At 44.7% G+C, this 54,187-nt stretch carries 39 protein-coding genes and 1 pseudogene; 26 read left to right on the top strand and 14 right to left on the bottom strand.

Annotated features, from left to right (window positions below):
• Window positions 1-55: 55 nt before the first annotated feature.
• Window positions 56-1,549 (top strand): hypothetical protein, encoded by a 1,494-nt coding sequence (locus tag EO95_RS04435; RefSeq protein ID WP_200894998.1) that lies wholly within the window; start codon window positions 56-58, stop codon window positions 1,547-1,549.
• A 209-nt stretch (window positions 1,550-1,758) separates the two neighbouring features.
• Here the strand turns inward: EO95_RS04435 and EO95_RS04440 are convergent, their stop codons facing one another.
• The 4 genes from EO95_RS04440 to EO95_RS04455 form a co-directional block, all read right to left on the bottom strand.
• Window positions 1,759-2,781 carry a phosphatase PAP2 family protein gene (locus tag EO95_RS04440; protein ID WP_048132555.1) on the bottom strand — a complete coding sequence of 341 codons (1,023 nt, stop codon included), beginning with the start codon at window positions 2,779-2,781 and terminating at the stop codon, window positions 1,759-1,761.
• Between the two features lie 223 nt (window positions 2,782-3,004).
• Window positions 3,005-4,603 carry a methylamine methyltransferase corrinoid protein reductive activase gene (locus EO95_RS04445; RefSeq protein WP_048132556.1) on the bottom strand — a complete coding sequence of 533 codons (1,599 nt, stop codon included), beginning with the start codon at window positions 4,601-4,603 and terminating at the stop codon, window positions 3,005-3,007.
• Between the two features lie 98 nt (window positions 4,604-4,701).
• Window positions 4,702-5,529, bottom strand: a complete 828-nt coding sequence (locus tag EO95_RS04450; protein ID WP_048132558.1) for a methylthiol--CoM methyltransferase — start codon at window positions 5,527-5,529, stop codon at window positions 4,702-4,704.
• On the bottom strand, window positions 5,526-6,629 hold the full coding sequence (locus EO95_RS04455; protein ID WP_048132559.1) for an MtaA/CmuA family methyltransferase: 1,104 nt from the start codon (window positions 6,627-6,629) through the stop codon (window positions 5,526-5,528). The genes EO95_RS04450 and EO95_RS04455 overlap by 4 nt, the downstream gene beginning before the upstream one ends.
• Window positions 6,630-7,233: 604 nt before the next feature.
• On the opposite strand from EO95_RS04455, the gene EO95_RS04460 reads away from it, so the two are divergent.
• From EO95_RS04460 to EO95_RS04470, 3 genes are all read left to right on the top strand, one after another.
• Window positions 7,234-7,686 carry a hypothetical protein gene (locus EO95_RS04460; protein ID WP_048132560.1) on the top strand — a complete coding sequence of 151 codons (453 nt, stop codon included), beginning with the start codon at window positions 7,234-7,236 and terminating at the stop codon, window positions 7,684-7,686.
• A 243-nt stretch (window positions 7,687-7,929) separates the two neighbouring features.
• Window positions 7,930-8,799 carry a dienelactone hydrolase family protein gene (locus EO95_RS04465; protein WP_048132561.1) on the top strand — a complete coding sequence of 290 codons (870 nt, stop codon included), beginning with the start codon at window positions 7,930-7,932 and terminating at the stop codon, window positions 8,797-8,799.
• A gap of 345 nt (window positions 8,800-9,144) precedes the next feature.
• On the top strand, window positions 9,145-10,320 hold the full coding sequence (locus EO95_RS04470; protein WP_048132562.1) for a metal-dependent hydrolase: 1,176 nt from the start codon (window positions 9,145-9,147) through the stop codon (window positions 10,318-10,320).
• Window positions 10,321-10,553: 233 nt separating this feature from the next.
• Here EO95_RS04470 and EO95_RS04475 read toward each other — a convergent pair whose 3' ends face one another.
• A complete protein-coding gene (locus EO95_RS04475; RefSeq protein ID WP_048132563.1) occupies window positions 10,554-11,165 on the bottom strand; it encodes a superoxide dismutase in 612 nt (203 codons plus the stop codon).
• Between the two features lie 397 nt (window positions 11,166-11,562).
• Between EO95_RS04475 and EO95_RS04480 the strand changes: the two genes are divergently transcribed.
• Genes EO95_RS04480 through EO95_RS18720 form a run of 3 tightly spaced genes read left to right on the top strand, consistent with a single transcriptional unit; the run spans window position 11,563 to window position 13,402 of the window.
• Window positions 11,563-12,618, top strand: a complete 1,056-nt coding sequence (locus tag EO95_RS04480) for a metal-dependent hydrolase (RefSeq protein WP_048132564.1) — start codon at window positions 11,563-11,565, stop codon at window positions 12,616-12,618.
• Window positions 12,611-12,868: a hypothetical protein gene (locus tag EO95_RS04485; protein WP_048132565.1), complete on the top strand. Its 258-nt coding sequence runs from the start codon at window positions 12,611-12,613 to the stop codon at window positions 12,866-12,868. Before EO95_RS04480 ends, EO95_RS04485 begins: the two co-directional genes overlap by 8 nt.
• A 15-nt stretch (window positions 12,869-12,883) precedes the next feature.
• Complete coding sequence (locus EO95_RS18720; RefSeq protein ID WP_048132566.1) at window positions 12,884-13,402, top strand: YIP1 family protein; 519 nt, start codon at window positions 12,884-12,886, stop codon at window positions 13,400-13,402.
• Window positions 13,403-14,088: 686 nt separating this feature from the next.
• Here the strand turns inward: EO95_RS18720 and gyrA are convergent.
• The 7 genes from gyrA to EO95_RS04535 all read right to left on the bottom strand — a co-directional run bounded on the left by gyrA (window position 14,089) and on the right by EO95_RS04535 (window position 26,948).
• On the bottom strand, window positions 14,089-16,911 hold the full coding sequence (gene gyrA / locus EO95_RS04495; RefSeq protein ID WP_048132567.1) for a DNA gyrase subunit A: 2,823 nt from the start codon (window positions 16,909-16,911) through the stop codon (window positions 14,089-14,091).
• An 11-nt stretch (window positions 16,912-16,922) separates the two neighbouring features.
• Entirely contained in the window at window positions 16,923-18,827 is a 1,905-nt protein-coding gene (gene gyrB, locus EO95_RS04500) for a DNA topoisomerase (ATP-hydrolyzing) subunit B (RefSeq protein ID WP_048132568.1), read from the bottom strand.
• A 1,025-nt stretch (window positions 18,828-19,852) separates the two neighbouring features.
• Window positions 19,853-20,962: a DNA topoisomerase IV subunit A gene (locus EO95_RS04505; RefSeq protein ID WP_048132569.1), complete on the bottom strand. Its 1,110-nt coding sequence runs from the start codon at window positions 20,960-20,962 to the stop codon at window positions 19,853-19,855.
• A 1-nt stretch (window position 20,963) separates the two neighbouring features.
• Window positions 20,964-22,829, bottom strand: coding sequence for a DNA topoisomerase VI subunit B (locus EO95_RS04510; RefSeq protein WP_048132570.1), 1,866 nt, complete (start codon window positions 22,827-22,829; stop codon window positions 20,964-20,966).
• A 326-nt stretch (window positions 22,830-23,155) separates the two neighbouring features.
• On the bottom strand, window positions 23,156-23,368 hold the full coding sequence (locus EO95_RS04515; RefSeq protein ID WP_082105926.1) for an Lrp/AsnC ligand binding domain-containing protein: 213 nt from the start codon (window positions 23,366-23,368) through the stop codon (window positions 23,156-23,158).
• A gap of 1,320 nt (window positions 23,369-24,688) precedes the next feature.
• Window positions 24,689-25,498 carry a hypothetical protein gene (locus tag EO95_RS04530; protein WP_048132575.1) on the bottom strand — a complete coding sequence of 270 codons (810 nt, stop codon included), beginning with the start codon at window positions 25,496-25,498 and terminating at the stop codon, window positions 24,689-24,691.
• Window positions 25,499-26,360: 862 nt separating this feature from the next.
• On the bottom strand, window positions 26,361-26,948 hold the full coding sequence (locus EO95_RS04535; RefSeq protein WP_235282856.1) for a hypothetical protein: 588 nt from the start codon (window positions 26,946-26,948) through the stop codon (window positions 26,361-26,363).
• Between the two features lie 721 nt (window positions 26,949-27,669).
• Here EO95_RS04535 and EO95_RS04540 point away from each other — a divergent pair.
• From EO95_RS04540 to EO95_RS04585, 10 genes are all read left to right on the top strand, one after another.
• A complete protein-coding gene (locus EO95_RS04540; protein ID WP_048132576.1) occupies window positions 27,670-28,296 on the top strand; it encodes a magnesium transporter in 627 nt (208 codons plus the stop codon).
• A complete protein-coding gene (locus EO95_RS04545; protein ID WP_200894999.1) occupies window positions 28,293-28,871 on the top strand; it encodes a magnesium transporter in 579 nt (192 codons plus the stop codon). The genes EO95_RS04540 and EO95_RS04545 overlap by 4 nt, the downstream gene beginning before the upstream one ends.
• 150 nt (window positions 28,872-29,021) lie before the next feature.
• Window positions 29,022-30,221: a potassium channel family protein gene (locus EO95_RS04550; protein WP_048132577.1), complete on the top strand. Its 1,200-nt coding sequence runs from the start codon at window positions 29,022-29,024 to the stop codon at window positions 30,219-30,221.
• Between the two features lie 407 nt (window positions 30,222-30,628).
• Window positions 30,629-31,507: a DUF362 domain-containing protein gene (locus tag EO95_RS04555; RefSeq protein WP_048132578.1), complete on the top strand. Its 879-nt coding sequence runs from the start codon at window positions 30,629-30,631 to the stop codon at window positions 31,505-31,507.
• Window positions 31,508-31,761: 254 nt separating this feature from the next.
• Window positions 31,762-31,968 (top strand): hypothetical protein, encoded by a 207-nt coding sequence (locus EO95_RS04560; protein ID WP_048132579.1) that lies wholly within the window; start codon window positions 31,762-31,764, stop codon window positions 31,966-31,968.
• A 344-nt stretch (window positions 31,969-32,312) separates the two neighbouring features.
• Entirely contained in the window at window positions 32,313-32,906 is a 594-nt protein-coding gene (locus EO95_RS04565) for a YbhB/YbcL family Raf kinase inhibitor-like protein (RefSeq protein WP_235282857.1), read from the top strand.
• Window positions 32,907-33,026: 120 nt separating this feature from the next.
• Window positions 33,027-33,587 (top strand): peptide-methionine (S)-S-oxide reductase MsrA, encoded by a 561-nt coding sequence (msrA, locus tag EO95_RS04570; RefSeq protein ID WP_200895000.1) that lies wholly within the window; start codon window positions 33,027-33,029, stop codon window positions 33,585-33,587.
• 265 nt (window positions 33,588-33,852) lie between these two features.
• The gene (locus EO95_RS04575; RefSeq protein WP_048132581.1) at window positions 33,853-34,566 is read left to right on the top strand and encodes an ABC transporter ATP-binding protein; all 714 of its coding nucleotides are present in this window, start codon (window positions 33,853-33,855) and stop codon (window positions 34,564-34,566) included.
• A gap of 119 nt (window positions 34,567-34,685) precedes the next feature.
• A complete protein-coding gene (locus EO95_RS04580) occupies window positions 34,686-35,366 on the top strand; it encodes a heme exporter protein CcmB (RefSeq protein ID WP_048132582.1) in 681 nt (226 codons plus the stop codon).
• A 177-nt stretch (window positions 35,367-35,543) separates the two neighbouring features.
• Entirely contained in the window at window positions 35,544-36,287 is a 744-nt protein-coding gene (locus tag EO95_RS04585; protein WP_082105927.1) for a cytochrome c biogenesis protein, read from the top strand.
• A gap of 231 nt (window positions 36,288-36,518) precedes the next feature.
• Here the strand turns inward: EO95_RS04585 and EO95_RS04590 are convergent, their stop codons facing one another.
• Complete coding sequence (locus tag EO95_RS04590) at window positions 36,519-36,776, bottom strand: hypothetical protein (protein ID WP_052733499.1); 258 nt, start codon at window positions 36,774-36,776, stop codon at window positions 36,519-36,521.
• A gap of 62 nt (window positions 36,777-36,838) precedes the next feature.
• Between EO95_RS04590 and EO95_RS04595 the strand changes: the two genes are divergently transcribed.
• From EO95_RS04595 to EO95_RS04625, 7 genes and pseudogenes are all read left to right on the top strand, one after another.
• A complete protein-coding gene (locus tag EO95_RS04595) occupies window positions 36,839-37,936 on the top strand; it encodes an NADH:flavin oxidoreductase (protein ID WP_048132584.1) in 1,098 nt (365 codons plus the stop codon).
• A 269-nt stretch (window positions 37,937-38,205) separates the two neighbouring features.
• Window positions 38,206-38,784 (top strand): helix-turn-helix domain-containing protein, encoded by a 579-nt coding sequence (locus tag EO95_RS04600; RefSeq protein WP_048132585.1) that lies wholly within the window; start codon window positions 38,206-38,208, stop codon window positions 38,782-38,784.
• 107 nt (window positions 38,785-38,891) lie between these two features.
• A complete protein-coding gene (locus EO95_RS04605) occupies window positions 38,892-39,347 on the top strand; it encodes a thioesterase family protein (RefSeq protein WP_048132586.1) in 456 nt (151 codons plus the stop codon).
• Between the two features lie 96 nt (window positions 39,348-39,443).
• A complete protein-coding gene (locus EO95_RS04610) occupies window positions 39,444-41,096 on the top strand; it encodes an AMP-binding protein (protein ID WP_048132588.1) in 1,653 nt (550 codons plus the stop codon).
• Window positions 41,097-41,424: 328 nt separating this feature from the next.
• Window positions 41,425-43,041, top strand: a pseudogene (gene hcp / locus EO95_RS04615) (hydroxylamine reductase); the annotation flags it as partial.
• A gap of 423 nt (window positions 43,042-43,464) precedes the next feature.
• Window positions 43,465-43,707, top strand: a complete 243-nt coding sequence (locus tag EO95_RS04620) for a hypothetical protein (protein ID WP_048132589.1) — start codon at window positions 43,465-43,467, stop codon at window positions 43,705-43,707.
• Between the two features lie 673 nt (window positions 43,708-44,380).
• Complete coding sequence (locus EO95_RS04625; protein ID WP_052733502.1) at window positions 44,381-45,115, top strand: pentapeptide repeat-containing protein; 735 nt, start codon at window positions 44,381-44,383, stop codon at window positions 45,113-45,115.
• A gap of 329 nt (window positions 45,116-45,444) precedes the next feature.
• Here the strand turns inward: EO95_RS04625 and EO95_RS04630 are convergent, their stop codons facing one another.
• On the bottom strand, window positions 45,445-45,867 hold the full coding sequence (locus tag EO95_RS04630; protein ID WP_235282858.1) for a phosphate-starvation-inducible PsiE family protein: 423 nt from the start codon (window positions 45,865-45,867) through the stop codon (window positions 45,445-45,447).
• Window positions 45,868-46,607: 740 nt separating this feature from the next.
• Between EO95_RS04630 and EO95_RS04635 the strand changes: the two genes are divergently transcribed.
• Both EO95_RS04635 and EO95_RS16665 read left to right on the top strand, forming a co-directional pair.
• Window positions 46,608-49,529: a chemotaxis protein CheB gene (locus EO95_RS04635; RefSeq protein ID WP_235282859.1), complete on the top strand. Its 2,922-nt coding sequence runs from the start codon at window positions 46,608-46,610 to the stop codon at window positions 49,527-49,529.
• 976 nt (window positions 49,530-50,505) lie between these two features.
• Entirely contained in the window at window positions 50,506-53,325 is a 2,820-nt protein-coding gene (locus EO95_RS16665) for a PAS domain S-box protein (RefSeq protein ID WP_052733503.1), read from the top strand.
• The last annotated feature ends 862 nt before the right edge of the window (window positions 53,326-54,187 follow it).

Raw genomic sequence — 54,187 nt, forward strand, 5'->3', positions numbered from 1 at the left:
CTACACCTCTCTATTCGTCGGCAGCGTCAGATGTGTATAAGAGACAGGTCCTGGAATGATGCATGGTTACGGTTTTGCGCAGTATGACAGCAGGTTTGATGGTTTTGGGTCAATGACCTTTGAAGAAGTATCAGACACCTTCGGGGTCCAGGTTGAAGATGCGATCTCTGACCTTGAGCTTCCGGAAGATATGGACACGCAGCTTACGGTTCTGGAGATTGAAGAGCGGTACGGGGTCTCAGGGCAGGAAATTGCCAGTTACATGGTAATGAATATGCAGCAGCTGAATACGACTCTTAACCCGAGGGAAAGGCTTTTGATGCGCCAGCAGGCCACTCAGGCAATGCGAGCCGGTAGAGGCAGTGGGATGTATTTCATGCAGCAGGGAAATTGTGCCTGTGGAAACTTTACCACATTCAACTTCAACGAAAGCGGGATAATAGAAAACTTCGCTGTAGGAGGAAACCTTCTCTTTGATTCGGTTGAGATTTCGGATTTTGAGTACCTTGACGAACAGATTACGGAAACAACAGCTTTTTACCAGGGCGTTGACAGCCAGATCCTGATTCAAGATTCTCCCATGGGGATTTTCCAGGTCAGGGCTTTTGCAAATAAAACCGTTACTTACAACCTTGCAGATGGAGTAAAAGCAAGCCTGGAAAAGAATCTCTCCAGCGGGCTTGAGAATGCAGTCCCCATAAAAATTACCGCAAACAATTTCGAGGGATATCTGGTGTTTTTCAGGAATCCCCTTCCCGAAAATCCCGAGGGCCCTATTAACGGGACTGAAGCAGAAATTTCGGGCGATAAAATCACAGTCAATCTTGTAGAATATAGTGTGGTAATGTTCAGGGCAAGTCCGATGCAGCCTTCATTGATGCAAACAGGATACAGGTACGGTGGTAATTATACCTATATGCATCAGGTGTTTAACAGGGAAATAGCAACCGGAAGATTCGGAGCTGAGATAGCTTTCCGTGCAGGTTCGGATAAGGTTTCAGTCACAAATTATGCCCCTGTTAGCCTGAAAGTAAGGGAAATGGATCGAGATCGCATTGTACTTGGCGTTGAATCAGACCTGCCAGATGGAAGAGTCATCAATATAAACGTAGACAATGAGACCATTAACCTCACCAATCCCGATCGTCTGAGAATCAGATATGACGGTGCAATAATTGAAGAAGCTGACAGCATTGACGAACTCTTTGCAGATGGAAACAGACCTCTTTGCTACAGGCTATACGAAAACGGGACAGCTTCAATTGCAGTATATATCCCGCAGTTTTCGGAACATGAGATTATAATAGACCTTGTGCCTGAAGGTGAGGAAGGTGCAGTAAATGTTTCCAAAACTGGAGAAATGGCTTCGGATGAAGCTGAATCAATCGGAGCCGACGAAGGAATAAATAAAAATGAAGAAAAGGTTCCGGAAACTGGAGTGCCTAAAGCTCAGAACGAAAAAGGTGATATAGAATCTTCTCCGGCTTTTGAATTCGGGTTTGCAGTTTCAGGCCTGGCAGCGGCATATGGACTGAGGTACAGGAAATAAACCTCTGCCTCAATGCCTGTATCAGGTGAAATCAGAATTATGAAAGGGCCGGTCAAATCCCGGTCCTTAAAACAGAATTTAAACAAGACTTAAAATCAGGTTCAGCTAACTCAGATTTAGATCTTTTCTATTTCAGCTAACTCATGTTTAGATCTTTTCTATTTCAGCTAACTCAGATTTAGATCTTTTCTATTTCAGAGAACCCATGTTTAGATCTTTTCTATATCTCTTCCGTACAGCCCAAGCTTTGCACAGATATATACGGAAATCCAGATTGTGGATGCAGGAATGAAGGTTTTCAGGAATTCAAGAACCGTGAAACCGAAGTAACCTGCCACCCCGATTACATCAAATCCGACAGCAAGGGCAAGGCTGGATACCCCGAACATTATAAGCGCGATAAATACCCTGGCAGCTCGCTGCCCTGTATCTCCGTCATCTTCCGGGAGCCCTTTTCGTATCACCATGATATATGCCGTATTCGTGCCGAGGAGAAATCCTGCCACATCGGCACTTATCAGGGATGAGGCTGTGAGGAGGAGAGGAACAACAAACATAAAGGAGTAAAATAAGAGATTTTTCTGCCTGAAAACAAGCTCAAAGCTCTCCTTTTTGAAAAGCTCATCTTTCAACGGGCTTTTAAGGAGGCGCGTAAAGACAATCAGGATAATTAAACCCAGGGTCGCTCCTCCCAGTACATCTCCCAAAAAATGCCTTCCCAGGTACATTCTTGAAAAAGCTATCAATAAAATCGCTGCCGGAGCCAGGTTTTTTATTACCCTGGTTTCGAAGACCCGGGCAGTTCCTCCCCATAAAGCAATTGCTGTCGAGACATGCCCTGAAGGAAATCCGAACATGGAATGGGGAATTGTGCCCTGAAATCTGAATGCATCAAGCGCCTCTCTGCCCGGAAGCCCGAAAAACCTGTCCGCCCCCTCCCCGGAAAATGGAGACGTATTCGGAAACCCTTTTTCAAGGTTCAGGACCCTGGAATCCACAAAGTCGGGCCTTGGGAGGACAAAAATTACCTTAAGAACTTCCGTGACTGCACCGGTCCAGAGCAGCAGCTGGAACAGAAGAAAACCTTTCTTGAAATCAACCCCGAAAGTGGTGATGATTATTATGCTGGCAAAAAAGGCGGCAGACCCCATTGAAGTTATCAAAACCATGAGGAAAGTAAACCATTCGGTTCCAAGGGATTGGAGGTAAAGTATAGGTTCTGTCTGGAACAAGGGGAAACTCCTGATTTAATGTTTACCGGAAGACATATATCCAGCCCTATTCAGAAAGCCGGGGAACTGTAAAAAGTTTATGTTGAGTTTGGTAATTGTTGAGTTCGTCAACTATGCTTATTCTGGAGATTTATGTTAAGTTTGGTATTCGGTGAAGTTATATTTCTGAGTTTGTAATTATTTTGAGCTGAAATACCTATCCCGGGTCGGCATCATATTACTATTACGGCTCTGCGGACCCCGGGAGCTCCAGCTTAAAATCATTGATCGAAAAATTCTTTTCAGGGCACCTTTCCTGGCATCTCCTGCAGGCAGTGCCAAGGCATCTCGCAGTATTGATCCTGAAACTTTCGTTTTTCCTTGAGAGGGCTTCTTCCGGGCACCCCTTCACGCAAGTATCACAGCCGCTGCACCGGATCGTGGCAATTAAACCGCATTTTGGCTCCATGATCTCCAGGCTTTTTCCAAGTTCCCGGATATCCCTTTCGTATTTTCTTTCAATAATACATTCCTGCAGTTTTTTCGGGATTGGCCGGATTCCTGACCTTTCAAGGTTTGTGTTGTATTTTTCAAGAGGCATCCCTTCATTCCAGAGGGCTATCTCCTGGATGTAGATGGTTGCAAAGGTCGGGGAGGAGGCAAACATGATGTGGTTTGCGAGGACCGATTTCTTCATTTCATTGAGGCAGGAGAGGTAGTCGGGATCAAGGGCCAGGTCCTTTGCAAGTTCCAGGGAGGTGTTTCCGCACTGGACAATCCGTTTCGGGGTTGCAGGCACAATTCCCGTGACCTGTGCCTTATGAGGGTCAACGTAGGTCCCGCTGGCTCCGCACATGTACATTGTTTCCAGGTCTTCGTATGTTATTCCTGCTTCGTGCATCAGGGTCAGGTGGCCTGCTCTCAGGGCTCCGAAGGCTTTTCCGGCTTCAATCACATCCTCCTCCGTAAACATGATCCCCTTTCCCACCCGGATTCTGCCGCCTTCGATATGAGGAGGCTTTATTATGCCGGTGACAAGGCCTGCGTACATAAGAGCGATCACACCTGTGCCGGTGATCCCCTTTACAGGGTATCCCGAGGTTTTGAAGGTCCCTTCGCGCAGGTTGATTTTAGGTCCTTCCACAAGCCTGAGCTTTTCATCAAGGGCAAGGGTCTGCCAGCCCCCTGCGGAAAGCCGCATATCGGCAATTGCTCCGGGGGTTGCCAGCATACCTTTGCTTATCTGCTGTCCTTCCATGGCCGGGCCCGCAGCCGCCGACCCTGTAAAGATCTTATCGTCCACTTTCAGGGCCATCTCGGCATTGGTCCCGTAATCCGTAACCATGCAGGTTTCGGAGGAATCCAGAAACCCCGTCTTTATCATCATGGCAAGGGCATCGGCTCCGATTTCATGCCTTATCGAAGGCGGGATAATCACATCAACATCTATGGAAAGCCCTATTTCATTTCCTGAAACGATATGTCCGTCCCTTTCCGGAGACTTTACGTGCATTTTTTCAAGGGCGTTTTTTCCCGCAAATGCAAGGTCCCGGATTTCGATTCCTTCTAACAGCGACAGCTGGATCGGATTTCCACAAACGGCTATGCGCTTGAGGTTTCCGGGTTTAAGGCTTTTTATCAGGGAGTTTACGGCTGAAACGAGAATTTCATGGGCTGTGTCCTGCCCGTAACTGATCGCAAAGTCCATATGGTCAACAACATTTGCACCCGGAAGAGGGTTTCTGGATAAAATTGCAGTCCTCAGGACGGAATGGTCCGTAAGGTCCAGGAGCTGCGCTCTGATTCCGCTGGTGCCTATATCGATATTTATAGCCTGATCCATGTTTTATCCCAGGGTTTTGTAAAGGAGGTAAAGATTGGAAAAAAGAATAAAGTAAAAAAGAAAAAAGGAAAAAATAAAACTGGAAAGTTAAAGTAAAATCAGTGAAGGTCCTTGCGGACTTCTTCCCAGCTTTTTCCTGCACAGATCTGTTTTGCGATTTTTACCGCGTCAAGCGGAGTTTTTCCATATACTGAGTTGCCAAAGGTCTCGACGAAGTGACTGTCCACAGCAGCTCCGCCGCAGGCGACAGGGACGCCTTCGGATTCCAGGGCTTCTGCGAGGGCTTTAAGGCCTCCTTTGGTCGTGCTCATGAGGGTTGTTCCGGTAACAAGGTCGGCTTTTTCCGCCTTTACGGCTTCGACGACTGCTTCCACCGTTATGTCTCTTCCGAGGTCGATGACGTCAAACCCGTTCGCCCTCAGAATGGCTGCCACTATATTCTTGCCTATGTCATGCAGGTCTCCCACAATAACAAGGGATACCACCTTCCCCTGGGAGGGGATGTCTCCGATCTTTTCCTGACAGAGTTCCACACCTCCGAGGAGTGCTTCATTTGCCAGCAGGATTTCCGGGACATAGCTTTCTCCTATGTCGTAAAGCTCACACACGGTCTGGATGCCGTGCATAAGGGCATTTAAGACCAGGTCTGTCGGATCTCTTCCTTTTTCAAGGAGGCCAGCTGTGAGTTTTGCAGCTTCTGCCCTGTTTCCTGCGATCACCGCATCTGCCACGGCTGCATATTCGGGGTCCTTTGGCCGGTTCTTTTCCTTTATCTGGTCGGCGGTGGTCACTTCTTTGTTCCCGTCTCCGAGGTCTACCCCGAGGCCGATCATGATCCCTTCATCAATGAGTTTTTTAAACTTCGCAGGCTCTTTTTCTTTAAGCTCGAAGATCTTCTGGACTGCGAGGTCGATATGCCTGATCATTCCTGCACTCCTCCGAGGACGTTTTCTTTCATGTTCCTTCCGATACCGACTCCTATCTGCCTTACGAGGTCTTCCACATCATCGTATTTCGGGATCGGAGTCTCCTTGCAGGCCCTGACATAGGCCCTGAGGTTTTCAAGGGAAGTCCCGAATGAGACGTCACATGCCGTCCCGACAATATCGGTTCCCTGCAGGATACATTCCCTGGTCCTGTTGTAGACCTGTTCCGGGGTGCCGTTTGGCATCAGGTCGATAACGTCCAGGCTTCCGAGGATAGACATCTCGTTGCCCATTACCTGTCGGCAGTACCAGACTGGCACGGCATCAAAGGAGAAGCAGTCGATTCCACTCTGCTTTATGTAAGGCAGGAGTTTGCTGGTATCTCCGCAGATGTGCAGGATCTGGGGGCAGCTGATCTCCCTTGCCATCCTTTTGTGGGCAGGGAGCACGAATTCTTTGTAAGTTTCCCCAGAAATAAGGTCTCCTGAAGCCGATGGGTCGGCAGGGAAAAGGATATGTGCCCCGTAAGCGGTCTGCAGCCTTCCGTAGGCTATTACGAAGTCCGTGGCAGCCTCAATGAAAGCATGGGCTTTTTCCGGATCGGTCTTTGTCCACCTTACCAGGTTTTCAACGCCTGCTATGTGGCCGGCTACCGTAAAGGGGGCTGTAAGTACGGGGATGATAGGGAGCATGCCTTCGTAGCGCTTCCTCAGTTCGTCGATTGCTCCGAGCACGACCGGAATTCTTCCGGTTTCTTCCAGGTTGTCGGGCCAGGTTATGTCGGCAGGGTCCGTATAAGCAGGGCCGGTTACGGGAGGCCTGTCCGGCTTGTCCCAGTCAAGTTTGCATCCAAGAACTTCTGCTTCCAGGGAAATGTCAAATTGAGGGCGTGCAGCCTCAATGCCGCAGACTTCATATGGGGCGGCTGCAAGGTCTGCCATCATTTTACTGTCAAAGTGGGCTTTTGGCCAGGAAGCATTGCAGATCTGCATCAGTTCTGCCGTGGTCTGAGCCAGGGGATTTGCAGGAGGTACGTAGTCAACCCTACCTCCAAGCACTGCTGCCAGAGCTCTTCGGGTTGGAGTCATTTCGCTTACCATGTTCTATGTCTCCTTTTCCATTTTTAAATATAATTTAATCGTTATGTCCCACAACCAGAGTGTCAACTAATGCTTTTTTCTTTTAATGAATGCGTTTTTTTGAATGGCACCCATAAGGTTAAGGAGTAGTGACCTGCTGTCAGGTAGGAGCTTGAAATGTTCCGTTTTTACGATTCCTTTTGCCAGTTCCTTTTCCGTATCCCGGAAAAGCATACAAAAATTCATTCTGGTTTTTGCAAAAGTTCGCAGTTCTTACGTTGACATTCATTAATATGCACATTTGAATACTTAACTGGATACAGTTAGCATAATAAGGAAAAATTTATATACTTCTAAAATTTATGTCGACACTTGGTATTTTTAAATTGTCTATTTATTCATTGGCAGGCTTCAAGTACCCCATTCCAGGTTCATTCTCATTATTCTATATCCACTCTCATTAATCGTCCTTATCCAGTATTACTCGTTTTTTTGTATGTGATATTTATTAAATTATGAAAAAAATATTTATTGTTGTGACAGCAATTATATGATTGTTTATCATTATTGGAATCCGGAATTTCATTGAAGTGCAATTCATTCCACAAGAACCGAGGTCAATTGCTTGAAGCTGAACCAGATAGACGACACCCGAAAGAAAAGAGCAGTCATCATTTTCCTTGCCGCTATTCTTTTCATCTCAATTAAGGGGTTTTTGTCTCCTGTGGTAGGTGTTGGTTTTGTCCTTCAAAAAGAAGTGGTCGGAGTTGAAGGGGAAGAAAGGACTATCATCTTCCAGAGCGGCCCTGAAGGGGTCTCGGTTCAGGATGCAGCCTGCGGACAGCTGCTTTCTGAAGGCTCCGAAAACCTCCAGATCAACGAGTCCGTGGAAGCCGAACTTAAAACCATGTATCCGGAAATCGAGTACATTGTCCGAATGCGGCTCTGTGTTGAAGACGAAGTCCGGGAATACAGAGCAAGCAGGGAGGACTTCAACAGGCTGGATATAGGCAGGGTGGCCAAGTTCAGGGTTTATCGCTCCGAAAGGGACGTTATTGAGAAGATCGTTGAAATGTAAGCTCTGCAGCCGGAGCCTGCTGTCAAAGTATCTTTTAGATTTGTTTCCCTGTACTTTTCTGTTCTTTTCCCGTTTTTTCTTTTCTGATTCTCTTCCGGTTCTTTTTCGTTTTTCTCTTTCACGGAAAATTTTGCTCCTTCTGTTTTATATCCCGTGACATATAATTTTCCTATTCGGTATATCCCGGAAATTCAATATCCCGGCATATGATATTTCCGGTATATGAAATCTTGAGGGGGTTAAATGAATTTCATGAAAACACTATTCTTGTTTTTGCTTGTAGCATGTCTGCTCGGCGTTTCAGGCTGCACGGATTCGGAGGATTCCGGACCTGACGTCCCTGAACCGGATTCTCCTGAACCCGATCCCGATGTCCCAACTGTTCCCAAAGCTTCCGGGAGCGCTTCAACTGACACCCGAAATGAAACCGTTAACATCACAAGTGAGGGGCAGACCTATCCTGCTTATACTGCTGTTCCGGCGGCAGAGGGTAAATACCCGGCTGTGGTGCTGATCCATTCCTTTAATGGCTTTGAGCCCGGATACCAGGAGATTGTGGACAGGATGGCAGCAGACGGGTTTGTAGTGGTCGCTCCGCAGTGGCAGACCTATGCTCGCTCTCCTCCTGATTCAGAGGTTGAAGCCCTTGTCAGAAATAGCGTAAATTACCTTGAGGGCAGGGACGATGTTGATCCGGAAAAACTGGGCCTTACCGGCTTTTGTGCGGGCGGCAGGTATACCATGCTTTTCCTGCCCCGGATCGAAGAGTTCAATTCAGGGGTTGCCTGGTATGGTTTTCCTTACTCCGGCGGGACTGAGACCCGGCCGGAAGCACCTGCAAACCTGACAGCCCAGCTTGAAGCTCCTATCCTTGTCATCCACGGGACTCGCGACCAGGCAAGCAATGTCTCGGATATCTATCGGTACGCCGGAGAGCTGGATGCAGCGGACAAATACTTCGAACTGAAGGTTTACCAGGGTGAACCTCACGGCTTCATGATCGAAGACGGAGAACTTTCTGAAAGCTTCGTTGCACAGGACGCATATGAGGAGATGACAGATTTCTTTAACAGGACGCTGAATTACGGGACAATGGAAAATTCATCTCAGTAACCTGAGAGCAGTAACCTGAGAGGAAATTATCAATCTCATCAACTCATTTTATTTTTATAAAAATACTAATTAATAATTCATTCAATTTTTTTGTATTCCTTAATCATCAGGATAAGCAGCATAAATACGATCTGAATTCTGTTTTGTCTTTTTTTTAGGTGTATATATTAATTATCCATCTATTTATATAATAGAATGAGAATATACGGGGTGAAGGCACCATATCGCTAGAATTTCTCTGGCTGGAGTTCTTTCCGATCATGGTTTCCATAACATCATTCATTAAAAATACACCGTTAATAAACACACTATTAATGGTACAGAATAGAAATTCATGGTAGATTTATGGTAAATACAATTTCTCACATTGGAATCGGTTTGCTTCTTGCCTACGCTCTGGGTTTAAAAGGGAGGAAGAGGCTTGGTCTGGTTCTCCTTTCTATAATCCCTGACCTGGACTACTTCAGCTATTCGCTCTTTACGCTCATCAGCGGAAGCGTAAGTCACGAGGCGCGAAACCAGCTTTTCTATTTGCTGGGACACAGGGAGTTTACGCATTCGGTTTTTTTCGCTTTTATTATCGCACTTCTTATCTGGCTTAAAACTAAAGACAGGGCTTTTACATTTGGAGGGTTTCAGGCGGTTTTCCTGCACATCCTCCTGGATTACACTACGATCGCAAAAATGCGCCCCTTCTATCCGTTCAGCACAAACGAGTCCGCCCTTAGAGCCATTTATCCCTTCGACCCCGTGATAAATATCCTTCCTCTGCTGCCTGTCTTCATCGTAGCTGCGGAATATATGAAAAACAGGGGCAAATGGAGTCTTGAAATCAAAGATAGATGGAAAATCAAAAGCACGGGGAGATGGCCTTTCGAAGGCAAGGACAGCTGGAGCATTAAAAACAGAGACATATTGAATAGAAAATTAAGCGGGCTGAAAAAATTAAATGGGCTAAAAGGGTTCCATGGTTTTGTAAACCGGAATGAAGGCAAATTCTATGCCTCTTTTATTATAATCCTCCTTGTCTGGACCACAGTGTTCCCTGTTGCAAAAGTCTTCCTGACAGACCGCATCTCCAGAGCAGAAGGGACCGAGATCAGTTACAACGACACCTACCCGATATCGATCGGCAAATTCCTGGCAGCATATTCGTATGATGATACCCGGTATAAACTTCTTGAAGTCAGCTACTGGTCAGGAGTTGAAAAAAGCTTTTACGTCGAGAAGGTTAACGTGAAGGGGGATGTCCCGGACGCCTCCGCCTATGCCGAAAGAGCCGGGAAGCTCTACAGTAATTCAGTGCCTCAGGCGATCGACTATCCGGTTTATTCGATTTCCGAAAAAGATGGGGCTGTAACCGTAATTTTGAGCGATGCCAGAAACCCGTATGTTAAAAAATGGCCTTATTTTGATACGGTTTACAGGTTTGTTTTTGACAGGGAAAGCGGAGAATACGAGGTATATGAGAGCCACTACGGGAGAACTGAAAAAAAGCTTGAAAATAACTATTTCGAGTGATTCCAGGGACGAGATTCCTGGGAATTAAATTTCAGGTAAAAAGATTCCAGAAATAAGACCAGGGGAAGCGAAAACCGTTTCAAGAAAAATGGTGTCATTTCCGATTACTTCTCATCCAAAAAAGTGTAATCGGAAAACATAACTATGCTTAAACAACATAATTATACTGAATTATGCTGAATTATGCTGAAAAATAATTTTTCGATTATTATGTCGAAAAATATCTTTCCGATTTATTTCTGAACCTTTTTAAAGTACTTGTCGAGTTCTTCCCAATCGATTATATTCCAGAATCCTTCTATGAATTTGCCCCTATCATTCTTGTAATCAATGTAGTAGGCATGTTCCCAGACATCCAGGTCCATAATGATCGGGAAATCAGGCACAAGATTTACATTATGCTTTTCTATCTGCATGATCCCAAGCCTTTTGGTGTCATTGCAGAAAGTTAAGGCTGCCCAGCCGGAACCTTCGACACTCGATGCGACCTGGGAAAATTCTTTTTTAAACCTTTCAAAATTTCCGAAATCTTCCTTAATCGCATCAGCTAATTCGCCGACAGGCTCTTTGCTTGCGTTGCTTGCAGGAGTCATCTCCCACCAGAAGTAACCGTGAAGGACGTGCCCGCCCAGATTGAAAGACAGGGCTTTTGCAGTAGTCTTATAATCAAAATCCGTGCCTTCCTTCCTGGCTTTGTCCATCATTTCCAGAAGGGCGTTAGTGTTGTTTACATAACCCTGATGGTGTTTGTCGTGGTGTATGCGCAGTTGTTCTTCGGAAATATAAGGTGCCAGGTCTGCATAACCATATTTCAATGGTGGTAATTTGTACAATTCTTTAGCCATATTATTCTACCCTCTTCACAATCAATTGGTTTCGCAAAATTTGTTCCGGAATCTGAATAGAATCTATACTTTCCAGTCAGGGTATTCCATTACAAATCCTGCCTGCTAACCAATTTTCCCCTTAACTATGTTAACAGAAATTTGTTTTTCAAATAAATCCGTCTCAAACTACTCTGTTGTATTATGTCTTCAAATACATATTAAATCGCCATATGGCAATTTAAATGCAGAACCATATGGCAATTTTAAATGCAGAATATAGTTATACATCGCATCTATTATAAAGATAAAAGATGCAAACTATGAGATATTTTTGTAGAAATTTATTCCGGATATTCAACAAGATATTTGTGCTTTATCAAAAGTAAAAACGAAAATCAATTCCGGGACAAAACAAATGGTAAACACAGTCTCTCATCTTGGAATCGGCCTTCTGATCGCTCTGGCTCTCGGCTTCAAAGGAAAAAAGCGAGGCACTCTGGCATTTCTGGCAATCCTGCCGGATCTGGATATCATCCCATACATCCTGTTTGCCCTCGTCAGCGATAGCGTAAGCCATGAGGCTCGAAACCAGCTTTTTTATCTGCTGGGCCACAGGGAGTTCATGCATTCCATCCTTTTCATCCTGATTGTCACGCTTTTTATCTGGCTGAAAACAAAAGACCGCCGGTTTACAGCCGCCGGGTTTGCAGCCATTTTTCTCCACAGCTACCTTGATTATGCCACCAGCTGGAAAATGCGCCCCTTTTACCCTTTCAGCACCGAGACGTCCATCATGGGAGCAGTTTACTTCTTCGACCCCCTGGCAAACCTCCTTCCTCTGCTGCCCCTCTTTGTCTTATTTGTCGGGTATATAAAAAGAAAGGGCAGATGGAACGGAAAGTTCAACAGCTTCTGTACCTTTTTCACCGAAAACCGGAGCAAATTCTATAGAACCCTTCTGGTTGTGCTTCTGGTCTGGCTTACAGTGCTGCCGGTGGCAAAAATATTCCTTGTGAATTATATTTCCGACGCCGAGGGGACAAAAATCAGCTATCAGGAAACTTACCCTTCCTCGCCCGGAAAGTTCCTTACCGCATATTCCTATAACTCCACCCACTACAAGATTATGGAAGTCAGCTACTGGGCAGGAACCGAAAGAGGCGATTATATCGAAAAAATTAACGTGACCGGCGACGTCCCCGACGCCTCCGCCTACGCCGAAAGAGCCGGAAAACTTTACAGCACAGCCGTTCCTCAGGAAATCGATTATCCTGTCTACAGCGTCTCGGAGGAAAACGGCTCGGTAACTGTCATGCTGAGCGATGCGAGAAACCCGTATGTCGAATACTGGGCTTATTTCAAAACAGTTTACAGGTTCGTTTTCGATACGGAGAGCGGGGAGTATGAGGCTTATGCAAGCATGCAGGGGGAAGGGGAGGAAGATAAATTGGGGGATAACTGGTTTGGGTAAGATCACGATATTCGATGTTATTCCAGATCTTGATTTAGTTTTGGAATCTTTTCTTTTTTCTTTTTTCGCACTTCACCGCCTGCTCCGCAGGCGTATGGCTGCCCTGTTTTTAAGAATCATTGAAACTCAAACCGGCCTGAATTACGAAAAATCTGTAACATTCTACCCTCAGGTACCACGTTATAGAAGATATTTCAAAAATAGTTTGTTTTCTGGAAAACTTTATCTAGTGCACCAACATTTAAAATAATGTGGTGGTGTTGTTGTGAATTATTTTACGGTATTTACGGATGTATTGCTGAAACCTTCAGAGTTTTTCAAAAAAATGCCTCGTGAGGATAATTTACTCCATTCTTTGATTTTCAGCGTAATGTTTCTGTTACTTACTGTGTTAACTGGGCATTTTTTTAATAGTATCTATCTAAATAAATATTTTGAAGTTCCCGGCCCTGTCCTTATCACCGAATTTTTGCAAATTTTCTTATTTTATATATTTGTCTCAATAGGATTTATTTTGTCTTTTAAACTTCTGGGAGGCAAAGAAAATTATAGGGATACTTTTAAAATAATTGCTTACTCATACGCTGCATTACCTTTCCAATTTATTCCCTTTTTTCTGATGGGGCCAATAGCCAGTATTTACTGGGTACATATTTGCACTCGAGGCGGCCAGTTTGTTCATAACATAGGCTATTGGAAGTCGTGCCTTATTGTATTGATAGGATCATTCATCCTGCCTCTGCTGCTTCTCTGCATAATAATTTACATTGTATCCGCTCTGTAAAACCGGAAATGTCATGCAATTTGTCACTCCTGCGGAAGCTGTATGATTTTTCTCATAAATTACTGGCCAGAGGGAAATGACCAGAATTCAGATGTCCATTTTTAAACTTTACATTGCTATTTTACATCTATTTATAAACCATTGTAAAATGTCAGCGAAAGCCTATATCTATTCAAAAAAGCGGGTTTAGAGGGTTAGTTACTGAAAATCATAAGCAGAAGAATAGCTTTCAAATACACTCCCCCTTTATATAACCACAGAGTAATCATAAACAATTTCTGCTAAAAAAAGAAATATATTCTATAGTAAAGATAATTGAAAATTGTATCAACGGATTAGTATTAAGAAGAATATATTCTAGGTATCTTATATAATTAGGAGTAATTATATAATTCTAATCATTGACTTTTGAGATCTTGACACCGGGCATCTCAAAATGAAATGAGCAATACTTGAAGAAATACAGGTCGTGGGAGTAGGATTGAAAATCATAGGCAACGGCAGACGTGCCTGTTTTGCAGAATTTGATCAATAACTACCTCATTACCACAAAGAAAGACTCCAAAGATAAACAAGCCTCCCTCCCCTCCTGAACGAAAGTCCGCCGCCGGAAACAAATCCCCAAAAATCTTCATTCCGGCAGCAGTTTGAGTGAAGGATTATTTTCCTTCACCCATATTTCATTTTTAGTTTTCTTCTTTCTCTTCTACCTCGTCTTCTTCAACTTCCTCTTTTTCTTCAACGTCTTCGACGTCTTCAAGTTCTTCAAAGTCTTCGAGTTCTTCGACGTCTTCGCCTTCGTCCTCTGAATCTTCTGCCGGCTCGCCTGCTTGTTCTGCTTTTCTGGCTCTGAGGTTTGTCAGTTTCAGCTGTCTTTCGTCTTCGTCTTCGGCTTTGATCCTGGCCATCCCTACGACTTTGTCCCCTGGCTTTATGTTCATTATTCTTACGCCCTGGGTGTTTCTGCCCTGGACAGAGATGCCTTTTGCCGGGATGCGGATGATGATGCCTTCTGCGCTCGTGAACATCAGTTCATCATCTTCAGCTACGGATTCGACGTTGGAGACCGGGCCGTTCCTGAGGTTTGTGACGATTGTAATCACACCTTTTCCACCGCGGCGGTGCGCGGGGTACTGGGAGTATTCCGTCCTTTTCCCAAAGCCTTTTTCGGTTACTGTCAGGAGGGTTGTGGTCTCGTCAACCAGGTCCATGCTGACTACTTCGTCGTCAGGACCGTCAAGGGTCATGCCGCGGACTCCTCTTGCAGTTCTGCCCATCGGGCGGACGTTTTCCTCGGAGAAGCGGATGGCTTTGCCTTTCTTCGAGACCATCACAATTTCCTGCTTTCCTTCCGTAAGGAGGACTTTCACAAGCTCGTCACCTTCGTCCAGGCTGACTGCGATGATACCGGCTTTCCGGGGGTTCCTGAACTCAGAGAGCGGGGTCTTCTTGATCGTGCCTGCCCTTGTTGCCATAAGGAGGTATCTGTCTTCGGCAAACTCTTTTGCAGGGATCATTGCATTGACCATTTCGCCTTCCTGAAGCTCAAGAAGGTTTACTATGGCTTTGCCTCTCGACTGGCGGGAACCTTCGGGGATCTCGTAGACCTTCTGCCAGTAGAGCCTGCCACGGTTTGTAAAGAAGAGGATATAGTTGTGGGTTGAAGAAATGAAGAGGTTTTCCACAAAGTCTTCTTCCTTCGTTTCCATGCCGATAATCCCCCTGCCTCCACGGCGCTGCATGGTATAGGTGTCAAGAGGAATGCGCTTAATGTAGCCACTGCTTGTGATTGTGACCACAACATCTTCTTCCGGGATCAGGTCTTCATCAGTCACATCTTCTGTGTACTGCACAATCTTTGTCCTGCGGGCGTCCCCGTACTTTCCCCTGATCTCAAGGAGTTCAGTCCTGATAATCTCGTACTTGAGCTCATCGCTTTCCAGGATCTTCCTGAGTTCGGCGATCACTTTTACGAGGCTTTCCAGTTCCTCAAGGATTTTCTGGGTCTCAAGCCCTGTCAGGCGCTGCAGGCGCATATCCAGGATAGCCTTTGCCTGGACCTCATCAAGGGCAAAGTCATTTATTAAGCCCTGCTTCGCTTCATCGCCGTTTGCAGAGCCCTTAATCAGGGCAACCACTTCATCTATGTTGTCAAGGGCAATCCTTAACCCTTCAAGGAGATGGGCTCTTTCCTCGCTCTTCCTGAGGTCGTAAAGCGTCCGCTTCTGGATGATTTCCATCCTGTAGGTCAGGTAGATCTCCAGAAGTTGTTTCAGGTTTAGCTCTTTGGGCTTTCCGTCCACAAGGGCAAGGTTGATTACCCCAAAACTGGTCTCCATCTGGGTGTGCTTGTAGAGCTGGTTTAAGATAACATTGGCATTTGCGCCCCTTGAAAGCTCGACTACAACCCTTATTCCGTCCCTGTCAGACTCATCCCGCAGGTCGGAAATTCCGACAATTACCTTTTCCCTGGCAAGCTGGGCAATGTTTTCAATCAGCCTCGACTTGTTCACCTGGTAAGGGAGTTCGGTTACTATAATCTGCTGCCTGTCTTTTTTAAGCTCCTGAATTTCAGCAACTGCCCTGATCTTTATCGGCCCTCTTCCTGTTGTGAATGCAGACCTTATGCCTGCTGTCCCGAGGATATGCGCACCTGTAGGAAAGTCCGGACCCTTTACCACTGTCATCAGTTCCGAAACTGATGTTTCCGGGTTTTCAATAAGCATCAGGGTCCCGTCAATGACTTCTCTCAAGTTGTGGGGCGCCATGTTCGTTGCCATTCCGACGGCAATTCCGGTTGACCCGTTGATAAGGAGGTTTGGAAGCTTTGCAGGGAGGACTTCCGGCTCTTCCAGGGACCCGTCATAGTTAGGCCTGAAGGGCACTGTCTCTTTATCAATGTCAGCCAGCATCTCCTCTGCAATCCTGTCCATACGGACTTCGGTATATCGCATGGCTGCAGCCGAGTCTCCGTCAATGGATCCGAAGTTTCCCTGCCCGTCAATTAAAGGATAACGGAGTGAGAAAGTTTGCACCATCCGCACGATACTGTCATAAACGGCAGTGTCTCCATGCGGGTGGTACTTACCAAGTACGTCTCCCACAATACGCGCAGACTTTTTGTAAGACTTATCGTGGGTAATCCCTGCCTCTTTCATGGAAAAAAGAATCCTGCGGTGGACAGGCTTTAAGCCGTCACGGGCATCGGGGAGAGCCCTTCCGACGATTACGCTCATGGCATAGTTAATGTAGGAGCGTTTCATCTCGTCTTCGATAAGGATGGATGTGACTCCTGTCCGTTCGGGTTCTTCATCCGGCTCTTCGGGGGCAGGGTCGGCTCCGTTTTCCTGCTCTTCTAATCCGGGTTTTTCATCCGGTTCTCCGGATGTAAGGCTGGATACCTCTTCTTCTACTTCAGGGTCTTCATCCGTTCCTTCCGGAATAAGGCTTGTCTGGTAAGATTTTTTCAATTCTGCTTCTGATTTATTTTCGTCTTCACGTTCTGCCATTTTTCGCCACCTCAGATGTCCAGCTCCACAACTTCTTTTGCGTGCGTTTCGATGAAGTTCCTGCGCGGCTCAACCTCGTCTCCCATAAGGATACGGAAGATATCGTCAGCGCGGATTGCATCTTCCAGAGTGACCTGCAAAAGAGTCCGGCTCTCAGGGTTCATAGTGGTTTCCCAGAGCTGTTCGGGGTTCATTTCTCCAAGACCTTTGTAACGCTGGATGGCGAGTCCTTTTTCCCCGATTTCCTTTACCTTTTCGTCCAGCTCTTTGTCAGAATACACGTAGTAATCCGCCTTTCCTTTCTTTACACGGTAAAGAGGCGGCTGGGCGATGTACACATACCCAGCATCAATCAGGGGCCGCATATAGCGGAATAACATCGTAAGGAGAAGAGTTCTGATATGCGCTCCGTCTACATCGGCATCAGTCATGATAATGACCTTGTGGTAGCGGGCGTTTTCCAGGGAGAAATCCTCGCTGACCCCAGTCCCTATAGCTGTAACCAGAGAAACAATCTCGTTGTTTTTCAGAATCTTTGCAAGCCTTGATTTCTCTACGTTCAGGATCTTGCCCCTGAGAGGTAGAATTGCCTGGAAACCCCGGTCCCTACCCTGTTTAGCCGAACCACCTGCAGATTCCCCTTCCACGATATAAATCTCACAGGCTGCAGGGTTCTTCTCAGAGCAGTCTGCAAGCTTTCCGGGCAGGGTGCTAACCTCGAGTGCGCTCTTTCTGCGGGTGAGTTCCCTTGCTTTTTTTGCAGCTTCCCTGGCTCTCTGGGCAAGGAGGGCTTTTTCAAGGATGATGTTTGCAACCTTAGGGTTTTCCTCAAAATATTCCGCAAGCCCGTCTGTTACAAGGGAGTCAACTATCCCTTTGACGTCACTGTTTCCAAGCCTTGTCTTGGTCTGCCCCTCGAACTGGGGTTCCATAAGCTTGACGCTGATGATTGCGGTCAGTCCTTCCCTTACATCATCGCCTGTGAGCTTTGCGTCTTCTTTGGAGAGCTTGTTGGCTTTTATATAATCGTTTGCTACCCTTGTCAGGGCTGTCTTGAAACCGATTATATGAGTTCCGCCTTCATGGGTGTTGATATTGTTTGCAAAAGAGTACACGTTTTCAGTGTAGCTGTTCGTATATTGCATCGCAATTTCTACGACCATATCATCTCTTTGCCGTTCGAAATAGATCGGCTTTTCGTGGAGGGACTGCTTTTTCTTGTTCAGGTAATTCACGAATTCCACGATTCCCCCTTCATAAGCGAAAGTCTCTGCCTCCCCTTCCGGGCTTCTTAAATCCCTCAAGCTAATTGTTAGACCCCGATTAAGGAAAGCAAGTTCTCTTAACCTGTTTGAGAGAATATCATATTGGAAATCCGTGGTCTCAAAAATTTTTGAGTCTGGCTTAAAAGTGGTTTTTGTCCCCCGAATGTCTGAAGTCCCTATTTCCTGAACATCAGCCTCCGGCTTTCCACGTATATAACGCTGGAAATACTTCTTTCCATCTCTGCTCACTTCTACTTCCAGCAATTCCGAAAGGGCGTTTACAACAGAAACTCCTACTCCATGCAGTCCCCCGGAAACTTTGTAGGTATTCTTATCAAATTTTCCTCCGGCATGCAGAACGGTCATAACGACTTCAAGGGCCGATTTCTTGTGAAATGGATGGGGGTCGATGGGGATACCTCTTCCATTGTCCAGGACCGTCACGCTTCCGTCGGGATTGATCGTGACATCTACCCTGGTACAGAAACCTGCAAGGGCTTCATCAATACTGTTGTCTACAACTTCATAGACTAGGTGGTGGAGCCCACGGCCATCCGTGCTCCCTATGTACATGCTGGGACGTTTTCGGACAGCTTCCAGGCCTTCGAGTACCTGGATGTGCGAAGCGTCATAAACCTGTTTATCACTCATTTTGGTTTATTCTCCATAAAAATCTGGTAAAATTATTTATTTGAAATCTCATGACATGTTATACATTTTTTAAAACTCGCAGGGAAAAATCTGTTCAAAATAGAACCTTAGAAATCATGTCAATTCACTAAGCCTTCGCTTTTTATCGTGATATTTTTATATTTAATTTTTATGTTTCTACCATGAAACAAATTCAATATGCGCTCATACATTTTAAGTCTTTAGATCAGCCGCATATTTCACCTGATTTTTCTTTCCTGATTCCCTCTGAAGAGGGAATTTTTAGCATAATTTTACGTCCAGATATGCCCTTTTCAGACTAATTTTTTAATATGTCTTTGGTTTAAATAAATATTTGCTGTTCCACAGGGAAAAATTTACTTTTTCCGGGTAGTCAGGGCATAACTTGCGGCATTTCAAAAGTCTCGAAAAGTATTTTTGGAACAGAGGTCCGGTTCTTTTTTCCTGAACATATCAGGCACGTAAATGGCCTGTGATCCGGCAGAAACAATCCCTTGAATGCATACATTGGTATATATTAATTATTTTATGATGCAAACCACGGGTCTTCCACCGATAAGCGGTTGATACTTTGATCCTCGATTTTACCGTCGCCGCTCCGATTGTACTTTTATTTCCAGAAACCCACAGGTTCCGGCCAGCGCAAAGTGCGGGACAATGCAAACTGAAAGATGTCATTAAGGTATCCACGTTAATAATATCAACCGATTAACTTCGAACCACCACAATCAGCTACCGCTTTTTGAACAGCCGGCCTGCCGTATTTCTGCTGGAGTGTTTTTCAGGCGTGTTTTTCAGACTTCCGCTTTTATCCCTTGCCAGCAGTCTTTTCAAGATGAAATAAGCAGGATTCCCGTCACTTCAGTGGCGGGTAGTTGATATCATTCACAGTCTTAGCGATGATTCAGTTCTCTGTTATCAATCTCCGGCATCATTCAGTCTCCGGTGTTATTCAATCTCCGGTGTTATTCAGTCCTCTTTACTGCTATTCCACCCGATTTCTCTCAAGCCATGCCCAGTTCTTTCAGCCGGTTAGGAAGGTATACTTCGGTTACGAAATCCAGACCTTTTCCTGCGAAAGCCTGCTGTTCAGCCTTCTTGCCTATATCAAGCTGGAGCTTTATCTGCTCTTTCCAGTAATCAGACTCAAAGCGGGGGTCGGAAAGTTCACTCCGGAGCGCACTTATGTCCTGCTCGGTGAGCTTGTCAGTTGAAAGTTCATATTCCACGATATCCGAAGGCTGGAGCCCCAGGAATTTGGCTGCCGGGGTTGCCATGAATTCCGAAAGGTGAGCGCTTTTTATGGCTCCGTAGGCAACAGATGCGTAGATCCTGTAAGACCAGGGGTCACCGTCAGTAAAAACTGCTACAGGGATCCCCAGTTCCTCGTTCATGCGCTTGATCATCCGGCGGGTTGATCTTGCAGGCTGGCCCTTCAGGTGGACAAGAATTGCATTATAAGCCTCGTCAAACCCGTTTTCCATCAGCCGTGCATACATACCACCGGTCTCTATGGCTATAATCATGCTTGCGTCGTGATTCTTAAACTCGATATTTTCCACATTGAAAGGGATCTGATATCCTCCTTCCCCTACATCCTTCTGGCAGTGGATATTACGCACTCCGCGCTTTGTCTGTTCCGAGATCTCAATCGGCCCGAACATAGTAGCCCCGTCTTCTTCAGGGCGCATGTGGAAATACTCCCTCTGGAGACTGGTCAGGAGTTCCAGGTCTTCGATCAGGCGGTCGCTCTCAGCCTGTTCCTTGAACTTGGCAGCGTCCCAGCCCTCAGATATATAATAAAGTTCTCGAAGTGTTGAGCCGCGGTTCTGGGCAAGGTGCTCGTTTATGAGAAAATCTGTCGCATAAGTAGTTTTCAGGAGCTGGAATGCCCCTTTTACGGTCTTTGCGCTCCTTTCGCTTTCCCTGTCTCCGTAGACCCAGACTTCACTCTCGTCGGAATATTCTATGTTTGCCTTTGTCCGGCTTGGAAGGCTGACGTTTGGGATGACCTCATCTTCAAACTGGTTGTAGATCTTTTCTGCAAGCCCGAGCAGCCTTTCCTTTGCCAGGGCATCTCCCTGTCTTGTTTTGTCATTTGCTTCTCTTGCCATTTCAAACACCCTTAAAGGCTTTTGCCCCGGTTACCAGTTCTTCTTCAATCCCTTCTACAATCAGTTGAGGAAGCTTTCGGAGTTCTTCTTCGGTTGTAGACTCTATCCTGTAGCTGAGTACTTTTGAAGACCCTGCAGCTGCCGTAATCTCCCAGATATAATCGTAATCATTGCCCATGGTCACAACCTTTGGCTCCGGTTTTGCCCCGTTAATTCCGCAGGGAAGCATTTCATGTACCCTGAAAGAATAAGCTGAGGTCCCGAAATTCTTGACCTTTATAGCCACATCTGCAGTCCCGTCTCCGTTGTTTTTAACTTTCCTGTGCACAAGCAGGTTTCCCATGATTTTTGCAACAACGGGATTTATGTCAGGGACGTCCTTTTCCAGGATATTTGCAACTTTTGCTGCCATTTTCGGAAGCACCTTTGTAATGATAATTTCCTTTTCCCTGCGTTTCTTGAGGTTGCTCTGCTTGCTCAGGTAATGCTTGAGTTTTCTCGCAACCTCTTTGATTGCAAGGTCCACCTCTTCTTTGATTATAGGGATGTCTGCAATCGCATCCTTTGATTCGGAGGTAAAGGGCACGTTAATGGAAGCGACATGGATCAGGAGGAGGACCGGCCCGGTGGGAATCCCGCCTCCTGGCTGGTTTAAGCCGTACTGCTTCCACTTGATGTCTTCTACGGCATGTGTTGTCACACAGCCTCCCTGCTGGTAAAGCAGAGGCACACGGTTTGCAAACCGCATGATACTGATCTTATCTTCTTTCGGGAGATTTCCCCCATATGCAAGCCCGACTTCCACGACGAAGGGATTTCCCGAATATACAGCCGGTTTCCGCGTGCTTGTGGCAATGAAGTCAACGTTTGTTTCTTTCTCAAGCCCCCGATAGATCAGCTCTTCCCCTATTGGGGAAAGACAGTCCGTCGGAGGGGCCATGATCTTTACCTTCTCAAAAGCCTCGATTAGTTTTCTTGCTTCATGGCGGCCCAGAGCGTGGGGGTCGATTTCGGGGTCAAGTCCCGAAGCCTTGCAGATTTCCTCGGCAGTGAGCAGCCCGATTTTACAAAAAGAGTAGCGTAGGAAAGGGGCAAGCTTCTGGCGCTCCGTGTAATGAAGCATTTTCATAAGAGTGCCCAGTTCGATACCTTCGGGGTGGGGCAGAATTTCTTCTGCGGGGTCAGGTATTTTATCCGTAGCCCTTTCAAAGACCTCTTCGTTGCCGTCAGGGTCAATAAGAGTTATCCTTGCATGGGGATTTACAATTGCAGTGGCTTTAAGGTATTCATAAATGGACTGCCTTCTCCCTTTTACGTAAGCAGCCTTCATCTCCAGTTCAACCTGGGTCCCATGGGGGCGGAACCAGTCTCTTATCTCATCTATCAGGATATCAGGCTCATTAGTACTGGTATTGATCATGAGCTCGTAATAGTGGGCAGGAGCCGTTGAGCTGGTTTTGGAGAGGATTTTTGTGTGCCTGCCTGCAGTCATCTGGGCATAGAGCACGGCTGCCGAAATTCCTATTCCCTGCTGCCCCCTGCTCTGCTTCAGGGCATGGAACCTTGAACCGTAGAGAAGCTTTGCAAAAACTTTGGGGATCTGTTCTCTTATAATTCCCGGCCCGTTGTCTTCAATGATAACGGTTACATAGTCCTGGCCTGTCCTCTCAACCTGAACAAGGATATCCGGCAGGATACCGGCTTCCTCACAGGCATCAAGGGAGTTATCCACGGCTTCTTTTACGGTTGTAATAAGGCTTCGAGGTGCAGAATCAAAACCCAGAATTTGCCTGTTCTTTTCAAAAAATTCTGCTACACTTATGGATTTTTGTTTTTTGGCGAGTTCTTCTGCAATGGGGGTTTCCATGGACTTTTACCTCAGGCTGAAAAATTGATCTGATGCTTAAAATAAATCTGGTTTTTAAATCAAATCCGGTGTTTAAATCAAATCCGGTGCTAAAAGGATATTATGTTATTTTTATCCGGAGAGGTTTTAATACATTTTTCAAGATGAACTAAGCAGGATTTCCGTCACTTCCGTGACGGGTAGTTGACAGCAAGAGAATCTGTCATAAAGCAGGAGTTCTTACTTAATAAAAGTGCAAGGTAATAAATATTAGCGCCTGCAAAAAAAGATAACGACTCTTCAGGCTCGTTTCTGCCGGAGTCTCATGCTTTCAGGCGCCGGGTTACTCAGAGTTCCGCACCGACAATTGTCTGGGTTGCGGTTACGGTTTCGCTTTCCCTTATTCTGTCTACCACGGTATTGAGGATGCTCAGGTCCTTAACGTCTATAATCACGACAAAGTCGTACTCTCCGAAAACATGGTAGACGTCCTTGATTCCCTCTATGTTCTTTAATTCCCTGTATGCTGCCTTTTCATATCCTGGCAGCACGTTTATCATTGTAACTCCTATAACCAAAGTGTAAAACCCACCTTTTATAGTTTTTATTACAATTATTGCAATTAAATGTTTTGGCATCAAGGTTATTAAATTCGATTAAATGCATTCAAAAGATGTTGTCAAACATCTGATAGTATCTTTTGATTATATTTTGTATCTATCCAGCTACCTATATTTCTGATTTATTTTTCGTATAAACTCAAATTTACTTTTTTCATTATAGTTATTATAAAAATAGCCGGATTTTGGGAAGAGGTTTATGAAGCGTGAAGAGATTCTTACTCTATACCACTCGAACCCTGATTCTATTGCTTCATATATTGAGGATTTAGAACTCCGATATAAATCGTAGTTCTGTTGCAATCGTAGATCCTTTTTGTATATCGGCTGCCACTTGTGGTGGAATGTTGCATCCCAAATTTCATCAAAACCCGCGATAAGCTGTGGGTCGAACGAGTCCATGAGTTTAATACCGCTTAATGTTTCCATCATTTGTTATCGTCCTCACCAAATACACTATCATAGAAGTCAGCCATTGTAATCGGAGGCATGGGTACAGGTGGGCATAATGGCTGTTTACGCGATGGCTTGCGCGACGTTTGAATTTCCCCTCTGGTGAATTTGATTCCATTCGGTTCATCCACTATTATGAACTCGTCTCCCTTGCGCCAGCCTTTACTTCGAATTATCGCTGCCGGAATCACTAACCAGCAGCTTCCGTTTATAAGATTTTGTTGGAGTTTTGCCATATTTGACCCGATGTCCTTTCAACTATAATAGTTGATTGACTAATCAATCATTACCAAGCCAGAGTTTGTAATGGTCATTGGCTACGCCATAGAGCTGCTTCCAAACCCAAGGAAAAGCTATCCTGTACTATGTCAATTAAGTATCCGCTGACCGGATAATGATGTAAGTTACAAAAATACCCTCTCAGTCACGTACAGTTACGAAAAAGCAATTAGATACTTAAATCTACGATTACCCTATACGGGTTATGCAAAAATTGTAACTATATAGTGGATTTTATGAGTTAATTTGAGACTTTCTCTTTTAATTATTGTTTTTCTGAATATTCTTTAACAGCTACTGATAATATTACAAGTATCAACGTAAGATATAATAAATTTGAACTGTAGTTATCTTCAAACCATGAAAGGTACACATTATATAACGATATAAGTACGGCTATTAATGCTAATATACGCCATACCATATTAACTAACTTTCTTTTCATTGTAATCCCTTGAAATTCTTGGTTCTTTTAGTGATCTTTCATCAATCCAAAAAAAATAAAAAGGTAAATTATGTACTAATAATTTACGTATAATAATAGTAGTAATCTACTTCAGCAAAAATTTGCAGAGTAGGGGATGCATAGATATCAAGATATATGTCTTTTGGGTCTATATCCCAATACTCTGGTATTGCGTCTGCAATGGTATAAAGGACGGCAGTCAGAAGTGCAGCCTGTGTTAATCCGAAGTATGCCAATATCGCCGTTAGTGCTGCTGTGGTTACTAAAAGGTCAGCGTATTGAACATCATTAAAAACCAGAACATACCAAGATGGAGCAATTCTTGGTAGATCCACCTTTACCTTTGTTGATTTCGTAGACATTACTGAATCATTAGATTCTATGAAGTTTACTGACTGTGCCTCATAGGCATCGACTTGTTCTTTAGATACTTCGAATGTTTCTGTTTGAGAGCTTGTTTTTCCATTTACTGTCAGCATCTGCTCGGTTTGATATAAATAATTCTCCTCATCTTCACCAATTTTAGAAGTGTCAGTCACAAGTTTAAAATTATCTCCAGTGCACTCTGTGTGAATTGAAGAGTCTGGATAAATAATCCCTGAAACTGTTCCACTGGACTTCAGTTTTTTAATTTGTTTGTCTATCTCTTTTTCAACATCAAATTCGAAAGTACCGCTGAAATGAATTTGGTCTCCTACTTTTTCGTATTCTGTCAACTCTGTATCAAAATCATTAACGGTGATATGGTTTGACTCCAGTAATTGCTTATACCATTTAGTTTCAGCCTGTGCGCTCACAGCCGGTACAAAAGCAAGACTCACAAGAATCATTGCTGCAAATATTGCACCTATCCTAATTTTGGTTTTAGTCATTTGTCTTTCTCCTGTGAATTTTTACCCAGGAGGCAGGATCAGGCAAGCTTAAATACAGACAAAGCTAACATAATCACTGCCTTTTAGGGTGTATTTTATGGAGTTCGTATGAACCTGGAAAGTACTTTTGAACTCCATAAATTCCTCTTATCTAACTCCTTATAAGTTTTCTGACCATACCGTCTAACAGTCTACCTTCCATACTCATTTTGAGTCTGCAATTTTTCCCTGAACATTGATTGTTAAAGACCGTGGTCAGAAACTATATATCTAAGCATTCCTCCATTCGTATTCACACAATTATATAAAAATAAGAATAGCATGAAATGGATTCATTTTAAATTATATTTGTGAAAACCCCACAGACCCGTGGCAAGGAGATCGCACGAAGGCTTGTTGTTCTCTATCTCTGCTTTCCTCTACAAGCCTGTAAATCACTCCACCTTAGACAGTTTGCAGGCTTCGCACAAATTGACAAAAGAACAAGAAAAGTAAAATTTAGCGTTGTTTTTGAATTCAAAACATGGAATACCTGAAAAATAGAGTATATCAATTTCCAAAAAGCTTTATTTTCCAAAAAAGTCTTGTTTTCAGGCTGTCTCAAAACTCAAGCCATTTCTACAATTGGATAATGGACAATGTTTACTTTAAGTTTAAATAAGATTTTTTTCCAAACTTTAGGTATAAATTAACCTTTTAGTCGAATATTCTGCCCCAATTGTAGAATCAAGTTTACTTTTGAGACAGCCTGTTTTGACCTTTTTCTTAGATGTCATATTCTGCAAGTAAAATATTAGGATTAATTAGGGTGTAACAGGTAATGAATCAGGAAGCCGTCTCTGAAAACAGGCGACGTTTCATATTAATAGTACGTCCCTTCTCCTGTAAAAAGTTGACCATTTACTGTTGTCCATCCAGCCTGAGATCCGGACAACTTAATTTCCATGTCTTCCCAATAACTGTTATACAACCATCCTCCGATCCACCATCCATTACTTCCATGCAGGTAAATGGAAATGCTAACGTTTGCATTCGAGGAGGTATCATAGTGGGCATACATATTGCTTTCATAATCAAATATCTCAGATGCCGGTGGATAAGGCCTTCTGGTGACATTCTGCGTGAGATTGTATTTGGGCATAAGAACCATTTCATTGCCCAGCGGGTTCATTGTATCTATGGTCTGGTTAGTGAATAAGGCCATACTAAAAATACTTGGATGCAGAATCTGCTTTGAATCTCTACTTCTGGTAGCGTATTTTGGCTCTATTTTCTCATTATTTATAGAAAGCATTAGTCCGTGCTCCGTATCCACAAGAGCATATTTCCATGAGCGATCATAGTCATTGAAATGATTCTCTACGATATCTGTGCCTACGGATGATGTGTTGTTTATCACCGGGAGCGGAAGGTAAAGAGTAACATTGCTCAGAGTCGAATCCGTAGTCAACTCGATACGGTAATCATAACTACTCATGTGATTCCTTTCATATATCCTCTCCTTCTGCTCTTGCCACCAGATAGACAGAAACACAGCAGAAATGATTATTAGTAGTACAATTATTTTGTAACGAGCCCTCATATTTTGTCACCTGATCCACTCCTGGGAAGGATCTTAATTAAACATAAATTTGACAACTTACTGAACCACGGAAATAAAGAAAGACATACCTTTTCAAAGGCATCTTCATAAATATAAACTCTAATTCAGATTATGTCAATCTTCACATGATATAATCATACAATCCATGGTCATAATTTACTGTTTTTTGGATACGCAGGGGAATATAGAACTGTACAAAGTAAGATGGGCCGAACGTGCTAGGATAATTATTCGCCTCATCCCAAATATATTCATTCTGCTGAGCACTATAATCAGGGTTCTCTTTAACTGCCTGTTCTGGATCAGTCACAGTAATAGATTGAGTATTGCTACTGACTTTTACAAAATGACGGCAAAAACGACAACAACTTCAAAATTTGGTAAAATATAAGGTTGGGACTTATCCGACCTTATTCTTCGTAATGTCGGGTAAATTTCCACCTTCAATAACTAAGGTTGAGTTTTTTTTCTATTATTTTGTACAGACTTGAAATAGAAAAATTTTTCACATACTCACTTTTCGAAAGTTCCCTATTATTTTAATAATATCAGCGTATTATACAACCGCATGCCTCCCGAGTCGCACAGGGATGAGGACATCTTCGAATCCCAGTTTAGAGACAAGTATCTCAGCGAGTACGCGAGTGTCTCTTCAATAGTACGTGAGGCGCTGCCTTTTGAACTTATGGCGACTGTAGGAGGGGTCATTGCAGGGGTCATTTTTTCAGGAATGACCAGCGAACTTGAAATGATTCCCGGATTGATTGTTATTTATCCTGGCGTGCTCGGGCTGCGCGGGAACATTTCCTCAACCCTTGGTTCCAGGTTAGGCAGTGCAATCCATATGGGGCTGATCACTGACATAGACAGGAACAACCCTGAGCTGACAAATAATATTTCAGGTTCTCTTCTTCTTGGTTTTTTTATGGCGATCCTGCTCGGATTTTTAGGGCATTTTGTCACCCTTGCCCTGGGTTTTGAAAGTGCGGGAGCTTTCAAACTTATCCTTATCTGTGTGATTTCTGCCCTTACTTCCGGAGTAATCCTCTCTTTTGTTGCTGTCCTGCTTGCCATAGGTATGTTCAGGTTCGGGTTCGATCCCGATAATGTTGTTACGCCTTCAATTGCAACTATCGGGGATATCGTTTCCATGTTCATGCTTTTTCTCTCGGCAAAACTGGTGGTGATGCTTTGAGAAAAACCGGGAGGCAGACCAGCTATTACACTGTAAGAGGCATTATCCAGCGTGGGCTTCCCGTTCTTTCGGTCACCTGCGTAATAGGAATCATTGTCGGGCAGATACTTAACACAAGAGAAAACAGCCTGCTTTCCATGCCTGCAATCCTGATCCTTATTCCTTCCCTTATCAAGATCGGGGGCGATACGGGCAGTATGCTGGGTGCCAGACTCTCATCGGCTTTCCACATGGGACTTGGGGACCGGATTTACAGGAACCCTGTGGTCCATAACAGCGTTATTGCAGCATCAATTGTGGGCTTTGTTTCTTCGATTTCTGTCAGTGTGCTGGTTTTCTTTGCAAGCAAACTTATGGGGTTTGGGATGCCTTTCATTACCCTGCTGGAAATCAGCCTTATTGCAGTTGTTATAGAACTTACAGTTGTATACTCTGCAACAGTTGTAATCGCCTTTGCTTCTCACCGCTTCGGGATAGATCCTGATGATACTGTTATCCCTTTAATAGCAAGTCTTGGAGACCTCGTAGGGGTTATGGGGATCTTCACAGCCCTGCATTTGCTGGAAATTATATAAATGGGATGCGACTTAATATTATTACTTTTATCCAGAATATTTTTATTTAATTTATTAAGCCTTCCAATTCAGAATAATTCGAAAATCAATAATTACTATGAGGTATATACTCATACACACCAACAATAAGGTAGAGTTGATACATAGACCATGTTCCCTAAAGAATTCAGATACAGTCCAAGGAATCTTATAGACCTTTTGACTGAGATGAAGGATACTTCCGAACTCATGGTAGACCTTGCGTATTCTGCAATGGTCTATGATGATGAGGACATCGCAGAAGAGGTGCTTAACCTTGAAGATAAAATGGATACCCTCGACTATAATATGAAGATGGCTGCAATGTTAAGCACGCGCAGGGTTGATGAAGCTGAAGAACTCCTGGGAGTTCTGAAGGTTGCTGCATCCTCGGAAAATATAGCAAACGCTGCAGGCGACATTGCCAAAATCGTTCTCATGAACATGGGCATTCCTATGGAGCTGAAGGTAGCCCTCAGGGAAGCCGAAGAAACCATTGTCAGGGCAACCGTTGCTGCAGAATCTGTAATGACCGGGCGCACTCTTGGTGACCTCGAGCTTGATATCGAGACCGGGATGTGGGTAATTGCGATCCGCAGAAGCGAGGACTGGATTTACGATCCTGATAAGGAAACCCGACTCCGCCAGGGAGATGTGCTGATCGCCAGGGGGCATGATGAAGGTGTCCCTCTTTTCTTTCAAATGGCGACGACAAGGAAGTTTATTCCGAGAGAAATCGAGCACGATAAGGTCTTAAAGGACCTCGAACATGCCGTGGACATAATCGTGGACATGAAAAACATGTCTGAACTCTCGGTAGGGCTTGCGTATTCTGCTATCCTCTTCGATAACGAAGATATCGCATATGAGGTCAGCGCCCTTGAGTCCGAAATGGATTCCATGAAGTACGAACTTCAGCACTGGGTGCTTGAAACTGCAAAACACGTTGAAGATGTAAACATGCTCAGAGGAATCCTGCACCTTGCCAGCGCTTCGGAAGCAATTTCGGATGCTGCCTACGGGATTGCAGATACGGTTCTCAGGGATATTGAGCTCCACCCGATCATAACCCTTGCAGTCCGGAACTCCGAAGAGGTAATCACACGGCTCCAGGTCGAAAAATGCTCTCCAATAGTTGGCAAGACCTTCTCGGAACTGAGACTCGAAACCGAAACCGGGCTGCATGTAATGGCAATTAAGAGAGCGGAACGCTGGGTCTATGCTCCCAAAGGCAATACTGTTGTTCAGGCAGGAGATACGCTTATTGCCCGCGGTTCAAGAATCGGAGAAGTGGCGCTCATAGAGATGTGCGAGTGCAAGTTACGCCAGTAACACCCGAGTTTCGCCGCCCGAATTGCAATTCGTCCGAGTTGTGATTCGGGATCTCAGGAAATCTGATATTTTCTGGGAGTTGCGATGTAATCGCAACAGCCCACGGTCCTTTTCGCTGCGTTCAAAAGGACTTATTTATGGCTTATAGCAGCAGTGAGCTTCGCTTAAGCGGACTAAATTACAAATATTGGTGGAGCTCGGCTTTCATGCCCAGGGAATGTATTTATCTGGCCGGGAGGCCGGTTACATCCCTGTGCGGCGCGCGGGGGGAGACAGATCTGGCGGGTTTTGGATATCTTGAAAATATCACTGATTAATCAGCGGTTGCTCTTTGCTTAAGCACACAGAAATCAATTATATTTCTGATTTTTATACCTCGGGTTACAATTCCTCTATGGGAGTTTGGTATGGTAATTGTTGGACTTTCAAGAAATCGGGATACTCTGGAGTCCGTGAAGACAGCTGTGGGGCTTGCAGGTGGGCTTGGAATCAAGGAAGGGTCAACTGTCTTGATCCGGCCGAACGCAAATACTGCAGACCCTGCACCGGGTTCGACAAATCCCGAGGTTTTGAGGGGCGCTATCAGGGAAGTAAAAAGATGCAATCCTGGAAAAATAATAGTGGCTGAGAAGTCGATGTCCCCCCTGAATACGGAGGAAGTGCTTAACAGATTGGGGCTCTGGCAGGTTGCGGAGGCTGAGGGAGTTGATGAGATCCTGACATTCGACCACATGATACGCGAACATGTGGAGCCCGGGAAGGCTTACTCCTGGCCATGGGGATTTGATGTGCCTGAGTTTCTGAAGTCAATAGATTACACGATTGCTCTTCCGGTAATAAAGACTCACTGGACTGCAACGTTTACTATGGGCCTTAAGTCCCAGATCAGCATAACTGCAGACCGGGATAGGAGGCAGCTTCCTCACGGGCAGGGGATGGATGTGCTTTTCGGAAACATGATTGCTGAGTCTAACCTCGTTTATAAGCCTGATTTCTATATCTCGGATGCTACAAAGTGCTTTGTAACCGACGGCCCGAATATAGGGACTCTGAGGGAACCGGGAATTATCCTGGCAAGCCCGGATGTGATTGCAAACGACACTACAGGACTTGCCCTTCTTAAAACCCTGGGCACGGTTCCTAAGATCCAGATGAACTCAGTCTGGGCTCAGCCCCAGATCAAAAGGGCTGTGGAGCTGGGACTGGGGGTGCGCAGCAAAGAAGAGGTCACGGTCAAGGGCTCCGGGGTAGAGGAGATAAACGAGATTATTGCCAACCTTGCCTGAACTGTCGTTACCTTATATTATCTGAAAAAGATCTCCGAAGGTATCAGATTCCCGAAAGTGCCATAGTTCCCGGGAGAATAAGAGCTGGCTGAGGGTGAAAACCTGGAAGGCTTTAAAGGATAGACACCTGTACCAAGACACCTGTACCTTCAATAAATTTCAGCTCCTGGTTTTCAATGACTGTGCAATTATGCTCACATATCACCAAAATTTATTTATTTTCGACAGGCACATAGATTATGGGGGTATTTTCTATGAAATGCGAAATTTGTGAAGCAGAGAGCGATGCAAGATACTGCAACGATTGTGGCAAAGTTATGAACGAAGTTATAAGACGCGTAGGTGAAGCTCGCTGGGCAGCAATTGATGACTGCGCATTTATCTATCCGCTTGTACGGCGCGTAGGTAAAGGGGAGCTTACAGTTAATGATATAATTCAGTCTCTTGAAGTTGAAGATTGAGTTATCTACCTTTCAGAGCTTCATCTTATCAAGAGATGGCTTTAAAGATCGTTCCTGGGCTGCAGTTTATTTTTAAACCTGTTTTTCAGGTTACCGGAGGTACCGATACCGATGGGGTAGCCCGGGAATTCCGGGAGACGGACTTAACCGTATGTGAAGTTCAGTTCGGGACATTTAAGTTTTTTTAAGAGGCCCGGGCTTTAAGATCTGATTCTAAATTAGTTTAGACTACGGTCTTTAAGTTCAAGTTTTAAAGTTGGGCTTTGAGATAAAATCCTTAAGGTTATATCTCTTCAGCCTTAACATTATTAGTGTTAAGCAATTTTCTCTGATCGCAGGGACTGGTGCTGTACGTGAACAGAAAAGCCGGAGCAGTTGTTTTAATGTTCCTGTTTGCAGGAGTGCTCCTGATTTCGGGATGTATTGAAAATGAGCAGATTGAAGCACCTGCAGATGAAGAGTCTTCCGATGCCGGGAAAGGGGATGAAAATATGGACCTCCAGATTATAAAGGTTTTTAGTAGCGCGTTTGAATCTAACAGTACTATCCCCCGAAAATATACCTGTAATGGGGAAAACATAAATCCGCCTCTGGAATTTACTAACATTCCCGAGGAGGCCGAAAGTCTGGTATTGATCATGGACGATCCTGATTCTCCCATGAATCCATTTACTCACTGGGTCGTCTGGAATATCGAGCCGGTGGCGAAAATAGAGGAGGATAGTATCCCTGGGATTGAGGGAATTAATAACTTCAGGAAGATCGGCTATGGCGGTCCATGCCCTTCCTCAGGCACGCACAGGTACTTCTTCAGAGTTTATGCATTGGACAGGCAGCTTGAGCTCAAAGCAGGGTCCGGGAGAAACGAGCTTGAAAGCGAAATGATAGGGCATATTATTGCTGAAGGGGAACTGATGGGGAAATACGGTAAAACCTGATCCGAGAAAAAGGATCTTATCCTGAGTAAGCTATACCTTTATTATGCGGCATGCTTCGATTATGAAATATGCCCTGATCATAAGGCAGACCTGATTTTCTTTAAGACGGGGGGGAAGATAGTGGAAGAAAATAAAAAGGCTGAACAGAGAAACGCAACACCTGAAGAGAGTACGGACATATTTGAAAACCCTGAAGAGGGCCTGGAAAAGGCAACCTTTGCTGCAGGCTGTTTCTGGGGAATTGAAGAGGCTTTTCGGCAGGTAAAAGGTGTGGTTGCAACTGCGGTTGGCTACAGCGGAGGGCATTTTGAAAAGCCTACTTACGAGCAGGTCTGCACCCTTAATACCGGGCATGCAGAGGCCATAAGGGTCATTTTCGATCCCAAAGTTGTTTCGTATCAGTCCTTGCTGGATGTTTTCTGGAAGGTCCATGACCCTACAACAAAGGACAGGCAGGGACCAGATGTCGGAAAACAGTACCGCTCCGTGATTTTTTACCACAACGAGGAGCAAAAAGCTGCTGCTCTAGTCTCAAAGGAAGGACTCGAGAAGTCAGGAGCTTTCAAAAATCCTATCGTAACCGAAATAGTACCGGTTTCTGATTTCTATATGGCAGAAGATTACCACCAGCAGTACTTCGAAAAGAAGGGGTTTTTGAAGAATATACTCAGGAAGTTTTAAGAAATAACTGCTGGAGACAAGTTCTGCAGGCAGAATCAGTATAGATCCGGAAATGTGCGAAAAAGTCATGTACAATCGGGTCATGCACAGACTATAACTTTCATGCCTCAGACTATAACTTTCATGCTCGGACAGCCAGACTATACAGGCATTAGACTATACAGCATTAGACTATACCGAGCCATAATCCAGTGCAAAGTTACGGGCCGATAAATCACAGACCATATAAAAAGATTAATTTAGAGGGATTCTCAAAGTAGGTCCGATGGAAAACGCGGTCTCTATAAGGGAACTATCAAAAGTTTTCGGGAAAACTCCTGTCCTGAAAGCCCTTGACCTTGACCTCAAAAAAGGCGAATTTGCAGTTGTTTTTGGCCCTAACGGGGCTGGAAAGACCACTCTTTTGAAGTTGATCTCAACCCTGATCGAACCTACCGGAGGCTCTGTTTTCGTGTCCGGGTTTAATATAACTGAAGAGCCGGAAAAGGTCCGCAACGAAATAGGGATGCTTTCCCACGATTCCTACCTCTACGGAGATCTTACTGCAAAAGAAAACCTGCATTTTTTCGGGAAGATGTATGGAATAAACGGTCAGGAACTCGAAAAGAGAATTTTACAGCTTTTAAATGAAGTTGGGCTTGCAACAAAAGCAGATGAAAGGGTCAGCACTTTTTCAAGAGGCATGAAACAGAGGCTTTCCATTGCAAGGGCTCTGCTTCACAGACCTTCCCTCCTCCTCCTGGACGAACCCTATACAGGGCTTGACCCCGGAGCCTCCCTGGTTTTCGAAAATCTCCTCAAAAGCCCTGAATTCCAGGGGAGCACAAAATTAATGGTTTCCCACGACCTTGAAAGGGGCTTTGCCCTCTGCGACAGGGTTCTTATCCTGAATAAAGGAAAGTTTGTATATGATGGATTTAAGGTAAATTTCTCAGGTTTTCAGGAATTCAGGGAAAAATGCAACTCTATGCTCGCATGAGCCCAAAAGTTAAGAACGAAAACACGATTAAAATGCAAATATTAAAAATGCAAATATAAAAAGATAAATATTGAAATCGGGATAAAGTAATAGATAACGTGAAAACAGGAGTTTAAAAAATGATCCGGAGCTTTTATATCGCTGCAAAAGACCTTAAAGCCGAGTTCCGGACAAAACAGATGCTCAACTCAATGTTCATTTTCTCGCTTCTCGTGCTTGTGGTCTTCAGCATTTCTTTCGGGGATTTTCTAGGGGATACTGAGAAAGTTGAAAAACTTGCTCCCGGCGTGCTCTGGATTGCTTTCACCTTTGCCGGAATGCTCGGGCTTTCCAGGACCTTCGTAATGGAAACTGAAAACGGCTGTCTTGAAGCCCTTATGCTCTGTCCTGTGGACAGAGGGGCGATTTATACCGGAAAAATCCTCTCCAACCTGGCGATCGTATTTCTTATGGAAGCTGTGACCCTGCCTTTCTTTATCATACTTTTCAATTATAGCCTGGGAATCGGAACCCTGCTCCTGCTCCTGCTCATCCTCTTCCTCGGGACTTTCGGGTTTATTGCTGTCGGGACCCTGCTTTCTGCCCTTACCCTTGGTACCCGTACCAGAGAACTTCTCCTGCCTGTACTTCTCCTGCCTTTACTCCTGCCTGTCCTGATTCCTGCAGTGGAAGCAACTGCCGGAATTCTTGCCGGAAACAGCATCGGGAATTTGATTCCTGAAATAAGGCTGCTTGCAGTTTACGACCTTGTGTTCTTTGTAATCTCGCATCTGGTCTTTGAATATGTTGTTTCTGATTGAGGTCTGACTGAGGTCTTCCTGGCAGGAAAAAAAGGAAAAGGAAAAAAGAAAAGAAAGAGAGGAAAAGAAAGAAAGGAAAAGGAAAATAGTAAACAGAAGGTCATTCGAGACAGCGATCAAAATCGAATCAATAATAAACGAAGTAAATCGAATTAATAACAAGTATCAGTATTGAACTTGTGCTTTATCTTTAATCTCTCAAGACACGTGAACAAAATGGCATCAAATTCCAGAAAAACCGGAGTACTGGCAGTTGCAACTGCCAGTGTAATGTTTCTTGCGATATATATGCTCTTTTTCTACCTGCCTCCGATAAAGGACGAAGCAGGCGAGGTTCTGAGCGGAAGCTTCAGGATCTTTTTCTTCCATATGCCAATAGCAATTATATCCTATCTGGCGTTTGGAGTTGTATTTGCTGCAAGTATCCTCTACCTCCGGGATAAATCTCTCAAATGGGACATCTACGCCCGCTCGGCTGCAGAAGTGGGAACCCTTTTTGCGTTCCTGGTGCTTGTCACGGGTTCGATCTGGGCAAAGGATGCCTGGGGCTGGTACTGGATCTGGGATCTCAGGCTGACAACCTCCCTGGTTCTCTTCCTTGTTTACCTTGCTTACACGATGCTCAGAAAAGCCCTCGAAGAGCCTGAAAAAAGAGCCAGACTCTCGGCAGTCTTCGGAATTTTAGGTTTCATTTCCGTACCCCTGAGTTTCTTTTCAATCCGGCTCTGGCGCTCGGCTCATCCCCTTATGTTCGGAGGAAACACAGGCGGAAGTGGAGGAGGACTTGAAGGGACAGCGCTTCAACTGACTCTCTTTGTCAATTTCATAGCTTATTTCCTGCTCTTCCTCACCCTCTTTTCCGTGAAAGTGCAGAATGAGCGGATGGAAGAGGAACTTGACTCACGCAGATATGCGGAATAAAAGACCTGATCTGCCCAAGTTACTTTATTCATCATTTTCTTTTTTTAGCCCAGCTTACATAATATCTATAGACCACACCAGATATAGATAAGACGAGATAGCCTCGCCGAAAATAGCTGCCGAATTGGGGCAATACAAGTATGAAATTATTCTGGACAATGAATTTACTTATGAAGAGAAAGTGCAGGCGGATTACGCTGCGAATCTGAGTTTTTCAGAAAAACTATACATTTACATTCCCGATGTTCCGGATAACCCTCTCACGTTTGGAATTGAAGTTTCCTGAGTAAATTTCCCTTCCTTTCCCTTCCCTTCCCTCCTCTCCCTTCCTTCCCTTCCCTTCCCCTCTTCTCCCTTCCCCTCTTCTCCCTTCCCCTCTTCTCCCTTCCCCTCTTCTCCCTTCCCCTTCTCTCCCTTCCCCTTCTCTCCCTTTCCCTCCTCTCCCTTCCTTTTCCTGTAACAGCTAAGAGAAACTTTGTGCCTGAACACGAAGTTTTCTTTTTCCCGGAACCCAGGATAATTATTTACCTTTCCTTCTCCTATTTTTTCCCATGATTTTTGACCCTGTCACATTCTGTAACATGGAACTCCAGAACCGATTTGTAAGGTCAGCAACACATGAATTCATGGCTGAAGAAGACGGAACGCCCACTTCCCGGCTCGGTGACCTCTATGAAGAGCTTGCAAAAAGTGAAGTCGGATTAATAATAACTGGCTATTCTTGTGTCCTCCCCGGCGGGCAGAGCGATAATTTGCAGCAGGGCATCTACGATGACCGCTTCATCGAGCCATACCGGAAGATAACCGAGAGGGTACACAGGTACAGAAGCAAAATCGTGCTCCAGATAGTACATGGGGGGCGGCAGGCAGACATTTCGGACGAATACCCGGTTCCGATTGCTCCGTCAGTGGTCAAAAACGGGCATTCGTCAGTAGTCCCCAGGGAGATGACTGACAAGGAAATCCTTGAAATGATTGAGGCTTTTACCATGGGAGCTGTGAGGGCAAAGGCGGCAGGGTTTGATGGAGTCCAGCTTCACTGTGCCCATGGTTTCCTTTTAAGCAATTTCATCTCTCCCTACACAAACAGGCGGAATGACAGGTGGGGGGGCTCCGTCGAAAACCGGGCAAGGATAGTTACGGAGATAGTAAAGCGCATAAAAGAGGAAGCTGGGGACGATTTTCCTGTTCTTGTGAAAATGAATGCAACGGATGGTTTTTTGCCAGGTTCCTCAAAGGCAGGGCTGGGACTCGATGCTCCTGAATGCGTGGAAATTGCAAAGCTTCTGGAAAAGGCAGGTATATGTGCAATAGAGGTCAGCGGAGGGATAGGTGAAGCAGGCGGGGTAACCATAAAAACTGCAATAAACTCTCCTGCAAAAGAGGCATATTTCAAGAACTACTCAAAAATGATCAAAAGTGCAGTGAACATCCCCGTAATCCTTGTAGGTGGTATCAGGTCTCTTTCTGTTATGGAGGATCTTCTTGCAGACGGGTTTGCAGACCTTATATCAATGAGCAGGACGTTCATCAGCGAACCTGACCTTGTTTTAAAGCTTAAATCAGGGGATGCTAAAAAGGCAAGGTGTGTATCCTGCAACCTCTGTTTCGATCCCGAGGGGATCAGGTGCAATTTCGAGTTTCAGTGAGTTCAGGAAAAATGTAGTTTTTTCCTTTTTCCTTTTTCCCGTTTTCCTTTTTCCTTTTTTTCTAATTTTTCCTTTTTTCTTCTAGCTGGTTTTTGGTTTTTGTTAACAATTGTTTTTTAATTATTACTTCGAAAAGCGGGTCCGAACGTATATTTTTTATAATAGAGAGATACAAAAGAGATAAGCTTTACAGGCTGTTTATAGGGATTCTGGTTTACATTTTTTTGCCAGATCCGCTACCTAAAAAATGTGTTTGAGGAAACAGAATTATGTCAGAAGAGAACCGTGTCGGCGGTAAGATACGTCATCTTAGAGAAGCCCAGGATATGACTGTTGAAGAACTGGCCGAAGCCAGTCAGAGCAGCGTGGAGTTAATCCAGCAATTAGAAAACGGAGCCCTAGTTCCGTCCTTAACCCCTCTTTTAAAGATTGCTCGGGCTTTAGGCGTCCGTCTCGGGACTTTTCTAGACGATATGCCCCAGAGCGGGCCTGTAGTGGTAAGAGCAGGGCTATCCGAAAATGTGGTCCGTTTTTCCGGAAAGACCGAGAGACCAAAGAAGAGTGCTCTTGAGTTTTACGCTCTTGCCTCGGATAAAGCAGACCGCCATATGGAGCCTTTCATCATTGACATCCATCCCTCTCCTGAGGAAAGCCACAAACTCTCTTCTCATGAAGGGGAGGAGTTCATCTACGTCCTTTCCGGAGAAATTGAAATCTTCTACGGCAAGGATGTTCACAGGCTGAGTGTCGGAGACAGCATCTATTACGATTCCATTGTCCCTCATGACCTCCATGCAGCGGGAACAGAGGATGCCCGAATAATGGCTGTAGTCTATGCTCCTCTCTGAGAGCCTCAGTTGAGTAGGTAAGAGAGTAAGACTGTGACTTCAATGGCAGAAGTTTTGATTAAAAAATTGGTAATTGAGTACAGATATTAAAAGCTAGGGAATCCAGAATGTTCAGTATAAATGTTAGTCCGCGCTTTGGAGATATTGATGGTCTGGGGCATGTAAACAATACAGTCCTTCCAGTCTGGTTCGAAACGGGAAGAAACTCCATTTTCAGGCTTTTCTCACCGGACCTTAACCTTAGTCCTGATGTGTGGCACCTGATTCTTGTAAGAACTGAGTTTGATTTTGTGAACCAGATGTATTTCAGGTCCGATGTGGAGATCAGGACCTTTGTTGCAAAGATCGGTAATAGTTCCTTTACTGTCGGGCATGAAGCCTGGCAGGAAGGGGAACTCAAGGTCAAAGGCCAGGCAGTACTGGTCTATTATGACTTCAAACTCCAGAAAGCGTTTCCCCTTCCGGAATCTATCCGCGAGGTCCTTAAAAGGCATATGTTCCCTTCAATGGACGCCTCCCCGGTGGACGCAGAAACGGATACGGATTCTCCCTGCTCGATTTAAATATACTTCAGGAACGCCCTTGACTGGCCTGGATATAAAACCCCCATTCATAAGCTTGAAGTTTCTGAAAGTAGTCCAGAAAAAGAGGCTGAAACCATGCATCTTATAGAAGATTCTCTAGGAGAATACTTTGAAAAACAGGTAGCTATAGACCCTGACCACGAGTTTATCATTTATCCGGACCGTAACCTGCGTTTTACTTACGGTCAATTCAATGAAAGGGTAAACAACCTTGCAAAAGGGCTGCTTGCAATCGGGATAAAAAAGGGAGATCATGTAGGGATCTGGGCAAAGAACGTCCCTGATTGGCTTACCTTCATGTTTGCCACCTCAAAGATCGGGGCAGTGCTCGTTACGGTAAATACCGCCTACAAGAGCCATGAAGTTGAGTATGTGCTCAAACAGTCAGATATGAAGGCACTTGCTCTTATCGATAGTTTCAGGGACGTTGATTACCTGAATATTATCAATGAACTGGTTCCTGAGCTAAAAAGTTCCGAAAGAGGGCGCCTGAAAAGTAAAAATTTCCCATGCCTGAAGAGCGTAATTTATGTTGGGCAGGAAAAGCACAGGGGAATGTACAACACCAGCGAGCTAATGCTCCTTGGCAGCCATTATCCGGACGACGAGCTTAAAGAGATTATGGCAAATGTTCGCGGGGATGATGTGGTCAACATGCAGTACACCTCAGGAACTACCGGTTTTCCGAAAGGCGTTATGCTGACCAGCAAAAATATCCTGAATAACGGGCTCTCCATTGGCGACCGCCAGAAATTCACCCATGAAGACCGGCTCTGCCTGCCCGTACCTCTTTTCCACTGCTTTGGAATCGTGCTCGGGGTTATGGCTGTCCTGACCCACAGGGCAACGCTTGTTATGCTTGAGGTTTTCGACCCCCTGCTTGTGCTTGCTGCAATCCAGAAAGAGAAGTGTACCGCACTTTACGGCGTACCTACGATGTTCATCGCCGAGTACACCCATCCCATGTTTGATATGTTCGACCTCTCTTCCCTGAGGACCGGGATCATGGCTGGTTCTACCTGCCCCGTGGAAGCCATGAAAAAGGTCGTAAAAGATATGCACTGCCATCAGATCACGAGTGTCTACGGGCTTACGGAAGCATCTCCGGGAATGACCCAGACAACTATCGACGATCCTGTAGAACTCAGAGTTGAGACCGTGGGAAAGTCCTTCCCTGGCGTTGAAGTCAGAGTGGTTGACCCATCCACAAATGAGCCAGTGCCTCCTAACACAGTAGGAGAGCTCTGCTGCCGTGGATATAATATCATGAAGGGTTACTACAAGATGCCGGAAGAAACTAAAAAAGTGATTGATGAAGAGGGCTGGCTGCACAGCGGAGACCTTGGGACCTGTGACGAAAAAGGTTATTACAGGATCACCGGACGCATAAAGGACATGATCATCCGGGGCGGGGAAAACATCTATCCCCGGGAAATTGAAGAGTTCCTGCACGCTATGCCCGGAGTCAAAGATGCCCAGGTTGTTGGTATACCCGATAAGAAATACGGAGAACTCGTAGGAGCCTTTGTTATTCCCGAAAAAGGTGCAGACCTTACGGAAGCCGATGTCAGGGACTATGCTATAAGCAAGATCGCACGCTATAAGGTTCCGAAGCATGTCTTCATAGTAAATGAGTACCCTCTGACCGCAAGCGGTAAAATCCAGAAATACAAGCTCAAGGAACTGGCTTTGGAGCTTCTGAAAAATAGAAAGACAAACGGCAACTAATTCAGTACTATCGACCTTCGGGTCGATTTCTTTTTTATTCGAATTAAAACTCAAAAAGCAGTTTTCAGGTTTTTTCCTTTTTCATTAGTGCTTTTCCGCTTCCCAATCTTGATAAGCTTTTTCTTTGGTATCAGCTTCGATACTGATACCCACTTCGAAACTGTCTGCTATATATGATTTGGTATCACATAGAAACTAGTATCATAATGATAGCAGTATCAAAAAGATATTGCATTTGAGACCTTGAAAACAAAGGGAAAATTGGAAATCAACTGTGCAAATCAACTGTGCAGATTAACTGTGTAAACAGATTTGAGGTGGATAAAATATGTTCTGTAATCAATGTGAGGAAGCACTTAACGGAAAAGGCTGTACGAAAAACGGAGTATGCGGAAAGAAGGGAGAAGTTGCGGATCTTCAGGACAGATTACTCTATGTCCTTAAAAGTATCGCATATTATAACCAAAAAGCAAGGGCTGAAGGCCTTAATGAAGAAACCACCGACAGGTTCGTGCTTGACAGCTTCTTTTCCACCCTTACAAATACCAATTTTGACGGGAAACAGATCGAATCCCTTATTCAGAAAGGGTTTGAACTGCGCGACGGTATTAAGGCAAAACTGCCCGCTGAGCAGGCATCCTCAGAAAAAGCCCTGCCTGCCTTGGCTGCAGTAACTCCTGAAAACATAGAAAGTCCGGATGTTGCTGTCCACTCAACTGCGGATGAAGATGTCAGGTCTCTTCGCGAACTTCTGACCTACGGAATGAAGGGGCTGGCGGCTTATGCTCATCATGCCTATATCCTCGGGTATAAAGACGAATCAATTTTCGAGTTCATAGAAAAAGGGCTGGTTTCTACCACAGATGACAGCGTGGGAGTAGAAGCTCTAATCGGCCTGGTTCTGGAATGCGGGCAGAAAGGCGTCTCTACCCTTGCCCTGCTCGACAAAGCAAACACCGAAACTTACGGAAACCCTGAGCCGACGGCAATCAACATCGGTGTGAGAAACAGGCCCGGAATCCTCATAAGTGGACACGACCTGTGGGACCTTGAACAGCTCCTTGAGCAGACGAAGGGCAGCGGAATCGATGTCTACACCCATGGGGAGATGCTTCCTGCAAACGCATACCCGGCTTTCAAGAAGTACGACAACTTCGCAGGCAACTACGGGAACGCCTGGTGGAAACAGAACGAAGAGTTCGAAAAGTTCAACGGCCCGATCCTGATGACTACCAACTGTATAATCCCGCCAAAGGACTCCTACATTGGCAGGATCTACACCACAGGGGTCGTGGGCTTTGAAGGGGTAACCCACATCTACGAAAAAGAAGACGGTACAAAGGACTTCTCCGCCTTCATCGAACAGGCAAAGACCTGCAAACCCCCCGAGCAGCTGGAAAGCGGGACAATCATCGGAGGCTTTGCGCATGTGGCAGCCCTCTCGGTTGCGGACAAAATCATAGACGCCGTAAAAACCGGAAAGATCAGCAGGTTCATGGTCATGGCAGGCTGTGATGGCAGGCACAAGGAAAGGGTCTACTATACTGAGTTTGCAAAAGCCCTCCCCAAAGATACCGTGATCCTGACCGCGGGCTGTGCCAAATACCGGTACAACAAACTTAACCTTGGGGACATAGGAGGTATCCCGAGAGTGATCGATGCCGGGCAGTGTAATGACTCTTACTCGCTTGTGGTAATAGCCCAGAAGCTTGCAGAAGCTTTTGGCCTGAAGGACATAAACGACCTGCCGATTTCCTACAACATCGGCTGGTACGAGCAAAAAGCTGTGCTCGTGCTGCTCGCCCTCCTGAGCCTCGGCGTAAAAGATATCACTCTCGGCCCTACGCTTCCGGCCTTTGTCTCTCCGAACGTCCTTAAAGTGCTGGTCGAAAACTTCAATATCAGGCCGAACGCAACCGTTGAAGAAGACCTGAAGGTTCTGCTGAAACTCCCGGAGCCCGCGGAAAAACCAGAAACTCCGAAAAAACCTGAGGAAAAACCAAAAAACCCGCAGAATTCCCCGAAAAAGGCACAGGATAACCAGAAGCAACAGGATAACCAGAAGCAACAGGATAACCAGAAGCCACAGAACAACCAGAAGAGCTCGCAGAATTCCGAAAAGAAGCTGGAAAAACCTGTAGAAAAGCCGGAAACAAAAGCAAGAAAATCCTGGCTCAGCAGCATACCGTTTATTCGTAAATTTTTAAGGTAAGAGGGGAATTAAAAACCTCTTACTCAGCTATTTTTCTTTAAGTTGAATACCCCATTGCTTGCAGCGGGGTGTGCCAACGCAAATTTTATACCCTGAAAAGTGAATGAAATAAGTTAAAATGGAAAATATTTGAAAATACATAGAGAGGTGAACTAAATGAATAGATTTGAGTATTGTTATTTAACGACTGGTAGGTCATATGAAGACGTATACACTCTCAAATTCTCTAATAGTCAACCAATCTCTCTAAGCGGAAAACTACTTCCCGATGTTTTGGATCAATTAGGAAAAGATGGCTGGGAAATGGTTGGATTTGACTCTCTAGAAGGTGGTCATTTTATTTTTTTCAAGAGAGAACTAAGAGATACTGATGAGGGATACATTGGAGCTAAGGGATAATTACTATTCGGTTTGAATTTTGTAGCAAAACCAACCGGTGATATTACCTGGTAGAGATGCAAACACCTTATTCTGCACACCTCTGAGAGCGTGTCTTAAAATTAAATTTGATTCTACAATTGGGACCGGACTTACGCATTTGAACTGAAAAACGGTAGAATTTAACTGTTAAATGTCTAAAGTGTAAGTTTTAACTATGATGTCTTATGCGTTTGATATTATATATCGAGCGAGTAAGTAAGATGTAATAAATTTACGATCTGAATTTAAAATCAACAATGCCCACTATCCAAATGTAGAACTGGTTTGAATTTTAAGACAGCCTCTTAAAAGATTGTTGTCATTTTCCGTAGGATCAGGACCAGAACAATAATTGATAATGATAACGTTTTTTATACAGGCCTTCCATGTTCTTAAGGATGGGGATATCCTTGATAGATCAGAGAGCTGCAGATCCTTAACAGGGCACCAAAGGCTTTTCGGATTAGATGCCAGACCTTAAAGGCCTTTCCTGACCATGACAGGCCTGATAGACCGAGACTGTGAATCGATACAATTTTAAAAGCTAAATCCTGAAGAGCAGAAGATATCTTCCTAACATGGTAATGTTTATTTTAGTTCACAATTGAGAAAGGGCAAACAAAAATCGTGGTGAAGGAAAAGAGGTTGAGGCATGTCTGACCTTAAAAAAGCTAACTTTAAAGCGGGTAACTTTGAAAAGGCTAACCTTAAAGGAGCTAACCTTAGAGGGGCTGATCTTCTAGAGGCTAACCTTGAAGGGGCTGACCTTGAAGAAGCTAATCTTGAGGGGGCTAACCTTAAAGGAGCTAAACTTGAGTGGGCTAAGCTTGAAAAGGCTAACCTTGAAAGGGCTAACCTTGAGGGGGCTAACCTTAAAGGAGCTAAACTTGAGTGGGCTAAGCTTGAGGGAGCTAACCTTAGAGGAGCTAACCTTAAAGAAGCTAACCTTGAGTGGGCTAAGATTGAAAAATCTAACCTTGAAAGGGCTAATCTTGAAAGAGCTAACCTTGAAAAGGCTCATCTTGAGTGGGCTAAGCTTGAGGGAGCTAACCTTGAGTGGGCTAAGCTTGAGGGAGCTAACCTTGAGGGGGCTAAGCTTGAAAAGGCTAAGCTTGAAAAGGCTAAGCTTGAAGGGGCTGATCTTAAAGGAGCTAACCTTAAAGGGGCTAACCTTGAGGGGGCTAACCTTGAGGGGGCTAATCTTGAGGGGGCTAATCTTGAGGGAGCTAACCTTGAGGGAGCTAACCTTAAAAGGGCTTACCATTTATCACTTGACCAGCTTTCTAAAGTGAAAACACTTTATGATACAAAATTAGACGAAGAACTCTTCATACCACTAAAAGAGAAATACCCTGCCCTTTTTGAAGTACCTGATTACGATGAATGACCGGATATTTCCAAAACTTCCAAATGGTATAGATATCAACCGTTTTAAGACGCGTTTAAAATATCTCTAATGTTGATAGCCATATTTTAAACGTTCAACAGAGAGGCCGAGAATTAACCTTTACTTTTTTATGAGGGCTTAATTATTATGGTTCTTCGCTGTTTTTTATGGGTTGAAAATAATTCCTTAGTTATAATGTAGCCCGGTCAAAAAGAGAAACATCAAGCTTGAATGTGATTTTCAACAACAAATGTTTTTAAATTTTAGATCTACTACTTCAACATTTAGGGGATGAATGTAAATTACCCACTCGAAACAGCGAAGAGCCATTATGGTGGATATTTGACAGCTAGAGCTCTTATTATACCTAATGTCAACAGCAATATCGATAGGCCTAAAATAAATTGATAATCAAATCTTTGGGCATATACCCCTGCCGCGATTTCACGCATGACTATTAAAATCGTAGCGTCGGTTACATATGTAATTCTGATTTCTTCATGTTCACGAAAATCAACAAAAGTCTTGAAAAGGTCAATAAGAACAAAAATTGTGAGGACACTGGAGACTATCTGACCAAAACCACCTCCAAGAGTCCCGAATAAAATTGATTTGATGTCCAGGAGGATATTTATCACCCCCGCAAGTAGCGCCAGTAGCAGTATATAAAGGATGATAATAGTGATCAAATCAATTATCTTTTTAAATATTTTATTCTGATCTATCATGAATATTTTATAATGAGCTCTCATTTAACTCCCCCTCAATAAAAAATATTATGATTTCTTAAATTCCAGTTTGATATATTGGTGCTCCTATAATATTGAGTTAATATTATAGGAGCCTTCCCAAAACCAATTTGATTTTCAAGTCAAACAGGCCTATGAAGAGCTTATTTGATATTTCCGAAAAACGCAAGAGAATATTATCTATTAGAACAAGAGAATACTATCTGTTAAATTATCTGTTAGAGATATTATCTATTTAGTCCTTTTTGAAGAATTTAAAGATTTAAGACATTATTGGAAAAACGGCAACGAATGTACCTGACGTGAGAAGGGAATCTAATTGAGTTACTTTTTAGGGAGAGATTGCATTAGAGGTGAGTAAAAATAATTTGGGAAATTCTCCAACCCCTTGGCCAATGGTAAGAGGGCATGGGTATTCGCCTGGAAGTATTTTTTTACTAAGGTTAAGGCTTAAAAAATACATCCGTCTAGTGGAAAACTCCCTGGATTTCATCTATCTTTATGAGTTCAAACCTGTCCAAGATTATGTGCGTAAACCTGGCAGCTACTTCCATCATCTAGTACACACATGAAGGGCATTACAACGATTCAGTTTCAGGCATGAAAGGATGCGATAATATGATCAAAAAAAAGGAAGCCACAGGCAAAGAGGAAAAGCTGCATACTGCACAAGAAACTTCCATAGTAAACTCCCTGTCCCGGATGCAGACTCGAATAAATCCCCAAAAGAGGACTTTCCCATCGTGGGCATAGGCGCATCGGCTGGTGGGTTGGCTGCGTTCGGGAATTTCTTTTCAGCTATTCCCGACGACACCAATCCCGGCATGGCGTTTATCCTGGTGCAGCACCTGGACCCTAACCACAAGAGCATCCTCACCGACCTGATCGGGCGTTATACACGGATGCCGATTTACGAGGTCAAGGACGGGATGGTTGTCCATCCTGACTGCGTCTACGTCATTCCGCCTAACCACGACATGATTTTTCAGGATGGTGCACTGCAGTTGCTGGAACCGGTCGAGCCGCGCGGCCATCGTCTTCCGATTGATTTATTCTTCAGATCCCTGGCTCAGGGCAAGCAAGAGCTGGCCATTGGCATCGTACTCTCGGGTACCGGCAGCGACGGCACACTGGGAATGCGTGCGATCAAGGCCGAGGGCGGCATGTTGATGGCGCAGACCCCCAAATCCAGCGAGTACGACGGCATGCCGCGCAGCGCCATTGCCACAGGCCTGGTAGACTACATCCTGGAGCCTGCCGAGATGCCGGCCCAGCTCATTACCTATGTCACCCAGGCCTTTGGAAAAAGACCCCATGCGGTCCTCAAGGCCGAAGACGCGATGAAAAAGATATTCAACCTGCTGCGCGCCCAGAACGGCCACGATTTTTCCCATTACAAGCAGAACACCATCAGCCGCCGCATCGATCGGCGTATGGCCATCCAGAATATCAAGAGTGTAGATGAGTATGTGCGTTATTTAGAGCAAAAACCTGCCGAAGTGAAGGCACTCTTTCACGACCTTTTAATCGGCGTCACCAGTTTCTTCCGCAATCCAACGGCGTTCGAGGCACTCCTGGAGAAAGTCATCCCGCATCTCTTTACCGACAAGCACCCGGATTCAACGATACGGATCTGGGTGCCCGGCTGCTCCACAGGTGAGGAGGCCTATTCTATCGGCATCCTGCTCCAGGAGCAGATGGAAATGTTGAAGCAAATATTCAAGGTACAAATCTTTGCAACCGATATTGACAGCCGGGCCATCGGAGAAGCCCGCAGCGGCGTCTATCCCGCCAGCATCTCCATCGATATCTCACCGGAAAGGCTGGAGCGCTTCTTTACCCAGGATTCAAGCGGCAGCTACTGCATTCGGAAAAGTATCCGTGACATGATTGTTTTTTCTGAGCAGGACATTATCAAAGACCCACCGTTCTCCAAACTTGACCTGCTCAGTTGTCGCAACTTGCTGATATATATGGACAGGGAACTGCAGAAGAAGCTCATCCCCCTCTTCCACTACGCATTGAACCCGGGCGGATTTCTCTTCCTTGGTCCCTCCGAGACCGTGGGTGAGTTCGATAACTTTTTTGACACGCTGGACCGCAAGTCGAAGCTGTATCGCAAAAAGGATGTTAGCAGTGGACGCCCTCCCATAGGGACATTTATGCCATCAAGACCGGAAAGCAGGGAGATCCAAAGACCATCCGGCAAGGCTCCTAGCGAAAGCAAACCTCAGCTGCGCGAGCTGACCGAACAGACGATGCTGCAACATTACGCTCCGGTCGGTGTGCTCGTCAACCAGCGAGGCGACATCCTCTATCTTCATGGCCGTACCGGCATGTACCTGGAACCGGCTCCTGGTGAGGCTGGCCTGAATATCCTGAAGATGGCTCGCGAGGGATTGCGGCAGGAGTTGGCCACGGACCTGTACAAAGCCGCGGTCAATAAAGAGCCGGTATTCCACCCCGGGCTGCGGGTCAAAACCAATGGTGACTTCACTACAGTCAATCTGGCACTACGACCTGTGGCGTCAGACCCTGCCGCCGCCACCGGGCCAAACCTGTTCCTAGTCACTTTTGAGGAACCGAAGACGTCGGAGCAGAGTCAAACCGGGAAAGCCACCGCCATAGGTGCCGGTGAAGGCACCTTTGAGAGCTCAATGGAAGGTGACGCGCGCATCTTAGAGCTGAAGCGGGAACTACAGATTAAGGAAGAACATCTCAAAGCTTCCAATGAGGAACTGGAGACCTCTAATGAAGAACTCAAATCCTCCAACGAAGAGATGCAGTCAATCAACGAGGAACTGCAATCCACCAACGAAGAGTTGGAGACTTCCAAGGAGGAACTGCAGTCAGTTAACGAGGAATTGGCTACGGTCAATACCGAACTGGAGAAAAAGGTGGAAGATCTGTCGCAGGCCATTAACGATATGAACAACCTGATGGCCGGCACGGGTATAGGCACCATCTTTGTGGACCATCAACTGCGCATCCTGCGCTTCACTCCTGCCGTTACACAGGTAATCAATCTGATCCCAACCGATGTGGGACGGCCGGTTGGGCACATCGTCTCAAACCTATTGGGTTATGCCCGTTTGGTAGAAGATGTAAAGGAGGTGCTGGACAGTCTGGTACCCAAAGATATTGAAGTCCAGGCCCGGGAGGGCTCGTGGTACCTGCTGCGTATCCGGCCCTATCGCACCCTTGAAAACGTAATCAAGGGAGCGGTGATTACCTTTACTGATATTACCGAGATGAAGCGGGCAAGGGAGATTCTGAAGGAATCCGAGACCATACGCCGCCTGGCCGTGGTAGTGCACGACGCGAGCGATGCTATAACGTTGCAGGATATGGAGGGTCACATCCTGGCCTGGAATCCGAGGGCTGAGAAGATTTACGGCTGGAGAGAAGCCGAGGCACTGACGATGAATATTAGCAGCCTGATTCCGGCGAACCGGAAAGAAGAAGAGTTGGGCACACTGAAGAAGCTTATCCACACTGAAGTTCTGGAACCTTACCGCACACAGCGGCTCACCAAAGACGGCCGGATAATGGATGTGTGGCTGACCGCCACCTCATTGGTGAATGAAGCCGGGGAGGTATATGCCATTGCAACTACGGAGAGGGAAATCAAACCAGAAAATACGAAGAAGGAAGACCACGACTAAAAAAGGGACCTGTTCGGGCCGGTGGCTGACCTTCACAAGAGAGTGGAGGAGATAGCCCTAATAAAAACAACTCAGGTGCCGGAAAATCTGGATTCGCTGTCTTTGAAGATGGCGAAACAGGTACCCCACGAGCTGCGGGTGCATTAGATCAAGTTAAGATTTAATGGGCAAATTTTTGGGAGCCCATTCTCTTTACTTGTTGTCTATTTATTATGTTTTTCAGTTTTGCAGGAGTTGGCAATTACATGTTTTTGAAAACTCCAAATCAACATCAATAGACTGTTTTTTGGTGCGTTGGGTAGTTGCCATATACCAGGTATAAGAATGTTGCGTTATATGCAGAGGTGACTATAAGTGATTGAGCTGATCCAAAAATCCATTTTTATTCTTATCATCATAATTATTCAGGATTGTTTTCATGATCGTAAGCTCGATTGGTCACTTAAAATACTAGATCCAAAGAAGCAAATTTTTAATTTTGGGATCGGCTCATTAAAATCTTTAGGACTTACGCAGTTGAACCAAAAACCAGTTGCATGAGACACCAAAGAGTCTAACTAATAATGTTCTTGTTAAGGTTTCACGTGCTTGTTTTTTCATCACAAGTGCGTAACTTCTAATCTTATGAATGAACTATTATATGTTAAAAGAGTAAACTTACGAAATACACTTTAAACATAAACTGAATGCACTTTGTTCAGTTTATGAAGTGTTGTTTTTTATTGCGAGAACTATAATATACAAAATAGGATCGGGAGGGTGAGTCGTTGATCAAATCTGAAAAAACAAGCACACTCCACCCGTGTTTGGAAAAAAGTAGAGAGATTCTTATGCTTACGGTTTTCGGTAACTGACTCCCAAAACCCAAAACAGCGAAGAGCCGAAATTGTGAAACGTGGAGAGGGGAGGCAGGGCACACATACCATGAGAAAACGAAATTTTTGCCTTTACATCCTCAAGTCGGAGAAGGTGTAAAATGAGAGAAAGCCTGAGAAAATCTGGCATTGATATTATTGGAGACGTGTCCTGGGGAACCCATTTCTGTCAATTTTACCAGACAAAAGAAGATTTGGTGGACACACTGGCCCCATATTTCAAGGCCGGGCTGGAAAATAACGAATTTTGTATGTGGATCGTATCACAACCCTCGGAAGTAGAAGAGGCAAAAGAAGCCCTTAGAAGGGCTGTTCCTGATTTTGATGTTTATCTGGAGCGAGGGCAAATAGAAATTTTTCCCTACACTTACTGGTATTTAAAAGAGGGCAATTTCGATTCGGAGAGAGTCTTAAATGGCTGGGTTGAAAAACTCAACCAGGCCCTGACTAATGGCTATGACGGTCTGAGGTTGGGAAATTCTTTCCGGCTGAAAAAAAAGGATTGGAGTGATTTTGATGATTATGAGGAACAGGTAAACGATGTCATTGGCAATTACCAGATGATTGCTCTCTGTACATATCCTCTCGACTGGTGCAACGTAGCTGAGATCATCGATGTGGTCATCAACCACCAATTTGCTTTGATCAAAAGGGAAGGAAAATGGGAACAGATAGAAAGCTCCAGGCGCAAGAAAGCAGAAGAGAAAATTCAGAATCTGGCGAATATTGTGGAATATTCGAACGATGCCATTATAATCAAATCCCTTGATGGCATCATTACCAGCTGGAATAAAGGTGCAGAGCAAATTTATGGTTATTCATCTGGAGAAGTTCTGGGAAAGCCCATATCCATTCTGGAGCCATCCATATTAGTTGAAGAAACAGAAGAATTGGCTGAACTGATTAAACAGGGAGATAAAATCCACAATTATGAGACTCTACGGTTAAGAAAGGATGGTAGGATAATAAATGTCTCACTAACTATTTCTCCGGTTTTTGATGCATCCGGAAAGCTGACCGATATCTCGGTTATTGCTAGAGATATAACCAAAAGTAAAATAGCAGAAGAAAAACTTCGGAAAAACGAGGAAAGATACAGGATTGCCACAGAGCAGACAGGACAGGTGGTATATGAGTACGATTTAAGAACAGATAAGAGCAGCTGGGCAGGTGCCATAGAAGAAGTTACAGGGTATAGTTTTGAAGAAATCCATAAGCTTGGCAAGGAAGTCTGGATTAAAAATATCCATCCCACAGATATGAATCGAGGGGATGAGAAATTTCAGAGTGTGAGAAATACCGGAGGCAGATTTAAGGAAGAATTAAGGTTGAGAAATAAAGATGGAACTTGCATTTATATAGAAAATAATGGAGTCTGGCTTACGGATTATGAGGGTCAGCCTTACGGGACTATAGGAGTACTGAAAGATATTTCAGAGAAAAAACTTGCCAGTAAAAAACTTCAAGAAAGTGAAGAACGATATCGTACAGCAGCCGAACAGACCGGGCAGGTTATATTCGATTTCGATTTCGAAACACATGAAGTCAGATGGGCAGGAGCTATACGGGAAGTAACAGGGTACGATCCGGAAGAGTTAGAGAATTTAGATAAATCGGTTTGGATAGAACATGTGCATCCTGAAGACAGGATGGAACTGCTTGAGAACCTGATGAAGTCTTTTGAGGAAGATAAAAAATTTCAGGTAGAATTCAGGTTCAGAAAAAAAGATGGCAACTACATCTATGCCGAAAACTATGGAGTCTGGCTAAAAAGTGACGACGGAAAGGTATACAGAGCCATAGGAGTTATTAAAAATATTACGGAATGGAAACTTGCAATAAAAAACGTTGAAGCGAGTGAGAGGAAATACCGCTCTTTCATACAGAATTTCCATGGGATTGCTTTCCAGCTTGATGAAAACTTTGTTCCTCTATTTCTGCATGGTGCTGTTGAAGAGATCACCGGGTATAGCGAAGAAGAGTTTATGTCCTGGATTAAGTGGAAAGACATAATCCATCCGGAAGACCTGTCTTTCGTTCTCAAAGAAGAGGAAAAGATTCAAAGTTCTCAATCCATTGGTTACGAAGAAACCGAATTTCGTATAAAGCACAGGGACGGAAGAATCAGATGGGTTAATGAAATCTACCAGAAAATTCAGGGAAAGGATGGAAAGCCGGAATTCTATCAGGGTACGATTTATGATGTGACCGAAAGAAAAGAGACAGAAAAGTTCCTTTCGAATATCGAAACTGCCCGTAAAAAAGAAATTCACCATCGGATCAAGAATAACCTGCAGGTAATCTCCTCCCTGCTGGATCTCCAGGCTGAAAAATTCAACAACAGAGAATGTGTAAAGGGTTTGGAAGTCCTGGAAGCCTTCAGGGAAAGTCAGGACAGAGTAATATCAATGGCTCTTATCCATGAGGAACTGTACAAAGGTGGAGGGCTCGATACACTGAACTTTTCGTCATATGTTGAGGAACTCACTAAGAATCTTTTCCAGACATACAGGCTTGGAAATGCCAGTACAAGCTTAAATATGAATCTGGAAGAAAACATTTTCCTTGATATGGATACTGCAGTCCCATTAGGTATAATCATCAACGAACTTGTTTCAAACTCTCTCAAACATGCATTTGCCGACAGAGATAATGGGATAATTCAAATCAAACTTTGTAGAGAAGACTCCCAGGAAAGCAAAGACAATAGAGCAGGAAGCAATAATGAGGGCTTAAAGGGCACCAGTTTTATTCTGACAATATCAGATAACGGAATAGGTATGCCTGAAAGTTTTGATCTGGAAAATTCCGAAGGTCTTGGCATACAACTGGTAACTACCCTTGTAGACCAGTTAGAAGGTGGATTTGAACTGAAAAAAGACAACGGAATGGAATTCACTATAAGGTTTACAGCAGCGTAAAAGGAGCAAGGATACTAACCATTTCAAGAGTCGTTACTTTATGACCTTCTTAACCTTCAGGTTTTTTGCCACTCTCTTTGCGGCTACTTTTAGGATTTGGTTTTTCTTAAACAAAAAGTCAATAGAAAAAGGAAACTAAAGAGAAGTTAAGGGAAAAAACTGAAGAGATAATCCGGCAAAAAGCCTGGAAACTCTTTAATTTTTAACTCAGGTTTCAGTTCTTTCCACCTTTCAAGTATATCAGGCAGCTCTTTAGGTCGCTCATTAAGGTGCTTTTCAAGTTTTTTCATATGAAGGGAGCCTGAAAGCCTCTATATCCCAGTTAGCCTTTTTTGCCCCTGCCTGATACACGCTTTCCAGGAAATCCAGCACCTTCTGCTCAGGAGCCTCCGCTTCCCTGATGCTGTTATACATGAGAAGGGCAAGCCCGGATTCAGGACTCCAAAAAGCTTCTTTCGGGCTCAGCGGCTCGTCCATAAGCCCTTCGGGCTGCGGGTGCATAAAAGCGTAAAAAGCCGGCTCCCTTACATTCGGGTCCCCTGCCCAGAATCCGAAGCCGATTATCTCATGCGAAGAAGATTCACGTTCAACTACACCTGCTCCCTCTCTCACAGGGACAGCTCTGCCCGAAAACCGGGAAAGAGAGAGGTCAACGTGGTGCCAGAAGAAAGCCACAGGAGAACTTTTCCCTATAAACCGGCCCCTGAAAACCTGAAAGATCGAATCGACCTGTACAAGGACCTGCCAGAACCTCTTCACATACTCTTCATCATATGTCGCATGCGTTTCATCCGTTGCAAAAGGCTTGGTGCTTATGGCCTGTCTCTTATACACATCTCCGAGCCCACGAGACGGACTCCTA

Origin of the sequence: Methanosarcina sp. 1.H.T.1A.1 (genome assembly GCF_000979295.1) — an archaeon.
Lineage (GTDB): Archaea > Halobacteriota > Methanosarcinia > Methanosarcinales > Methanosarcinaceae > Methanosarcina.

Bases quoted from the DNA above. Each gene is read 5' to 3' on its own strand.
- gyrA (WP_048132567.1), bottom strand. From the start codon at position 16,911: ATGGCAGAACGTGAAGACGAAAATAAATCAGAAGCAGAATTGAAAAAA.
- EO95_RS04620 (WP_048132589.1), top strand. From the start codon at position 43,465: ATGAATAGATTTGAGTATTGTTATTTAACGACTGGTAGGTCATATGAA.
- EO95_RS04530 (WP_048132575.1), bottom strand. From the start codon at position 25,498: ATGACTAAAACCAAAATTAGGATAGGTGCAATATTTGCAGCAATGATT.
- EO95_RS04625 (WP_052733502.1), top strand. From the start codon at position 44,381: ATGTCTGACCTTAAAAAAGCTAACTTTAAAGCGGGTAACTTTGAAAAG.
- EO95_RS04445 (WP_048132556.1), bottom strand. From the start codon at position 4,603: ATGGATCAGGCTATAAATATCGATATAGGCACCAGCGGAATCAGAGCG.
- EO95_RS04450 (WP_048132558.1), bottom strand. From the start codon at position 5,529: ATGATCAGGCATATCGACCTCGCAGTCCAGAAGATCTTCGAGCTTAAA.
- EO95_RS04455 (WP_048132559.1), bottom strand. From the start codon at position 6,629: ATGGTAAGCGAAATGACTCCAACCCGAAGAGCTCTGGCAGCAGTGCTT.
- EO95_RS04575 (WP_048132581.1), top strand. From the start codon at position 33,853: ATGGAAAACGCGGTCTCTATAAGGGAACTATCAAAAGTTTTCGGGAAA.
- EO95_RS04555 (WP_048132578.1), top strand. From the start codon at position 30,629: ATGGTAATTGTTGGACTTTCAAGAAATCGGGATACTCTGGAGTCCGTG.
- EO95_RS04510 (WP_048132570.1), bottom strand. From the start codon at position 22,829: ATGGAAACCCCCATTGCAGAAGAACTCGCCAAAAAACAAAAATCCATA.
- EO95_RS04465 (WP_048132561.1), top strand. From the start codon at position 7,930: ATGAATTTCATGAAAACACTATTCTTGTTTTTGCTTGTAGCATGTCTG.
- EO95_RS04435 (WP_200894998.1), top strand. From the start codon at position 56: ATGATGCATGGTTACGGTTTTGCGCAGTATGACAGCAGGTTTGATGGT.
- EO95_RS04605 (WP_048132586.1), top strand. From the start codon at position 38,892: ATGTTCAGTATAAATGTTAGTCCGCGCTTTGGAGATATTGATGGTCTG.
- EO95_RS04480 (WP_048132564.1), top strand. From the start codon at position 11,563: ATGGTAAACACAGTCTCTCATCTTGGAATCGGCCTTCTGATCGCTCTG.
- EO95_RS04475 (WP_048132563.1), bottom strand. From the start codon at position 11,165: ATGGCTAAAGAATTGTACAAATTACCACCATTGAAATATGGTTATGCA.
- EO95_RS04505 (WP_048132569.1), bottom strand. From the start codon at position 20,962: ATGGCAAGAGAAGCAAATGACAAAACAAGACAGGGAGATGCCCTGGCA.
- EO95_RS16665 (WP_052733503.1), top strand. From the start codon at position 50,506: ATGAGAGAAAGCCTGAGAAAATCTGGCATTGATATTATTGGAGACGTG.
- EO95_RS04470 (WP_048132562.1), top strand. From the start codon at position 9,145: ATGGTAAATACAATTTCTCACATTGGAATCGGTTTGCTTCTTGCCTAC.
- EO95_RS04550 (WP_048132577.1), top strand. From the start codon at position 29,022: ATGTTCCCTAAAGAATTCAGATACAGTCCAAGGAATCTTATAGACCTT.
- EO95_RS04600 (WP_048132585.1), top strand. From the start codon at position 38,206: ATGTCAGAAGAGAACCGTGTCGGCGGTAAGATACGTCATCTTAGAGAA.
- gyrB (WP_048132568.1), bottom strand. From the start codon at position 18,827: ATGAGTGATAAACAGGTTTATGACGCTTCGCACATCCAGGTACTCGAA.
- EO95_RS04515 (WP_082105926.1), bottom strand. From the start codon at position 23,368: ATGATAAACGTGCTGCCAGGATATGAAAAGGCAGCATACAGGGAATTA.
- EO95_RS04580 (WP_048132582.1), top strand. From the start codon at position 34,686: ATGATCCGGAGCTTTTATATCGCTGCAAAAGACCTTAAAGCCGAGTTC.
- EO95_RS04540 (WP_048132576.1), top strand. From the start codon at position 27,670: ATGCCTCCCGAGTCGCACAGGGATGAGGACATCTTCGAATCCCAGTTT.
- EO95_RS04630 (WP_235282858.1), bottom strand. From the start codon at position 45,867: ATGAGAGCTCATTATAAAATATTCATGATAGATCAGAATAAAATATTT.
- EO95_RS04610 (WP_048132588.1), top strand. From the start codon at position 39,444: ATGCATCTTATAGAAGATTCTCTAGGAGAATACTTTGAAAAACAGGTA.
- EO95_RS04595 (WP_048132584.1), top strand. From the start codon at position 36,839: ATGATTTTTGACCCTGTCACATTCTGTAACATGGAACTCCAGAACCGA.
- EO95_RS04560 (WP_048132579.1), top strand. From the start codon at position 31,762: ATGAAATGCGAAATTTGTGAAGCAGAGAGCGATGCAAGATACTGCAAC.